The sequence below is a fragment of the Stutzerimonas kunmingensis genome (assembly GCF_900114065.1).
In the GTDB taxonomy this organism is placed as follows: domain Bacteria; phylum Pseudomonadota; class Gammaproteobacteria; order Pseudomonadales; family Pseudomonadaceae; genus Stutzerimonas; species Stutzerimonas kunmingensis.
In genome coordinates, this window is record NZ_FORS01000005.1 from 222,772 (window position 1) to 278,267 (window position 55,496).

General features: G+C 64.4%; 53 protein-coding genes (1 of these 53 running past the window's edge). 28 read left to right on the top strand and 25 right to left on the bottom strand.

Going from position 1 to position 55,496, the window contains the following annotated elements; translation table 11 throughout:
- Positions 1–183: 183 nt before the first annotated feature.
- The gene (locus BM275_RS14450; protein WP_090521963.1) at positions 184–1,821 is read left to right on the top strand and encodes a putative bifunctional diguanylate cyclase/phosphodiesterase; all 1,638 of its coding nucleotides are present in this window, start codon (positions 184–186) and stop codon (positions 1,819–1,821) included.
- A 39-nt stretch (positions 1,822–1,860) separates the two neighbouring features.
- Here BM275_RS14450 and BM275_RS14455 read toward each other — a convergent pair whose 3' ends face one another.
- The 3 genes from BM275_RS14455 to BM275_RS14465 all read right to left on the bottom strand — a co-directional run bounded on the left by BM275_RS14455 (position 1,861) and on the right by BM275_RS14465 (position 5,759).
- On the bottom strand, positions 1,861–3,834 hold the full coding sequence (locus BM275_RS14455; protein ID WP_014821771.1) for a BCCT family transporter: 1,974 nt from the start codon (positions 3,832–3,834) through the stop codon (positions 1,861–1,863).
- Between the two features lie 131 nt (positions 3,835–3,965).
- Entirely contained in the window at positions 3,966–5,462 is a 1,497-nt protein-coding gene (locus BM275_RS14460) for a YifB family Mg chelatase-like AAA ATPase (RefSeq protein WP_090521965.1), read from the bottom strand.
- A gap of 36 nt (positions 5,463–5,498) precedes the next feature.
- Entirely contained in the window at positions 5,499–5,759 is a 261-nt protein-coding gene (locus BM275_RS14465; RefSeq protein ID WP_013981620.1) for an accessory factor UbiK family protein, read from the bottom strand.
- A 398-nt stretch (positions 5,760–6,157) separates the two neighbouring features.
- Here BM275_RS14465 and glnK point away from each other — a divergent pair, with 398 nt between their 5' ends.
- The 5 genes from glnK (at position 6,158) to sutA (ending at position 10,161) form a co-directional block, all read left to right on the top strand.
- Positions 6,158–6,496: a P-II family nitrogen regulator gene (glnK, locus tag BM275_RS14470; RefSeq protein WP_003096476.1), complete on the top strand. Its 339-nt coding sequence runs from the start codon at positions 6,158–6,160 to the stop codon at positions 6,494–6,496.
- Between the two features lie 38 nt (positions 6,497–6,534).
- The gene (locus BM275_RS14475) at positions 6,535–7,851 is read left to right on the top strand and encodes an ammonium transporter (protein ID WP_090521967.1); all 1,317 of its coding nucleotides are present in this window, start codon (positions 6,535–6,537) and stop codon (positions 7,849–7,851) included.
- A 123-nt stretch (positions 7,852–7,974) separates the two neighbouring features.
- The gene (locus tag BM275_RS14480) at positions 7,975–9,225 is read left to right on the top strand and encodes an ammonium transporter (protein ID WP_090521968.1); all 1,251 of its coding nucleotides are present in this window, start codon (positions 7,975–7,977) and stop codon (positions 9,223–9,225) included.
- Between the two features lie 102 nt (positions 9,226–9,327).
- Entirely contained in the window at positions 9,328–9,753 is a 426-nt protein-coding gene (locus BM275_RS14485) for a secondary thiamine-phosphate synthase enzyme YjbQ (RefSeq protein WP_090521970.1), read from the top strand.
- Between the two features lie 78 nt (positions 9,754–9,831).
- Complete coding sequence (gene sutA / locus BM275_RS14490; protein WP_003283413.1) at positions 9,832–10,161, top strand: transcriptional regulator SutA; 330 nt, start codon at positions 9,832–9,834, stop codon at positions 10,159–10,161.
- A gap of 71 nt (positions 10,162–10,232) precedes the next feature.
- Here sutA and BM275_RS14495 read toward each other — a convergent pair whose 3' ends face one another.
- The 6 genes from BM275_RS14495 to lptM all read right to left on the bottom strand — a co-directional run bounded on the left by BM275_RS14495 (position 10,233) and on the right by lptM (position 14,830).
- Complete coding sequence (locus tag BM275_RS14495) at positions 10,233–10,934, bottom strand: HAD family hydrolase (protein WP_090521972.1); 702 nt, start codon at positions 10,932–10,934, stop codon at positions 10,233–10,235.
- Entirely contained in the window at positions 10,931–11,830 is a 900-nt protein-coding gene (gene xerC / locus BM275_RS14500) for a tyrosine recombinase XerC (RefSeq protein WP_014821765.1), read from the bottom strand. The genes BM275_RS14495 and xerC overlap by 4 nt, the downstream gene beginning before the upstream one ends.
- Before the next feature lie 66 nt (positions 11,831–11,896).
- A complete protein-coding gene (locus BM275_RS14505) occupies positions 11,897–12,592 on the bottom strand; it encodes a DUF484 family protein (protein ID WP_023444610.1) in 696 nt (231 codons plus the stop codon).
- A complete protein-coding gene (gene dapF / locus BM275_RS14510) occupies positions 12,589–13,419 on the bottom strand; it encodes a diaminopimelate epimerase (RefSeq protein WP_090521974.1) in 831 nt (276 codons plus the stop codon). Before dapF ends, BM275_RS14505 begins: the two co-directional genes overlap by 4 nt.
- A gap of 10 nt (positions 13,420–13,429) precedes the next feature.
- Positions 13,430–14,677, bottom strand: a complete 1,248-nt coding sequence (lysA, locus tag BM275_RS14515) for a diaminopimelate decarboxylase (protein WP_090521976.1) — start codon at positions 14,675–14,677, stop codon at positions 13,430–13,432.
- 12 nt (positions 14,678–14,689) lie between these two features.
- Entirely contained in the window at positions 14,690–14,830 is a 141-nt protein-coding gene (gene lptM, locus BM275_RS14520) for an LPS translocon maturation chaperone LptM (RefSeq protein WP_014821761.1), read from the bottom strand.
- Positions 14,831–15,019: 189 nt separating this feature from the next.
- Between lptM and cyaY the strand changes: the two genes are divergently transcribed.
- Together cyaY and rnk are read left to right on the top strand one after the other, a co-directional pair.
- On the top strand, positions 15,020–15,352 hold the full coding sequence (gene cyaY / locus BM275_RS14525; protein ID WP_003301128.1) for an iron donor protein CyaY: 333 nt from the start codon (positions 15,020–15,022) through the stop codon (positions 15,350–15,352).
- A gap of 160 nt (positions 15,353–15,512) precedes the next feature.
- Positions 15,513–15,917 (top strand): nucleoside diphosphate kinase regulator, encoded by a 405-nt coding sequence (gene rnk, locus BM275_RS14530; protein ID WP_014821760.1) that lies wholly within the window; start codon positions 15,513–15,515, stop codon positions 15,915–15,917.
- Between the two features lie 175 nt (positions 15,918–16,092).
- On the opposite strand, the gene BM275_RS14535 is transcribed toward rnk, so the two are convergent.
- The 8 genes from BM275_RS14535 to argH form a co-directional block, all read right to left on the bottom strand.
- Complete coding sequence (locus BM275_RS14535) at positions 16,093–18,915, bottom strand: class I adenylate cyclase (protein ID WP_090521978.1); 2,823 nt, start codon at positions 18,913–18,915, stop codon at positions 16,093–16,095.
- 151 nt (positions 18,916–19,066) lie between these two features.
- Complete coding sequence (locus BM275_RS14540) at positions 19,067–19,312, bottom strand: TIGR02647 family protein (protein WP_014821758.1); 246 nt, start codon at positions 19,310–19,312, stop codon at positions 19,067–19,069.
- A 78-nt stretch (positions 19,313–19,390) separates the two neighbouring features.
- On the bottom strand, positions 19,391–19,834 hold the full coding sequence (locus BM275_RS14545) for a hypothetical protein (protein WP_090521981.1): 444 nt from the start codon (positions 19,832–19,834) through the stop codon (positions 19,391–19,393).
- 73 nt (positions 19,835–19,907) lie between these two features.
- The gene (locus BM275_RS14550) at positions 19,908–20,435 is read right to left on the bottom strand and encodes a hypothetical protein (RefSeq protein ID WP_042926421.1); all 528 of its coding nucleotides are present in this window, start codon (positions 20,433–20,435) and stop codon (positions 19,908–19,910) included.
- A gap of 93 nt (positions 20,436–20,528) precedes the next feature.
- Positions 20,529–21,677: an NnrS family protein gene (locus BM275_RS14555; RefSeq protein ID WP_090521983.1), complete on the bottom strand. Its 1,149-nt coding sequence runs from the start codon at positions 21,675–21,677 to the stop codon at positions 20,529–20,531.
- Between the two features lie 35 nt (positions 21,678–21,712).
- Positions 21,713–22,192 (bottom strand): GNAT family N-acetyltransferase, encoded by a 480-nt coding sequence (locus BM275_RS14560; RefSeq protein ID WP_090521985.1) that lies wholly within the window; start codon positions 22,190–22,192, stop codon positions 21,713–21,715.
- Positions 22,193–22,215: 23 nt separating this feature from the next.
- Positions 22,216–22,761 (bottom strand): AAA family ATPase, encoded by a 546-nt coding sequence (locus BM275_RS14565; protein ID WP_090521988.1) that lies wholly within the window; start codon positions 22,759–22,761, stop codon positions 22,216–22,218.
- Positions 22,758–24,152 carry an argininosuccinate lyase gene (gene argH / locus BM275_RS14570; protein WP_090521990.1) on the bottom strand — a complete coding sequence of 465 codons (1,395 nt, stop codon included), beginning with the start codon at positions 24,150–24,152 and terminating at the stop codon, positions 22,758–22,760. Before argH ends, BM275_RS14565 begins: the two co-directional genes overlap by 4 nt.
- A gap of 206 nt (positions 24,153–24,358) precedes the next feature.
- On the opposite strand from argH, the gene BM275_RS14580 reads away from it, so the two are divergent.
- The 9 genes from BM275_RS14580 to BM275_RS14620 all read left to right on the top strand — a co-directional run bounded on the left by BM275_RS14580 (position 24,359) and on the right by BM275_RS14620 (position 32,728).
- Positions 24,359–25,417, top strand: a complete 1,059-nt coding sequence (locus BM275_RS14580; RefSeq protein ID WP_090521992.1) for a sensor histidine kinase — start codon at positions 24,359–24,361, stop codon at positions 25,415–25,417.
- Positions 25,414–26,160, top strand: coding sequence for a LytR/AlgR family response regulator transcription factor (locus BM275_RS14585; RefSeq protein WP_014821750.1), 747 nt, complete (start codon positions 25,414–25,416; stop codon positions 26,158–26,160). Before BM275_RS14580 ends, BM275_RS14585 begins: the two co-directional genes overlap by 4 nt.
- 153 nt (positions 26,161–26,313) lie before the next feature.
- A complete protein-coding gene (hemC, locus tag BM275_RS14590) occupies positions 26,314–27,252 on the top strand; it encodes a hydroxymethylbilane synthase (RefSeq protein WP_090521994.1) in 939 nt (312 codons plus the stop codon).
- Complete coding sequence (locus BM275_RS14595; RefSeq protein ID WP_090521996.1) at positions 27,249–28,019, top strand: uroporphyrinogen-III synthase; 771 nt, start codon at positions 27,249–27,251, stop codon at positions 28,017–28,019. The genes hemC and BM275_RS14595 overlap by 4 nt, the downstream gene beginning before the upstream one ends.
- 16 nt (positions 28,020–28,035) lie before the next feature.
- Complete coding sequence (locus BM275_RS14600; RefSeq protein WP_090521998.1) at positions 28,036–29,229, top strand: uroporphyrinogen-III C-methyltransferase; 1,194 nt, start codon at positions 28,036–28,038, stop codon at positions 29,227–29,229.
- Positions 29,226–30,446, top strand: coding sequence for a heme biosynthesis HemY N-terminal domain-containing protein (locus BM275_RS14605; protein ID WP_090522000.1), 1,221 nt, complete (start codon positions 29,226–29,228; stop codon positions 30,444–30,446). The genes BM275_RS14600 and BM275_RS14605 overlap by 4 nt, the downstream gene beginning before the upstream one ends.
- Before the next feature lie 107 nt (positions 30,447–30,553).
- Positions 30,554–31,045: a disulfide bond formation protein B gene (locus BM275_RS14610; protein ID WP_014821745.1), complete on the top strand. Its 492-nt coding sequence runs from the start codon at positions 30,554–30,556 to the stop codon at positions 31,043–31,045.
- A gap of 258 nt (positions 31,046–31,303) precedes the next feature.
- Positions 31,304–31,771 (top strand): Rsd/AlgQ family anti-sigma factor, encoded by a 468-nt coding sequence (locus BM275_RS14615; RefSeq protein ID WP_014821744.1) that lies wholly within the window; start codon positions 31,304–31,306, stop codon positions 31,769–31,771.
- A 102-nt stretch (positions 31,772–31,873) separates the two neighbouring features.
- A complete protein-coding gene (locus tag BM275_RS14620) occupies positions 31,874–32,728 on the top strand; it encodes an AlgP family protein (RefSeq protein ID WP_090522002.1) in 855 nt (284 codons plus the stop codon).
- On the opposite strand, the gene BM275_RS14625 is transcribed toward BM275_RS14620, so the two are convergent.
- Positions 32,704–33,180 carry a TIGR02444 family protein gene (locus tag BM275_RS14625; protein ID WP_090522004.1) on the bottom strand — a complete coding sequence of 159 codons (477 nt, stop codon included), beginning with the start codon at positions 33,178–33,180 and terminating at the stop codon, positions 32,704–32,706. The two genes, BM275_RS14620 and BM275_RS14625, sit on opposite strands and share 25 nt — an antisense overlap.
- 69 nt (positions 33,181–33,249) lie before the next feature.
- Between BM275_RS14625 and BM275_RS14630 the strand changes: the two genes are divergently transcribed.
- From BM275_RS14630 to BM275_RS14650, 5 genes are read left to right on the top strand one after another with little or no spacing between them, the layout of a single operon-like run.
- A complete protein-coding gene (locus BM275_RS14630) occupies positions 33,250–35,160 on the top strand; it encodes an ATP-binding cassette domain-containing protein (protein ID WP_090522006.1) in 1,911 nt (636 codons plus the stop codon).
- Positions 35,157–35,738 carry a mechanosensitive ion channel domain-containing protein gene (locus BM275_RS14635; protein WP_044315182.1) on the top strand — a complete coding sequence of 194 codons (582 nt, stop codon included), beginning with the start codon at positions 35,157–35,159 and terminating at the stop codon, positions 35,736–35,738. Before BM275_RS14630 ends, BM275_RS14635 begins: the two co-directional genes overlap by 4 nt.
- 8 nt (positions 35,739–35,746) lie before the next feature.
- Positions 35,747–36,508: a TerC family protein gene (locus tag BM275_RS14640; protein WP_023446103.1), complete on the top strand. Its 762-nt coding sequence runs from the start codon at positions 35,747–35,749 to the stop codon at positions 36,506–36,508.
- A gap of 50 nt (positions 36,509–36,558) precedes the next feature.
- Positions 36,559–37,191: a LysE family transporter gene (locus BM275_RS14645; RefSeq protein ID WP_044315180.1), complete on the top strand. Its 633-nt coding sequence runs from the start codon at positions 36,559–36,561 to the stop codon at positions 37,189–37,191.
- A 14-nt stretch (positions 37,192–37,205) separates the two neighbouring features.
- The gene (locus BM275_RS14650; protein ID WP_090522077.1) at positions 37,206–37,661 is read left to right on the top strand and encodes a YaiI/YqxD family protein; all 456 of its coding nucleotides are present in this window, start codon (positions 37,206–37,208) and stop codon (positions 37,659–37,661) included.
- On the opposite strand, the gene BM275_RS14655 is transcribed toward BM275_RS14650, so the two are convergent.
- From BM275_RS14655 to elbB, 3 genes are all read right to left on the bottom strand, one after another.
- Positions 37,636–39,774, bottom strand: a complete 2,139-nt coding sequence (locus tag BM275_RS14655; RefSeq protein ID WP_090522008.1) for a putative bifunctional diguanylate cyclase/phosphodiesterase — start codon at positions 39,772–39,774, stop codon at positions 37,636–37,638. The two genes, BM275_RS14650 and BM275_RS14655, sit on opposite strands and share 26 nt — an antisense overlap.
- A 113-nt stretch (positions 39,775–39,887) precedes the next feature.
- The gene (locus tag BM275_RS14660; RefSeq protein WP_003301083.1) at positions 39,888–40,355 is read right to left on the bottom strand and encodes a thioesterase family protein; all 468 of its coding nucleotides are present in this window, start codon (positions 40,353–40,355) and stop codon (positions 39,888–39,890) included.
- 142 nt (positions 40,356–40,497) lie between these two features.
- On the bottom strand, positions 40,498–41,163 hold the full coding sequence (elbB, locus tag BM275_RS14665) for an isoprenoid biosynthesis glyoxalase ElbB (RefSeq protein WP_090522011.1): 666 nt from the start codon (positions 41,161–41,163) through the stop codon (positions 40,498–40,500).
- 303 nt (positions 41,164–41,466) lie between these two features.
- Between elbB and hemB the strand changes: the two genes are divergently transcribed.
- A complete protein-coding gene (gene hemB, locus BM275_RS14670; RefSeq protein ID WP_090522012.1) occupies positions 41,467–42,480 on the top strand; it encodes a porphobilinogen synthase in 1,014 nt (337 codons plus the stop codon).
- 19 nt (positions 42,481–42,499) lie between these two features.
- Complete coding sequence (gene ppk1, locus BM275_RS14675) at positions 42,500–44,707, top strand: polyphosphate kinase 1 (protein WP_090522014.1); 2,208 nt, start codon at positions 42,500–42,502, stop codon at positions 44,705–44,707.
- Between the two features lie 116 nt (positions 44,708–44,823).
- Here the strand turns inward: ppk1 and ppx are convergent, their stop codons facing one another.
- Positions 44,824–46,326 (bottom strand): exopolyphosphatase, encoded by a 1,503-nt coding sequence (gene ppx / locus BM275_RS14680; RefSeq protein ID WP_014821733.1) that lies wholly within the window; start codon positions 46,324–46,326, stop codon positions 44,824–44,826.
- 183 nt (positions 46,327–46,509) lie between these two features.
- Between ppx and trxA the strand changes: the two genes are divergently transcribed.
- The 4 genes from trxA (at position 46,510) to BM275_RS14700 (ending at position 50,963) form a co-directional block, all read left to right on the top strand.
- The gene (trxA, locus tag BM275_RS14685) at positions 46,510–46,836 is read left to right on the top strand and encodes a thioredoxin TrxA (protein WP_003283463.1); all 327 of its coding nucleotides are present in this window, start codon (positions 46,510–46,512) and stop codon (positions 46,834–46,836) included.
- A gap of 231 nt (positions 46,837–47,067) precedes the next feature.
- Positions 47,068–48,327, top strand: a complete 1,260-nt coding sequence (gene rho / locus BM275_RS14690) for a transcription termination factor Rho (RefSeq protein ID WP_014821732.1) — start codon at positions 47,068–47,070, stop codon at positions 48,325–48,327.
- Positions 48,328–48,450: 123 nt separating this feature from the next.
- Positions 48,451–49,917 carry a 4-hydroxy-3-polyprenylbenzoate decarboxylase gene (gene ubiD, locus BM275_RS14695; protein WP_090522016.1) on the top strand — a complete coding sequence of 489 codons (1,467 nt, stop codon included), beginning with the start codon at positions 48,451–48,453 and terminating at the stop codon, positions 49,915–49,917.
- A gap of 74 nt (positions 49,918–49,991) precedes the next feature.
- A complete protein-coding gene (locus BM275_RS14700; RefSeq protein WP_090522018.1) occupies positions 49,992–50,963 on the top strand; it encodes a CDP-6-deoxy-delta-3,4-glucoseen reductase in 972 nt (323 codons plus the stop codon).
- Between the two features lie 57 nt (positions 50,964–51,020).
- Here the strand turns inward: BM275_RS14700 and BM275_RS14705 are convergent, their stop codons facing one another.
- The 3 genes from BM275_RS14705 to BM275_RS14715 form a co-directional block, all read right to left on the bottom strand.
- A complete protein-coding gene (locus BM275_RS14705; RefSeq protein WP_090522020.1) occupies positions 51,021–51,686 on the bottom strand; it encodes an SPOR domain-containing protein in 666 nt (221 codons plus the stop codon).
- Complete coding sequence (argS, locus tag BM275_RS14710) at positions 51,687–53,426, bottom strand: arginine--tRNA ligase (RefSeq protein WP_090522022.1); 1,740 nt, start codon at positions 53,424–53,426, stop codon at positions 51,687–51,689. It lies immediately after the preceding gene.
- 114 nt (positions 53,427–53,540) lie between these two features.
- Positions 53,541–55,496 carry the 3' portion of a primosomal protein N' gene (locus BM275_RS14715; RefSeq protein ID WP_090522079.1) on the bottom strand. The gene runs 267 nt beyond the window's last position, so the window shows 1,956 of its 2,223 coding nt (coding positions 268–2,223); the start codon falls outside the window, past its right edge; the stop codon is at positions 53,541–53,543.

Consider the following 55,496-nt stretch of genomic DNA (forward strand, 5'->3'; position numbering starts at 1 on the left):
GTTGCAGGTTCAATAAATCACCGATCGTCGCAGTTGGGGCTTGGCTGATCGAAATAATGGATTAGTCTTGTGCGCGCTGCAGGAGGCAGGGCGTTTGCATAGGGCTGTGCGGGAAATCGGGCGTGTAGCGCCGTCTTGCAAATCACCGAGTCCGGAGGCCGCTTGCCAGCGCCCGCTCAATCCATGCCGCTGTTGCTGTTGGCTGATCGACCCGAATGGGCCGAGCGCCTGCGCGCCTGCCTGCAGGGCTCGCATAGCAAGGAACGGCTGATCATTGCGGCGGATTGGGGCACGGCCAGTGCGTATCTGGAAACGCCCTGCCTGCTGCTGGCGACACCGGAATGCCAGGCGCTCGCCGAACGCTTCCCCTGGCCGCTGATCCTGCTGCTCGACGACGAACCGACGCAGATGCCGGAAGGCGCGGTCGACTGGCTGGTGGGCGACCAGCTCAGTGCCGAGGTGTTGCGCCGCTGCCTGCGCTACGTGCGCGAGCGCTGCAACCTGCAGGGAACCTTGCAAAGGCTGGCCGAGCAGGACCCGCATACCGGCATCGTCAACCGCCAGGGCTTCCAGACGCTGCTGTTCGATGCCCTGGCCGAACATCAGGAACAGGACCTGGTGCTTGGCTATCTCGATCTCGACAACTTCCGCCACGTCAACGATGCCCTCGGCCACCAGGCCGGGGATCGCCTGATCCTGCAGGTGGTGGCGCGGCTCAAGGCGCAGCTGGAGGTCGGCGACATGCTGGCGCGGCTGGGCGGCGACGAATTCGCACTGCTGCTCGATACCCGCGACGATCCGGAGCGCGCCGTGGCGGTCGCCGATCGCATCGTCGAAGCACTGGCGGAGCCTTACTGGGTGGAGGGCGAGAGCCTGATGCTCGGCTGCAGCGTCGGACTGGCGCGTGCCAGCGAGGGGATCGACGCCGATCCGCTGCTCTGGCACGCGCAGATCGCCATGCGCCAGGCCAAGGCGGCCCAGGGCTGCACCTGGTGTTTCTACGATGAACAGGTCAGCCGCAGCGCGCGCAGCCTCGCCGATCAGGAAGGCGAGCTGCGCCGTGCGTTGCGTCGCGGTGAGCTGGAGCTGCACTACCAGCCGCGGCTGTGCCTGGAAAGCGGGCGCATCGTCGGACTAGAGGCACTGGTGCGCTGGCTGCACCCGGAAAGAGGGCTGCTGGGGCCGGAAGCCTTCATTCCCATGGCTGAGGAGAGCGGCCTGATCGTGCCGCTCGGCTACTGGGTGATCGCCCGCGCGCTGCGCGATCTGCAAAGCCTGCATGAGGGCGGCGCGGATTCACTGCACATGGCGATCAACCTGTCGTTCCGCCAGTTTCAGGACAGTCAGTTGCTGCCGACGCTCAACCGGCTGATCGACGAGCGCGGCATCGACCCGCACTGGCTGGAATTCGAACTCACCGAAACCGCGGTGATGCGCCGCAGCGAGCAGGTACAGAGCGCCATGCATGCGCTGGGCGAGCTCGGCGTGCGCTTTTCGCTGGATGATTTCGGCACCGGTTTCTCGTCGTTCGTGCACCTGTCCAGCCTGCCGATCACCCTGCTGAAGATCGACAAGAGCTTTGTCGCCGGCATGGTCGTGCGGCCCGAGAAGTCGCAGCTGGTGCAGGCGATGGTCGGCCTGGCGCACAACCTGGATCTGGATGTGGTGGCCGAGGGCGTCGAGACCACCGAGCAGCTCGAGCTGCTGCGCCAGTTCGGCGCGCAGCAGGTGCAGGGCTATCTGGTCAGCCAGCCGTTGCCGCTGGCCGAGTTGCTGCATTTCATGAGCGCCGAGCGACTGGCAGCCGGCCTGGCGCATTGATCGACCGCGTCCTGGCCGGCGCCAGGACGCAGCTCGGCTTCAGCGAACCATGTGCAGGAAGTGCATGTGCTTCTCGTACTGGCCGAGGATGTCACTGATGACGTCCTCGCGGCTCCAGCCCATCACGTCATAATCCTGGCCGCCTTCCTTGAGATGCACCTCGGCGCGGAAGTACTTGCGCTCCTCGCGCTCGTCGTCCTCGCTGGTGGCGACGAAACTCGGCATGGCGTAGGCCCGCGGGCGCACTTCGTAGATGAAGTCTGGCTCGCCTTCGTGGGTGATCTCGAAGCGCAAGCGACGATCATCACCTTCGCTGATGTCCACCGCATAGCCCTGCTTGCGCATTTCCTCGGCGATGTCCTCGTAGGCCGGACGCACCACTTCGGTGATGAAGCGCACCACATGGGCGCGTCGCGGGAACAGCATCAGCGTACGCAGGCGACGTTGCCAGCCACCGGCACTGCGCGGTGCGCTGGGCGAGGTGCTCAGGGCCTGGTAGCGCAGCCCCTGCTTCGTGGCATCCAGCCGCAGCGCCTTGAGCAGACCCCACATCGAACAGAGCAGCGCGATGGTGAAGGGCAGGGCGCTGGCGATGGTTGCCGTCTGCAGCGCGGTCAGGCCATCGGCGAGCAGCAGCGCGATGGCCACCCCGCCCATGGATGCGGCCCAGAAGATGCGTTGCCAGACCGGAGTGCCCTGCTGGCCGCCGGAGGCGAGCATGTCCACCACCAACGCGCCGGAGTCCGCCGAGGTGACGAAGAACACCACCACCATGATGATCGCGATCAGCGAGATGAAGCCCGAGAAGGGGAAGTGCTCGAGGAAGGCGAACAGGGCCAGCGAACTGTCTTGCTCGATGGCTTCACCAAGGCTGGAGACGTGTTCCCAGAGGATCATGTGGATCGCTGTGTCGCCGAACACGGTCATCCACAGCAGGGTGAATGCAGTCGGCACCAGCAGCACGCCGGTGACGAACTCTCGAATCGTCCGGCCGCGCGAGATGCGCGCGATGAACAGGCCGACGAAGGGCGACCAGGCCAGCCACCAGCCCCAGTAGAACAGCGTCCAGCCGCCGATCCAGTCGTTCGGCTCGTAGGCATAGAGGTTGAAGGTCTTGTTGACGATATCCGACAGGTAGCTGCCGGTGTTCTGCACGAAAGTCTGCAGGATGAACACCGTCGGCCCCGCGATCAGCACCATCAGCAACAGCAGTGCCGCCAGCGTCAGGTTCAGCTCCGACAGCCTGCGCACGCCCTTGTCCAGGCCGGTGACCACCGAAATCGTCGCCAGCAGCGTGGTGGCGATGATCAGGCCGATCTGCACCGGCACGGATACCGGCAGGCCGTACAGGTGATTCAGCCCGGTGTTGATCTGGGTGACGCCGAGGCCCAGTGAGGTGGCGACCCCGAGCACCGTGCCGATGATGGCGAAGATGTCCACGGCATGCCCGATCGGCCCGTAGATGCGCTCGCCAATCAGCGGGTAGAGCGCCGAGCGCAGGGTGAGCGGCAGGCCGTGGCGGTAGGCGAAGTAGGCCAGGATCATCGCCACGATGGCGTAGATCGCCCAGGCATGCAGGCCCCAGTGGAAGAAGGTGATCTTCATCGCCTCATAGGCGGCAGCGCTGGTGCCGCCCTCGCCCACCGGCGGTGAGAGGAAGTGCATCACCGGTTCGGCGACGCCGAAGAACATCAGGCCGATGCCCATGCCGGCGGAGAACAGCATGGCGAACCAGGTCAGGGCGCTGTAATCCGGTTCGCTGTGATCCGGCCCGAGCTTGATGTCGCCGTAACGACTGAACGCCAGCAGCACCACCATGAGCAGGATGAGTGCAACGGCGAGGATGTAGAGCCAGCTGACGTTGGCGATGATCCAGGCCTGGGTATCGCCAAACAGCGTTTGCGCATGGCTCTGGAAAGCGACGCTGTAGATCACCAGCGCCAGGATGATGACCGCCGAGCCGTAGAAGACCGGGGCGTTGAGGTGAGACGACGAGGGCTGTTTTGCCTCCATGCTGCGCTCCTTCGGGTTGTTTCTGGGGAGTGGCCGCCTGTGGCGAAAGCCATCCAACTTAACACAGACCGCAAAGGATGCCCGTTGTCCGCAGCTGATCGACGCGCACCGAAGCCCGTGCTAGAGCAGGCTCAGCCTTGACTGCCGGGCCGGTACTGCAGGGCTTCGGCGAGGTGCTGGCGGCTGATTCGCCCGGCCTGTTCCAGATCGGCGAGGGTGCGCGCCACCTTGAGCAGGCGGTGCGCGGCGCGCAGCGACAGCGCCAGGCGTTCGCAGGCGCGCTCCAGCCAGGCCTGATCCTCGGTGCCGAGCTGGCAATGGCTGCGCAATCCGGCGAGGTCGAGGAAGGCGTTGGCGCAGCCCTGACGGGCGAGTTGCAGCTGTCGCGCCTGGGCTACCTGGGCGGCGAGTACGGCACTGCTCTGGCCCGTCTGCGGCGGAGCGTTGAGGGCCGTCGCCTCGCGCGCCACGGTCAAATGCAGGTCGATGCGGTCGAGCAGCGGGCCGGAGAGCTTGTTGCGATAGCGCTGGATCTGGTCCGGCGTGCAGCGGCAGCGCCCGTTGGGATCACCGAGGTAGCCACAGGGGCAGGGATTCATCGCCGCCACCAGCTGGAAACGCGCCGGAAAACGCACCTTGTCGCGGGCCCGGGCGATGACGATATGCCCCGACTCCAGTGGCTCACGCAAGACCTCGAGCACCTTGCGGTCGAACTCCGGCAGCTCGTCGAGAAACAGTACGCCCTGATGCGCCAGGGTGATCTCCCCTGGCTGCGGACGGCTGCCGCCACCGACCAGCGCCGGGCCGGATGCACTGTGATGGGGCTGCCGAAAGGGCCGTTGCGGCCAATGCTCGAGAGGGCTGTGACTGGCCACCGAATGGATGGCGGCGACTTCCAGCGCCTCCTGTTCGTCCAGCGGCGGCAAGAGACCGGGCAGGCGGCTGGCCAGCAGCGTCTTGCCGGTGCCTGGCGGGCCGGAAAACAGCAGGTTGTGCGCGCCAGCCGCGGCGATCAGCAGCCCGCGCTTGGCCGCCTGCTGACCTTGCACGTCGGCCAGGTCGGGGTAAGGCTGAATCTGTCGTAGCAGGCCCTGGGCCACATAAGGTTCGAGCGGCGTGATGCCGTTGAAGTGCGCTGCGACCTCGAGCAAGTGCTCGGCGGCATAGACGGTGAGCCCCGAGGCCAGGCTGGCTTCCTCGGCGTTGGCCCGTGGCACCAGCAGCGCGCGCCCTGCCGCTCGAGCGGCGAGGGCAGCCGGCAGGACGCCCTGGACCGGGCGCAAGGCGCCGGACAGTGCCAGTTCGCCTAGGCATTCCAGGTTGTCGAGCCGCTCGGCCGGCAGCTGACCGCTGGCGGCGAGGATGCCCAGGGCAATGGACAGGTCGAAGCGGCCGCCGTCCTTGGGCAGGTCGGCGGGGGCGAGGTTGAGGGTGATGCGTCGAGCGGGAAAATCGAAGCCGGAGGTGAGAATGGCGCTGCGCACGCGATCCTTGCTTTCCTTGACCGCGGTTTCCGGCAGGCCGACCAGAGTCAGCGCCGGCAGGCCGTTGGCCAGATGAGCTTCGACGGTCACTGACGGCGCTTCGACGCCAATCTGCGCGCGGCTATGAACTATGGCCAGGGACATCCGATCACTCCTTTGATCGTGTCGCGGCCCGGTCTGTCAGGACGCGGGCGGCGTGAGCTTTTCTTCCAGTTCGGCAACCTTGGCTTCGAGCGCCTCCAGGCGCGCGCGGGTGCGGGCGAGCACCACCATCTGGCTGTCGAATTCGTCGCGGCTGACCACGTCGAGCTTGTTCAGTGCGCCCTGGACCACACCCTTGAGCTGGGCTTCGAACTCGCCACGCGGCAGCGGCGTCTCGCCGTTGAACAGGCGCGAGGCCTGGGAGCCGATGGCATCTAGGAAAGCTTTTGGCGGCAACATTGAAAACACCTGTGGTTGAACCGGGCGCAGTGTAGCACGGGCTTTTTCCGGTCTTTCTCAGGTGGCGTGCACAAAAAATGAGCAGCTGCTGGTGCATGCGCGCACCAATATTGTGCGTGTTCTGGCCGCTACCGTCCGTCGGGCATCCATTCCATCCGTACGCACCCCGTAAAAACGGGCATTGCGTAAAGCTGGCACTGATTCTGCTTTGTCCCCAGCGACGCATGCACCAACGGGTTGCGGTGCATCGGTGATTCGCGACGCTTTGTCGGAGAGGTTGGTGGTGTCGGACTGCGGACCGGCTACAGCCGGAGCGTTACAAGAGCCAGACACTGAGCTTAGACTTGAGCCGGGTTCGTACTTCTGGGGCAAGTCCACCTAAAACGGGAGAAGTTTTCATGAAACTAGTCACTGCCATCATCAAGCCGTTCAAGCTGGACGACGTGCGCGAGTCGCTGTCGGAAATTGGCGTACAGGGCATCACCGTAACCGAAGTCAAAGGCTTCGGTCGTCAGAAGGGCCACACCGAGCTGTATCGCGGTGCCGAATACGTCGTCGACTTCCTGCCGAAGGTAAAGATCGACGTGGCCATCGCTGACGATCAGCTCGATCGCGTCATCGAGGCCATCACCAAGGCGGCCAACACCGGCAAGATCGGCGACGGCAAGATCTTCGTGGTCAACCTGGAACAGGCCATCCGCATCCGTACCGGCGAAACCGATACCGACGCGATTTAAGCAGCACCTCCGAACCCCCACGCCCCAGGAGTAAAACCATGACTCTGCGAAAATTCGCAGGGCTAGGAGCCCTTTTGTCTCTGATAAGTCCAGGCCTGGCCCTGGCGCAGGAGGCAACGCTGGATTCAGGCGACACGGCATGGATGCTGACGGCCACTGCGCTGGTGCTGTTCATGACCATCCCTGGGCTGGCGCTGTTCTACGGCGGCATGGTCCGCTCGAAGAACATTCTCTCGGTGATGATGCAGTGCTTTGCGGTCACCGGCCTGATGAGCATCCTCTGGATGGTCTACGGCTACAGCCTCGCGTTCGACACCACCGGTATGGAAGCTGGGGTCACCAACTTCAATTCCTTCGTCGGCGGCCTGGACCGCGCCTTTCTCAGCGGTCTGACGCCCGACAGCCTGGTCGGCGCCTTCCCTGAAAGCATCTTCATCACCTTCCAGATGACCTTCGCCATCATCACCCCGGCACTCATCGTCGGCGCCTTCGCCGAACGCATGAAGTTCTCCGCGATGCTGGTGTTCATGGGCGTCTGGTTCACCCTGGTCTACGCGCCGATCGCGCACATGGTCTGGGGCGGCGACGGCGGCCTGATGTGGGATTGGGGGGTGCTCGACTTCGCTGGCGGCACCGTGGTGCACATCAACGCTGGTATCGCCGGCCTGGTGACCTGCCTGGTGCTGGGCAAGCGCAAGGGCTATCCGACCACGCCGATGGCGCCGCACAACCTGGGCCTGACCCTGGTCGGTGCCGCAATGCTCTGGGTCGGCTGGTTCGGCTTCAATGCGGGCTCGGCCATCGCCGCCAACGGTACGGCCGGCATGGCCATGCTGGTCACGCAGATCGCAACTGCCGCTGCGGCGCTGGGCTGGATGTTCGCCGAGTGGATCGGCCACGGCAAACCCAGCGCGCTGGGCATCGCCTCCGGCGTGGTCGCCGGTCTGGTCGCCATCACGCCGGCTGCCGGCACCGTCGGCCCGATGGGCGCGCTGGTCATCGGCCTGGTATCCGGAGTGGTCTGCTTCTTCTGCGCCACCAGCCTGAAACGCAAGCTCGGCTACGACGATTCGCTGGACGCCTTCGGTGTGCACGGCATCGGCGGCATCGTCGGTGCGCTGCTCACCGGCATCTTCGCGGCACCCATGCTGGGTGGCTTCGGCGCAGTGGAGAACATCGGCCTGCAGCTGTGGATCCAGTTCAAGGGCGTGCTGTTCACCGTGGTGTACACCGGCATCGTCACCTACCTGATTCTCAAGGCGATCGATCTGGTGATGGGCCTGCGGGTCAACGAGGAGCAGGAGACCATCGGCCTCGACCTCAGCCTGCATAACGAGCGTGGCTACAACCTGTAATCCATTCAGGGCACCCCGGAGCCAACCCCGGGGCCAATCCGAAAAGCGGCACCGGCCATCGACGCGGCATGCGATGGCCTGTGGACCGAACAGCGCACAAAGCGCGACAGCAAGAGGTGAAACATGGATAGCACTGCATTGATACCCGTCCAGTACGGACTCGATACCTTCTACTTCGTGATCTGCGGAGCGCTGGTGATGTGGATGGCGGCAGGTTTCGCCATGCTCGAAGCCGGTCTGGTCCGGGCGAAGAACACCGCCGAGATCCTCACCAAGAACATCGTGCTCTACGCGCTGGCGTCGATCATGTATCTGCTGGTCGGCTACTACATCATGTACTCCAGCCCGGACGGCGGCATCCTGCCGAGCCTGGGCTTCCTGATCGGCGACGAGAACGCCGTCGACGTGGTCGCCGCCGGTGGTGAGGACGCGCCTTACTACTCCGCGCGTGCCGACTTCTTCTTCCAGATCGTGTTCGCCGCGACCTGCATGTCGGTGGTTTCCGGTGCGGTGGCCGAACGCATGAAGCTGTGGGCGTTCATCGCCTTCGCGGTGGTGATGACCGGCTTCATCTACCCGGTTCAGGGCTTCTGGAAGTGGGGCGGTGGTTTCCTCGACGCGGCGGGTTACCTCGACTTCGCAGGCTCGGGCATCGTACACATGGCCGGTGCGGCTGCTGCTCTGGCGGGTGTGCTGCTGCTCGGTCCGCGTAAGGGCAAGTACGGTGCGAACGGTCAGATCAACGCCATCCCCGGTGCCAACATGCCGCTGGCGACCCTCGGTGCCTTCATCCTGTGGATGGGCTGGTTCGGCTTCAACGGTGGCTCGCAGCTGAAGATGAGCACCATCGAAGACGCCAATGCCGTCGCTCAGGTCTTCGTCAACACCAACATGGGCGCTGCAGGCGGCCTGATCGCCGCGCTGATCACCGCGCGTCTGCTGTTCGGCAAGTCCGACCTGACCATGGTGCTCAACGGCGCGCTGGCCGGTCTGGTGGCGATCACTGCCGAACCGCTGACCCCGAGCGCTCTGCAGGCGACCCTGATCGGCGGCGTGGGTGGTGTGCTGGTGGTGTTCAGCATCCTTGGCCTGGACAAGCTCAAGCTCGATGACCCGGTCGGTGCCATCTCCGTGCACGGTGTTGCCGGCATGTGGGGCCTGCTGGCCGTGCCTCTGACCAACGCCGATGCCACCTTCGGTGCCCAGCTGCTGGGTCTGGTGTCGATCTTCCTCTGGGTGTTCATCGCCAGCCTGATCGTCTGGGGCATCATCAAGGCGGTGATGGGCCTGCGTGTCAGCGAGGAAGAGGAATACGAGGGCGTGGACGTCGTCGAGTGCGGTCTGGAAGCCTATCCGGAGTTCACTCGCCAGTAACGATTCGCTGGTTCATGACAAGGGCGCCTTTTGGCGCCCTTTGTTTTTTTTGGCGCCACGCTAGAATGCGCGCGACCAGCCGTTGAACATGAGTCTTCGAACATGTGGCAACAGACCCTGATCACCTTGCGCGCGCGGCCACGCGGCTTTCATCTCGTCACCGATGAGCTGCTCGACGCACTGCCGGAACTGCGGCAATGCCGGGTCGGTCTGTTATACCTGTGGCTGCGGCATACCTCGGCCTCGCTGACGATCAACGAGAATGCCGATGCAGCGGTTCGACGAGATTTCGAGCGCTTCTTCAATCGCCTGGTGCCGCAGGGTGAGGGAGGCTACGAGCACGACTACGAAGGGCCGGACGATCTGCCGGCGCATTTCAAGGCCAGTCTGCTCGGCTGCCAGTTGAGCCTGCCGGTCAGCGATGGGGGTCTGGCACTCGGTACCTGGCAGGGCATCTATCTCGGAGAGCACCGCGACCAGGGTGGCGCGCGGCAGATTGTGGCAACGCTGCACGGGACGGCAAGTTGAATTTTTTTTGGCGGTGTCGGTCTTTCCGCATCGCTGGGCTATAACTTACTCCGCTTTGGCAAGGCCATGAGGTTGAACATGAGCGACGAAGAACTAGAACAAGACGATCTGGACGTTAGCGACGAGGAGGAAGGGGAAGAGCTGAACGCTGCCGATGATGGCGACGACAGTCTCGACGACGAAGGGACCGACAGCGAGCGCGCTACGCCGGCCAAGAAGGCCAAGGCGAAGGCCGTGGAACCGGACGAACTGCCGAGCCTGGAAGCCAAGCAGAAGGAGCGCGATGCACTGGCGCGGGCCATGGAAGAATTTCTCGCGCGTGGCGGCCAAGTGCAGGAAGTCGAGCCCAATGTGGTCGCCGACCCACCGAAGAAGCCGGATAGCAAGTACGGCAGTCGCCCTATCTGAGCACCAAAAAGAATTGCGCAAAAGCCCGCCTCCAAGGCGGGCTTTTGCGCATCTGGCGTCTGGCTTCTCGCTCAGTCGCCGCGCCAGCCGAGCAGCAGCTTGGGCAATTCGGCCAGGCTCTGGATTTGCGCATCGGGATGGTAATCGTGCGGCCAGGCGGCGCGCTTGGGGTTGAACCAGATCGCTCGCAGGCCCGCCTGTTGCGCTCCGACGATGTCATCCAGCGCGTGGTCGCCGACGTGCACGGCCTGTTCCGGGCGCGCAGCGCCCAGGCGCAGGGCTTGCTGGAACGGATGCGGGTCGGGCTTGCCGACGCCCAGCTCCTCGGCGCACAGGGTGAACTGGAAATAGTCGGCCAGGCCCAGGCGGCGCACGTCGGCATTGCCGTTGGTGATCACGCCGAGGGTGTAGTGATTGGCGAGAAATTCCAGGGTGGGCTGCACGTCCGGGAAAATCTGCACCTGGTGGCGCGCATCGAGAAACACCTGGAAGGCCTGTTCGGCCAACTCGTCCGCTTCGTCGGCGGGATAGCCGGCATCGTGCAGCGCGTGCTGCAGGATGCGCCGGCGCAGCTCGCTGATACGGTGGCGCAGCGCCGAGTCCTGCTCCACCAGCATGCGGCGGATCGCGCCGAGGGCTTCGACGGGAAATTCGCCCAGGCGCGGTGCATGCACGCCGAGCCAGTCGCGCAGGGCGGTCTCGGCGCTCTGGATGGCCGGCGTGGTTTCCCAGAAGGTATCGTCCAGGTCGAAGGTGATCAGGCGAATGCTCATGTGTCGGTGTCCTGCTTGCGCTTGGCGCGCGGATGCGCCTGATCGTAGACCTTGGCCAGGTGCTGAAAGTCCAGATGGGTGTAGATCTGCGTGGTGCCGATGTCGGCATGGCCGAGCAGCTCCTGCACCGAGCGCAGGTCCTGCGACGACTCCAGCAGATGGCTGGCGAAGCTGTGGCGCAACATGTGTGGATGCAGGTGCTGGCCAAGCTCGCGCACGCCGGCCTGGCGCACTCGCACTTGCACGGCCCGCGCGCCGAGACGGCGACCCTGCTGGCCGATGAATACCGCGCCATCGGCCGGGTTGGCGAGCGCACGTACAGGCAACCAGGCTTGCAAGGCCTCGCGCGCCTTGCGCCCTACCGGCAGCTCGCGCACCTTGTTGCCCTTGCCGAGCACTCGCACCATGCCTGCCGGTAGGTCGAGCTGGTCGAGGTTCAGGCTGACCAGTTCCGAAAGCCGCAGGCCGGATGAATAGAACAGCTCGAGCATCGCCTGATCGCGCAGGCCGATGAAATCGTCCTCGACGCCACCATCGAGCAGCTGCATGGCGCGATCGGTATCCAGCAGCTTCGGAAGACGTCGTTCACCTTTCGGCGCGGACAGGCCGGTAGCCGGATCGTGCTGGCAGAGGCCTTCCTGATTCAGGTAGCGGTAGAGGCCGCGCACCGATGAGAGCAGGCGCGCCACGCTGCGGCTGGACTGGCCCTGGCGATGCAGCTCGCCGACCAGCTGGCGCAGGTGTCGGCCTTGCAGTGCATTCCACTCGGCGATGTTTTCGCGCTCGCAGTAAGTCAGCAGCTTGTTCAGGTCGCGGCGGTAGCCGTCCAGCGAGTGGCCCGACAGCTGCCGGGCGCTGCGCAGGTGTTCGAAGTAGGCGTCGAGTTCGTTCTGCATGAACAGGCTCCAGCCTCAGGCCGCGAGCAGGCGCGTGTGGTGCGTGGCGTTGGTCGGCAATTGCGCTCAGCGTACCGAGCGCAGCGGCGTACCAAAGCGCGGCAGCACGCGGGTCAGCACTTCGGCGATATAACCGAGGAACAGCGTGCCCAGCGAGCTCTTGTAGTGCTGTGGATCCGGGCTGCCGATCGCCAGTACGCCCAGCTGATTTTTCAGGCTGACTACCGCCGCGGAGCCCACGCTGCTGCTGTCTTCGGCGCCGAACAGAAAGCTCAGCTCGTGCGGGCGGAGCACGCCGCAGATGGTCTTGCCGCCGTCGAGCAGACCGCCGATGCTCTGCTGTGCCTCGCCGGTGCTGACGCAGCGGCCCACCGGCAGTGTCGCGTCGCTGAACAGGATCAGGCTGACGTAGGGCACCTGGAACTCGTGGCGCAGGCTGTCTTCCACCGCGCTGACCACTTCTTCCAGGCTGCTGGCGTCGAGCAGGTCGAGCACCAGGCGGCGGGTCTTGTCGAACAGACGGTCGTTGTCGCGCGCCACGTCCATCAGTTGCGACAGACGATGGCGCATCTCGATGTTGCGCTCACGCAGCAGCTTGACCTGACGCTCCACCAGCGACACCGCGGTGCCCGGCTGATGGGGGATGCGCAGCTCAGGGATCAGCTCGTCGTGATCGACGAAGAATTCCGGATGGGCGCGCAGGTAGGCGGCGACGGCTTCGGCGTCGGGTAGCGGGGTGCTGCCCTGGGTCTGGTCGGTCATAGGCGAACCTGTCCTTCAAATACACGAACGGCGGGGCCGGTCATCATAACCGGCTGCCCGGGACCTGCCCATTCGATGGACAGGCGGCCACCCGGCAGCTCGACCTGTACCGGCGAATCCATCCAGCCCTGGCGTATTGCCGCGACCGCAGCCGCGCAGGCGCCGGTACCGCAGGCCTGGGTTTCCCCGGCGCCGCGTTCCCAAACGCGCAGCCGCGCATGGCGGCGATCGACGACCTGCAGGAAGCCGACATTGACCCGCTGCGCAAAGCGCGGGTGATGTTCGATCTTCGGTCCGAGTTCATGCACAGGTGCCTGCTCGACGCTGTCGACGCGCAGCACCGCATGGGGGTTGCCCATGGACACGGCGGCCAACTCGACGCGCTGGCCATCGACTTCGAGCGGATAGCTCAGGGCTTCCTGGTCGGCCTGGAACGGAATCTCGGACGGCACCAGTCGCGGCGGACCCATGTCGACGCGGATCTGCCCATCGGGACGGATATCCAGCTCGATGATGCCGCCCTTGGTTTCGACCTTGATCTTGCGTTTCACGGTCAGGCGCTTGTCGACCACGAAGCGGGCGAAGCAGCGCGCGCCGTTGCCGCACTGCTCCACTTCCGAACCGTCGGAATTGAAGATGCGGTAGCGGAAATCCACGTCCGGGTTCTGCGGCGGCTCGACGATTAGCAGCTGATCAAAACCGACTCCGGTGTGGCGATCGCCCCACTGCTTGGCGTGCTTGGGCTGGATGTGCGCGTGCTGGCTGACCAGGTCGATGACCATGAAGTCGTTGCCCAGACCGTGCATCTTGGTAAAGCGCAGAAGCATGATCTTGGCCTCAAGTGGGCAGCAGGCTTTCGCCGGCGTATAGCTCCTGAACGCTCTCGCGACGGCGCACTTCGAAGGCCTGGTCACCGTTCACCAGCACCTCGGCGGCGCGGCCGCGGGTGTTGTAGTTGGAGCTCATGACGAAGCCGTAGGCACCGGCCGAACACACCGCCAGCAGGTCGCCCTCGACCAGCGCCAGCTCACGATCCTTGGCGAGGAAGTCGCCGGTTTCGCAGATCGGTCCGACGATGTCGTAGCGACGCGTATCGCCTTCGTGCGGCTGCACCGCGATGACGTTCATCCACGCCTGGTACAGCGCCGGACGGATCAGGTCGTTCATCGCCGCATCGACGATGGCGAAATCCTTGTGCGCGGTGTGCTTGAGGTATTCCACGCGGGTCAGCAGCACGCCGGCGTTGGCGACGATGGAGCGGCCTGGCTCGAACACCAGCGCCAGCCCGCGGCCTTCGATGCGCTGGCGCACGGCCTGGATGTAGTCACCGGCCAGCGGTGGCTGCTCGTCGCGGTAACGCACGCCGAGGCCGCCACCGAGGTCAAGGTGACGAATCTGGATGCCGCGTGCGGCGAGGCGCTCGGTCAGTGCGAGCAGGCGGTCGAGCGCATCGAGGAAAGGCGGCAGGCTGGTCAGCTGCGAACCGATATGGCAGTCGACACCGACCACTTCCAGGTTCGGCAGCTCGGCGGCACGGGCGTAGACCGCCTCGGCATTGTCGATATCGATGCCGAACTTGTTCTCTTTGAGACCTGTGGAAATGTACGGGTGGGTGCCGGCATCGACGTCCGGGTTGACCCGCAGCGACACCGGCGCCTTTTTGCCGAGCTCGGCGGCGACCTGCTGCAGGCGCTCCAGCTCATCGGTGGATTCCACGTTGAAGCAGTGCACGCCGACTTCCAGCGCTCGGCGCATGTCGTCACGGGTCTTGCCGACGCCAGAGAAGACGATACGGTCCGGCTGTCCGCCGGCGGCCAGTACGCGCTCCAGCTCACCGCGCGAGACGATGTCGAAACCGGCGCCGAGACGTGCCAGAACGTTCAGTACGCCCAGGTTCGAATTGGCTTTGACGGCGAAGCAGACCAGATGCGGCATGCCATCCAGCGCATCGGCATAGGCCCGGTACTGGGCTTCGATGTGCGCGCGGGAATAGACGTAGGTCGGGGTGCCGAAGCGTTGCGCAAGTGCGGGCAGTGCCACGCCTTCCGCGAAGAGTTGACCGTCGCGGTACGAGAAGGCCTCCATGAACAGCCTCCTTTAGAGTTCGAAACGGTCTTTGGAACGTTCTTTGACGGTTTTCTCGTCATCCGGCAGGTACAGCGGACCTTTCTGGCCACAACCGCTGAGCGCGGCGGCGAAGACGGCGAGTGCGATGAAGGGAAGCAGAAGGCGCTTCATGGGGACTGGAATCCTTGAAAAATCTAATCGCCGGAGTATACCCAGCACCCGGCGGATTGCCTATGCGAGCAGCACGTCACACGGCGGCCGTGCTGGCGGGCGGCTCGCTTGATCCGGCTGCGCCCTGCTAAGCTCGCCGCCATCGCATGCGGCCCGCGTCGCGTGCAGAACAATTCGAGGAAGTGTTGCATGAGCCTGAGCGAAGCCCGTTATCACGATCTGGTCGATGCTGTGCAGGAGAGTGTCGAGGACGTATTCGATGACACCAGTCTGGACGTCGACCTGGAGAACTCCGGTGGTGTGCTGACCGTGCGCTTCGATAACGGCAGTCAGCTGATCCTCAGCCGCCAGCCCGCGTTGCGCCAGCTGTGGGTCGCGGCGCGCTCCGGCGGCTTTCATTTCGACTACGACGAAGGCAGCCAGCTGTGGCTGTGCGATGCAAGCGGCGAGCGCCTCGGAGAGCTGCTCTCGCGGGTGACGCTGGAGCAGGGCGGCGAAGCGCTGGAATTCGAGGATATCTGACGCAATCTGCGTGCAGCCCCCGCGAGCCGGGCGCTGCCGGTGGGGCCCTTGCTTATTCGGGCTGCTGTGATAGTGTCTTCGCAGGTCAACAAAACCCCGCCTTCGGGCGGGGTTTTGCTTTTTTCGTGTTTTATTTTTTCGCAGGAGCTTGCCAGAACCCATGACCAGTGCACCGCCGATCATCCTTACCCAACTCGATCTGCAGCGCCTTGAGCGGCTGCTCGACAGTCTGGACGACTACGGTCCGGCCGCCGAAGCGCTCGAGCAGGAACTGTCGCGGGCGCAGATCGTGGAACGCAGCGAGATGCCTGCGGGCGTCGTGACCATGAATTCGCGCGTGCACTGCCGCGACGAAGGCACGGGCAAGGACTACCACCTGACGCTGGTCTATCCCCACGACGCCGGCAAGGAAGGCACCGTGTCCGTCCTCGCACCGGTCGGTACGGCGCTGCTGGGCATGAGTGTAGGCCAGCACATCGACTGGCCGACTCCATCCGGCAAGATGATCAAGCTCACCCTGCTCGCGATCGAATACCAGCCCGAAGCGGCAGGCGATCCGTTCTGACGGGCGACGCTTGCGAGATGATCAGCCTGGCCGCCGCTGCGATCGGGCTGGTAGCAGCTTTCCGCAGCTCTGCCTTTGTTGGCGCGAAAAGCGTTGGATAGCCACTGCGCAATGCAGCTGGTTCGTCAGGCCGGAACCTCGTCGAGACGCTGACTGAAGCCCCGTCAGCGCCCTCTTATGACTCCATTGCCGCGTTCAGCGCCGCCTCCAGGCGCGCCTTGTAGCGTAGGTGTTGCACAGTCTGGCTGCGTCCGCTGCCGTGCAGGCCAGTGAGGTCGAGGTCGGTGATGTAGCAGGGGTAGCGTTCACCGTCGCGGCGCCGGGAAATGATCGTGCGTGTCACGGCGGCGAACAGCTCGGCACCATATTCCAGGCCGGAAAACTCCTGATGGTTACAGTACAGGGTGACCTGCGAGCGACCGTTTTCGCCCGCCTCGACAATCGCCTGCACGTCGTAGAACGGATCGTTGACCTCGCCCTGGGGCGCCGGTCTTCGTTCCAGTTGTGCCGGTCGGGCGCCTTGTCCGGGTTGAATGCGGTAGAAGAGGATCGCCGGGTCGACCAGCTCCTGGCTTTGTCCGGGCTGCTGCGCGTTACGCCGATACAGCATTGACTCGAGAAAGCGCATCAGCGGGCGCAGCAGGGTGCGCTCGTCGCGATAGGGCAGCTGCTGGCGCCAGAGGGCATTGCATTCATCGAGTACGCTGAGTTCGGCGATTTCCCCGGCCGTGCGGTAGAACACCTGCAGGCATCCCGGGCGGCCTTGCGCAAGAATCAGCGCCAGATCGTCACCGTCCAGCGCCGCACGATCGAGCCGGAACGGGCTGTAGGCGTGGTGAGCCTCGCCAAGGTGTTCGAGCAGTGCGGCGCGATCGCTCAGGTGGGTGAGACGCAGCGCGTTCGCCTCGCGCTGCAGCATGTGGAAATGCTGGCGAACCTGAAGCAGGTAGCGTCCATGAGCGACGCTGGCAAGGCTCTGGCGGGCATCCTCGAATATCTGCTCGACTCGCCGCGCGATGGCCTGTCCGCGATTGCGGGCGAAGCAGAAGACCTGCAGCTGCGGTGCCTGCACGACCCGCTCGAGGCTATCCAGATAATCGCGCAGGCACAGTGGCAGCGCCTTCGGCCCTTCGTAGCGGGTCACCAGCAACTCGTTCCAGCTGTTGAGCGTGACCTGATCCACGCTCAGCACCAGGCTTTCCGGCGCCGCGTTCAGCATCGACTGCTCGCCGATGGCAGATGCTGTCGGGGCTTGCTGGGTGGGGTCCAGGCCGATGTTGATCAGCAGCAGCACCCGGCTGGGTTTGCTCGCGGCCAGTAGCGCTTCTTCGTCCACCGGGCATAGCGGCATCGGCAGCGCACGGCGCAGGTCGCTGAACAGGGCGAACAGTTCCGCTTCGCTCAGGCCGCTGTCGCCAGGGAACAGGGACAGGTGGGTGCTGACATCCACCACGCCGTTGCGGTGACACCAGGCCAGCAGCGCGACCAGCTCGCGAGAGCGCTTCAATGGGGCGAAATTGCTCAGTTCCGGCGCGGTGAGCTGGCCCTGATAGAGCGACCAGCGCACGTCGCCCGCAGCGTCGTAATCGTGCACCAGGGTCAGGCTGTGTTCAGCCATATCCGGCGAGATACCAAGATTGACCACCTCGACCTTGCCGGCCTTGCGTTCGATCGCGGCGTACAGGCGACGACCCAGCACGCCGAGGTCGCGACTGGTGAGCGGACTGGTGGCCTGAAGGCGTCGGGTGAAGTCGCTGAGAAAGCGATAGCCGTAGGTCAGTTCGTTGACCAGCATGCGACGTTCCTGGCTGACCTGACGCACTTTCCAGTGGCTGCGGTTGTCGAGCAGTGCGAACTGCCGCTCGTCCCAGCGCCAGTCGTGGGTCAGCCGCTCGAGCAGGCTGCGCTGCCAGCTCTTGTTGCGGTTGACCGGTGGCCGGCTCAGTGGGCGATTGATCTTCAGGTACAGGCAGCGCCGCGCCAGCTCCAGGCGCTCGTGGTCGCCGCGCGCGCCGAGGTAACGCTCGATGGCAAGGTAGGCGGCGATATACGGGTCGAGCTCGTTCAGATCGAACCGCCCTTGATAGATGGCCTGTTTGAAGTCCAGGGCCAGGCAGCGCAGCTGCGGATACTGGCTGGCATACACCTCCACCAGCAGCAGCTTGAACAGCGATTTGTAGGGCGAGGCTATGGCCTTGTAGAGCTGCCAGAGTCCGGCGCCGACGAACTCGCCGGGCGGCACCTGGCCCAGGTGGCCGAGGTCGAGTACTTCGTCGGCGCGCACGAAACGCTTGGCCAGCAGCGTCGCCACATACTCGTCGTAGCGGTGCTCCTCGTAGTCCGGCACCAGCCACCAGAGCGGGATGCGCCCGCCGAGCCAGAGTGCCGTGCGGTAGAACTCGTCGAGCAGCAGGTAGTGCTGGGTGGTGCCGCAGTCATCGGAGGTCAACCTGGCTTCGCGCTGGCCCTGATTGAAGCGCTGCGGATCGACCAGAAAGAAGTGCGCTTCGCTGCCCTGGCTCGCCGCCCAGGCTTCCAGCAGTTCGCACTTGCGGCGCAGTTCCTCGATCTGGCCGGCGTCCAGGGCGGGATCGTGGCAGACCCACACGTCCAGATCGCTGTGCTCGTCCTGCGCCACGGTGCCGAGGCTGCCCATGAGGAACAGGCCGAGTATCGGCTGCGGCAGTTTTCCGCGCGCCGGCTTGTAGGCGAACGAGCGGCTCAGGCGCTGTGCTTCGGCGAGCTGCTCGGCGTCCGGCACGAAGTGCGCGAGTCCGGCAGGGGTAGTCGCCGAGACATAGCCGGGGAGAATCGGATGGTTGACGTGAAACAGCAGCGGCAGCAGCTTGAGTACCTGCTGCTGGCGCGTCGACATGGCCTGCAGGGCCCGCTCCAGGCGTGCGGAGTTGACCGCGAGAAAGCGCGCCCGCAGCGTGGTCAGCACCTTGCGGTCGATGCCTTCTTCGAGAATCGGGTGGATGTGCTGGGTGCGGGTCATTGTGGTTCGTGCAGGCGAGGCTAACCCCTGTTCATCGGCCAATCGGCGTGCGGCTTGAGGCGCGGCGCAAGTTTGCCTGCAGTGAGCGACCAACGGCCAGGGCCGGCGTCATCCGTGCCCTGGACTGGTGAAGCGGAACGGCATGGCGATGTCAGGCCGTGACGGTTTCCGAGAGGATGGTATGCAGCGTTTGCGCCTGTTCGGCCGCGTCGCGGCCAAGGCTGGTGAGGTAACCGCCGTCGGCCTGGGTGATCAGGCCCTTGGCGTGGAGGCGGCCAAAAGCGGCGATGGTGGCGGGGCTGGCTTCGTGATGCACCTTCAGCCCTTCCTGCAGATTTTCCAGATTGAACTGTCGGAGTACGTCCAGTTCGGCAACCAGCTCAGGGGTGTACGACATGCTCGCTCCTCGGATGGTGGGCTCATGCCCTGTTTGCTGAGTGTAGATGCTGTCGGTGGCCCTGCCTTGATCCAGATCCTATTCGGATGCTTCCGGCAGTTCCGGCAGCTTGCGCAGCATGGTCTCGTAGGCGGCACCGTCGAAAGGGCGGTCTTCGCTGAGCATCGTGCGGATCTCATGGGCCAGGACCAGGGCCATCATCTGCAAGCATTCGTCGCGCTCGTAGCCGACCAGGGTGAGCTTGTTCAGCGTGGCCTGGGTAGCCGCGGGCTCGCCGGCTTCAAGTTGGTTCTCGATTGCCTGGATCAGGGTCGACTCGGCGAAGGCTTCATCTTCATCGTTGCTGGGGTTTTCTTGCGCCATGGCGGGGGTCTCGTCGAGCGGTGCCGGGTTTTCTTCGTCCAGCTGGCAGATCGTGCAGCTGCCGTCATCCGGCCGGTTGGTTTCGACGTAGCGTACCCGTCGCTGGGCGGCCTGGCGATCAGCATCGACGCGATAGCGGGGGCGGTCTGAATCGGACATGGGGTTCCTCCATACGGATGCGTCCAGCTAAGCACCTGCTGCCGCGTGGGGCAATGCGGCGTTGTGCGGTGCGTCAGTCCATCAGGCTCAGGGCCAGGCAGAGCAGGCCAAATGCGCTCCAGACCAGCGAGAAGATGATCGGCGTGCGCAGCGAGAACAGCAGGGTGCGCTTGTAGCGATGCCCGCCGACCGGGCTGTTACCTTCGCCGAACAGCGCCGATTCGTTGTTGGGCAGCATACCGACGCGGCCTTCGAGCTGCAGCAGTTCGGACTGTTTCTGATGCCAGCGTTCGATGACGTCGAAATTGGACTTGATGCCGGGCATCGCGTGCAGCGATGTGATCAGGCCGAGCACCGAGAGGATCGCCGGCACCACCAGGCGGAACAGCTCGCCCCACTCAGGGTTGCTGTTGGCCATCGACGAGGCAAAGGCAATCATCAGGAACGATTGTGACGACAGGTAGGCGCTGGTGCGTTCGGCCAGCAGGGAAGATTCGAAATGGATTTCGGAGCGGTAGAAGATCAGGCGTTCCTTGGGCGAGTCGAAGAGCTCGGCGCCCTGGGTGTCCTGATTCAGCAGCAGGGTGCGCAGATCGGTCATGCAGGCCTCGGCGAATGCGACGGCGGACATGGGAGGAATCGCCGGCGGTTGCATGTAGGTCAAGCGTAATGCGCGAGAGTTCCGGTCGATGACTCAGTGATTAGCGTTGCCGCGAGGACTATCCGAATGGGCGTCGCGACAACGCCAGAGCAGCAAGGTCAGCGCCATAAAGGCCAGCGACCAGCAACCGGCGGCGAGCAGCAGCCAGGCCGGGTTAGGCTGACTCAGCAGGGCGGGCAGCACGCGAGCCAGCGCGGCCAGGCTGATCAGCAACGCCACGCCCTGTATCCAGGGCTGCGCCGCGGGATCGCGGAAACGGTAGATCAGCCGCGTGCGGGCCATGACCGCGAAAGTCAGGCTGCCCAGCGCGCCGACGGTCAAAGCGTGCAGCGTTGCGTTCAATGGCAGCGCCGGTAGCAGCGTACCCAGGCCAAGCAATAGCAGGCCAATGGCGAGCCAGGCATAGCCGAGCAGCAGCGTCAGCAACTCCGGCCGCGCGCAGCGCCAGGGTTGCCAGCGCAGCAGGCGGATGGTCGTGAGTACGGCAGCGGCGACCAGTACGGCGCCGGTGAGTTGCCGGGTGAGCGGCCAGGGCAGGAGATTCAACAGCAGGGCGAGGCCGAGCAGGATCAGCACGGCGCCTTCGATATGCGGCTGCACCCGCGCATCCAGTCGCCATCCCCGGCTCTGCGCGTAACCGGCGACGGCTGGCGCGATGATCCGTCCGCCCATGAAGAACATCAGGGTGGCGAGCAATAGCAGCGCCTCCTCCAGCATGAGGCGGTCGAAGCCAGCTCCAAAGCCGCCGCTGGCGATGGCGCTGAGCAGACTCAGCCCGGCGACCACGGGTGCGACGCTCTGGTTACGCCATTTCTTCGCGGCGCCGAGAAAGCGCGGCAGCACTTTCCAGGCAAGGCCGGTGGCAAAGATCGCGGCGCTGGCGAGTGCCAGCCATGAACCCGGCCACAGCAGGAAGCTCAGTCGTGCGAGCGCCCAGCAGCCGAGCAGCGTCAGGGTAAAGCGCAGTCGCTGCGGGCCGAGCAGGTAGCCGGCGATCACCGCCAGGGCGAAGCCGAAGAGCATTTCGTGGGCGTGACCGGCGGATGTGGCGAGCCCGGGCAACGCGGGAAGCAGGCCAAGTAGTGCCAGTACCGAATACGGCAGAATCAGTGCCGCGTAGAGCGCGGCAGCCGGGAAGAACCAGGCATTGGCAAAGGGCAGGCGCGCTTTTCGCGGCGGCATCGCGGCGGGTGGCGCAGGCGTGCTGGAACGATTGCTCAACCGGCCGCGAACTCTGACAGTGCGTCGCCGGCAAGGCGGTAGCCGATCCACTCGTTCTGCGGCCTGGCGCCGATGGATTCGTAGAAGTCGATGGCTGGCTGGTTCCAGTCCAGCACCGACCACTCGAAGCGCCCGCAGCCGCGTGCCACCGCCAGTTTTGCCAGATGACGCAGCAACGCCTTGCCGGCACCGACGCCACGCTGCTGCGGGGTGACGTAAAGGTCTTCCAGATACAGGCCGTGCTTGCCCAGCCAGGTCGAGTAGTTGAAGAAATACACCGCATAACCGATCGGCTCGCCGTCCAGCTCGCAGATCAGGCCATGGGCGGTGCTGCCGTCGGCGAACAGGCTATTCTCTATGCCGGCGACGTCGCTCGTGACCTCGTGCTCGGCCTTTTCGTAGATGGCCAGGTCGGTGATAAAGCGCAGGATCAGCGCGGCGTCTTCGCGAACCGCGGGGCGAATGTGCAGAGACATTACAGGCAGGCCCTCAATAAGGTTTAACGGGACGACAGGTTCGCCAGAAAGGCGTTGATGGCCTGCCGTGAGTCCAGTCGTAGGTATTGGCAGGATGGCGGTGCGTTACGCATTTCCTCGGCGTAGCGCTGCCGGTAAATCGGGTGGCGGGTCCACGACCAAGCCAGGATGGATTGGCGTGGGTTCAATTTGAATAAATTGCTCCAGCGCTCGCGGTTGCCATTCCACAACTCCTCACGGCAGGCCAGGCGTCGCAGGGTGCGCCAGATGACCTGGCGCATTACCGTGTGGCGTGGCAGATCCAGCCAGATCACCATGTCCGAGCGCTCTCGCACCAACGGTCGCACCGCCGAATAATTGCCTTCTGCGACCCAGTCGTCGCCCTGCAGCGCATCACGGGTCGCCTGCTGAAACTGCTCGGTAGGCAACGGCAGCCAGCCCGGTTGATGGAACAGGGCATCCAGCTCGATATGGCGATAACCGAGCTGCTGCGCCAGATGGCGCGACAGCATGGTCTTGCCGGCACCTGAACAGCCGACCACCGAAATACGGCGGCCAGACGTGATCATCTGGTCGTCAGCAGATTCTTGCCACGAGCCACCGCGGCGCGCACCTGGTTCGGCGCGGTGCCGCCGATATGGTCGCGGGCGTTGACCGAGCCTTCCAGGGTCAGCACGGCGAACACGTCGTCAGTGATCTGGTCGCTGAACTGGCGCAGCTCATTGAGGCTCATCTCGGCCAGGTCCTTGCCGTTCTGCACGCCGTACTTCACCGCATGGCCGACGATCTCGTGGCAGTCGCGGAAGGGCAGGCCCTTGCGCACCAGGTAATCGGCGAGATCCGTCGCGGTGGAGAAGCCGCGCAGCGCCGCTTCGCGCATGATTTCGCGCTTGGGTTTGATCGCCGGAACCATGTCGGCAAAGGCGCGCAGACTGTCGCGCAGGGTGTCGGCGGCGTCGAACAGCGGTTCCTTGTCTTCCTGATTGTCCTTGTTGTAGGCGAGCGGCTGGCCCTTCATCAGCACCAGCAGGCCGGCCAGCGCGCCGAATACGCGGCCGGTCTTGCCGCGCACCAGCTCAGGTACGTCCGGGTTCTTCTTCTGCGGCATGATCGAGGAGCCGGTGCAGAAGCGATCTGGCAGGTCGATGAACTGGAACTGAGCGCTGGTCCAGAGCACCAGCTCTTCGGAGAAGCGCGACAGGTGCATCATCGCCACCGAGGCGGCGGCACAGAATTCGATGGCGAAATCGCGATCGGACACGCCATCCAGCGAGTTGCCGGAGATCGCTTCGAAACCCAGCAGTTCGCAGGTGATCTCCCGCTGGATCGGATAGGTGGTGCCGGCCAGCGCGGCCGAACCCAGCGGCATGCGGTTGGTGCGCTTGCGGCAGTCGACCAGGCGCTCGTAGTCGCGGCTGAGCATCTCGAACCAGGCCAGCAGATGGTGGCCGAAAGTCACCGGCTGCGCGGTCTGCAGGTGGGTGAAGCCGGGCATGATGGTGTCCGCTTCGGCTTCCGCCAGACCCAGCAGGCCTTCTTGAAGACGGGTAATTTCGCCGAGGATCAGGTCGATTTCGTCGCGCAGCCACAGGCGGATGTCGGTGGCGACCTGGTCGTTGCGCGAGCGGCCGGTGTGCAGCTTCTTGCCGGTCACTCCGATGCGGTCGGTCAGGCGTGCTTCGATGTTCATGTGCACGTCTTCCAGGTCGACGCGCCAGTCGAAGGTGCCGGCTTCGATTTCGCCCTGGATGTCTTTCAGATTGGCGATGATCTGGTCACGCTCATCGGCGTTCAGCACGCCGGCTTTTTCCAGCATCGTCGCATGGGCGATCGAACCCATGATGTCGTGGCGGTAGAGGCGCTTGTCGAACTCGACGGAGGCGGTGAATCGGGCGACGAAGGCGTCGACGGGCTCGCTGAAACGGCCGCCCCAGGACTGGTTGGTCTTGTCGGTGCTCATGTATGCGCTCGCTGAAATCCGAAGGCTGAGGAAAGGCGGCGATGATAACAGGGATGGCGCCGCTGTCGGGGACGTCGCCGCTACGGCGGCGAAGGGTGAGCTGGCTGGCAATTCCGGATTATTCCACTTGGCTGACCGGCGCCCGGCTTGCCGTTGACCGGGTGTGCAAGGAAACTGCCGGGCAGGTAAACCACAGGCTGAAGCGCGTGAAATCCACTGCCGTATCCGATGACTTCTTCGTCCCCGAGCTGTGCCAGCCCGATGCCTTGCTTGGCCTGGTCCTGCTCGCCGAGTTGCTGGTGTTCGTGCTGGTGCTGGCCGAGCCGATGCAGCCTGGCTTTGACTGGATGCGGCTGGCGCTGACGTCGTTGTTCGTGCAGTGGATCGTGCTGCTCTCGGCCGGCACCATGTGTCTGCTGCGGCCCGTGTTGGCGCGTCTGCGCACTGCCTTCGCCGGGCTGGCCTGCTGCGCGCTGGTGGTCGGGCTGACCCAGGCCTGCACCGCGGTGGCCGATATCTACCAGCTCGGCGGCCCGCTTTCGCGCGACGGGGAGGTCAATCTCTACCTGCGTCACGCGCTGATCAGCCTGATCATGTCCGGGCTGTTGCTACGCTATTTCTATCTGCAGAGTCAGTGGCGCCGCCAGGAGCAGGCCGAGCTGCGGGCGCGGATCGAGTCGCTGCAGGCGCGCATCCGTCCGCATTTCCTGTTCAACAGCCTCAACAGCATCGCCGCACTGGTGGCCAGCGATCCGGTCAAGGCCGAGCAGGCGGTGCTGGATCTGTCGGACTTGTTCCGTGCCAGCCTGGCGCGGCCCGGCACGTTGGTGGCCTGGAGCGAGGAGCTGGAGTTGTCGCGGCGCTACCTGTCGATCGAACAATATCGTCTGGGCGACCGTCTACAGATGGACTGGCAGGTCGCCGGCGTACCGGACGATCTGCCGATTCCGCAGCTGACGCTGCAACCGTTGCTGGAGAATGCGCTGGTGTACGGCATCCAGCCCCGTATCGAGGGAGGTGTGGTGAGCGTAACCGCCGATTATGTCGATGGCGTGTTTCAGTTGGTGGTCAGCAACCCCTTCGACGAAACCGCTCAAGCGCAGGCTTCACGCGGGACACGGCAGGGTCTGCAGAACATCGACGCACGATTAGCGGCACTTTTCGGTCCGCTAGCGAGTCTCAGCGTGGAGCGCCGTGAAGGCCGCCATTACACATGTCTACGCTATCCATGTGCGAGACAAACGCAGGAAGCCAGATCTATATGAATGTCCTGATTGTCGATGACGAACCTCTAGCCCGCGAGCGCCTCAGCCGACTGGTAGGTGACCTCGACGGCTATCGTGTCCTCGAGCCCGCTGCCAGCAATGGCGAAGAAGCACTGACGCTGATCGAGGAACTGCGCCCTGATGTCGTGCTGCTGGATATCCGCATGCCGGGGCTAGATGGCCTGCAGGTTGCAGCCAGGCTTTGCGAGACGGATGCGCCGCCTGCCGTGATCTTTTGTACTGCCCATGATGAATTTGCTCTGGAGGCTTTCCAGGTCAGCGCGGTTGGCTATCTGGTCAAGCCGGTGCGCCCGGAACACCTCACCGAGGCCTTGAAGAAGGCGGAACGGCCGAACCGAGTGCAGCTCGCTGCGTTGACCCGGCCGGCAGCGGTTTCCGGTGCCGGGCCACGCACCCACATCAGCGCGCGTACCCGCAAGGGCATCGAGCTGATTCCGCTGGACCACGTGATCTACTTCATCGCCGACCACAAGTACGTCACCCTGCGCCACATCGGTGGCGAGGTGCTGCTGGACGAGCCGTTGAAGTCTCTGGAAGACGAGTTCGGCGAGCGCTTCGTGCGTATCCACCGCAACGCGCTGGTGTTCCGTGATCGTATCGAGCGCCTGCAGCGCACGCCGCTCGGGCATTTTCAGCTGTTCCTCAAGGGGCTCGAGGGTGAGGCGCTGACGGTGAGCCGTCGCCATGTTGCCGGTGTGCGCAAGCTGATGCAGAACCTCTGAACCAGTACGGTTCGCTGCGTTGGAGACCGTCAGCTCGTGCAGCTGGCGGGCGCCGGCGCGGTGGCGTGAAACCCCTTTACTTGATTCCGGCCAACCCAGGCTGGTTGTCCGGCCTGTTATCATCGCCGGCAATTCACTGTTCTGGAATTGCCCATGTCTCGCGAAATTCGCATCGCTACCCGCAAGAGTGCCCTGGCCCTGTGGCAGGCCGAATACGTCAAGGCACGCCTGGAGGCGTCGCACCCAGGGCTGAAGGTCAGCCTGGTGCCGATGGTCAGCCGCGGCGACAAGCTGCTTGACGCGCCGCTGGCGAAGATCGGCGGCAAGGGCCTGTTCGTCAAGGAGCTGGAAACGGCCCTGATGGAGAACGAAGCGGACATCGCCGTGCACTCCATGAAGGACGTGCCGATGGAGTTTCCCGAAGGGCTGGGCCTGTACTACATCTGCGAGCGCGAAGACCCGCGCGACGCCTTCGTCTCCAATCATTTCGACGACCTCGATGCGCTGCCGCCCGGCAGTGTGGTCGGCACCTCGTCGCTGCGCCGTCAGGCCCAGCTGCTGGCGCGTCGGCCGGACCTGAAGATCCAGTTCCTGCGCGGCAATGTTAACACCCGACTGGCCAAGCTCGATGCTGGTGAGTACGACGCCATCATCCTCGCTGCCGCCGGGCTGATCCGCCTTGGCTTCGGTGAACGCATCCGCTCCAGCATCAGCGTCGACGAGAGCCTGCCGGCCGGCGGTCAGGGTGCGGTCGGCATCGAATGCCGTACCACCGACAGCGAACTGCATGCGCTGCTGGAATGCCTGAACCACGCGCCGACCGCGACACGTGTCGTCGCCGAGCGCGCCTTGAACAAGCGCTTGAACGGCGGCTGCCAGGTGCCGATCGCCTGTTACGCGGTGCTCGAAGGCGACCAGCTGTGGTTGCGCGGATTGGTCGGCCAGCCGGACGGCACCGTGCTGCTGCGCGCCGAAGGCCGTGCGCCCGCCGCCGATGCCGAGGCGCTGGGTGTGCAGGTTGCCGAAGCGCTGCTGGATCAGGGCGCGGAGCAGATTCTCCAGGCAGTCTACGGCGAGGCTGGTCACGCGTGACCGGCTGGCGCCTGCTGCTGACCCGGCCGGCCGAGGAGTGTGGCGCGGTTGCGGCGGTATTGGCTGAAGCCGGGATTCACAGTGCCAGCCTGCCGCTGCTTGCGATCGAACCCTTGCCGGAAACCGCCGAGCAGCGCGCGACGGTTCTCGAGCTGGATCGCTACTGCGCGGTCATTGTGGTCAGCAAGCCGGCGGCCCGGCTGGGCATCGACCTACTCGACCGCTATTGGCCGCAGCCACCGTTCGCCCAGGCCTGGTTCAGCGTCGGCGCCGCCACCGGCGCCATACTCGCCGACTACGGACTGGACGCCAGCTGGCCGGAGCGCGGCGACGACAGCGAGGCGCTGCTGGCGCTGCCGCGGCTCGGCGAGGCGTTGGCCCGACCCGATCCGAAGGTGCTGATCCTGCGTGGGGAGGGCGGCCGCGAGCTGCTCGCCGAGACATTGCGCGCGCGCGGGGTGCAGGTGGATATCCTCGAGCTGTACCGGCGCTACCTGCCCGATTACCCCGCGGGAACACTCGCCGCCACGCTCCGCTCGGAACGGCTCAACGGCCTGGTGGTCAGCAGTGGGCAGGGTTTGCTGTCGCTGCGTGAGCTGGCGGCCGATACCTGGCCCGAAATGCTTGAGCTACCCTTGTTCGTACCCAGTCCGCGGGTGGCGGAGATGGCTCGGCAGCTGGGCGCCAAACGAATTGTGGATTGCCGCGGCGCCAGCGTCGCGGCCTTGCTGGCGGCGTTGCGGGAAACCGCGGTGACCGCCTCCTGAAGCAAAGGATGGAAACGTGAGCGAAGCAGACTCCAAGAAAGAACCGCTGCAACCCCCCGCCAGTGAGCCGACCCCCGCCGTCGATCCGGTCAAATCCGCCAAGCCTGCGCCATCCCGGCCGGCGTCCAGCGGTGGCGGGAAGTCTCTTGCGGCTCTGGCGCTGCTGGTCGGGCTGGGCGGTGTGGCGCTTGGCGGCTATGGCGTCTGGCAGCTGCAGCAGCTTGGCGCCAGCGAGGATCGTCAGCTCGAAGCCCTGCAGAGCGCCGATGAGAAGGCTCGCCAGCTGGCCGAGCGTGAGCGTGAGCTGGCGGCGCGTCTCGGCCGGCTGGAGCAGCTGCCTTCGGCTAGCGAGCTGGAGGAGCGGCGGCGCTTGCTGTCGGCATTGCAGAGCGATCAACAGCGCCTTTCCGGGCGTGTCGAGCAGGTGCTCGGCGCCAGTCGCGAAGAGTGGCGCCTGGCCGAGGCCGAACACCTGCTGCGCATGGCGATGCTGCAGCTCTCGGCCATGCAGGACGTGAACAGCGCCGAGATGCTGGTGCACGAAGCTGACCTGATTCTGCAGAAACAGGACGATCCCGGTGCCTACAGCACGCGGCAGAAGCTGCTGGAAGGGCTCGAAGCCCTGCGCAGCCTGCCGGAGCTCGATCGCACCGGGCTGTTTCTGCAGCTCGGCGCCTTGCGCAGGCAGACCGCTCAGCTCAGCGCGCTGGCACCGGAGTTCGTCAATGGCGAGGCGCAGTCGGAAAGCGCGCAGGACAGCCGCTGGCAGCGCTGGCTGAACGAGCTGACGCGCTATGTGCGTGTGGAGTTCGATGCCAGCGGCGACGTCAAGCCGCTGCTCGCCGGACAGACCCTGGGACAGGTGCGACTGGCCCTTTCGCTGGCCATCGAGCAGGCCCAGTGGGCGGTGCTCAATGGCAATGCCGAGGTCTACCGGCAGTCGCTGGAGCAGGCCAGCTCTGTGCTCAAGGATCACTTCAGCGAAGACAATGGCCAGGCGAGTGGCCTGCGCAAGCGTCTCGACGAGCTGTCACGGCGCGAGGTGGAGGTGACCCTGCCTGATCTCGCGCCAGCATTGCAGGCGCTGCAGGGCTACGTGCAGAAGCGTGAGCGCGGCGATGAGGCGCAAGCGCCGGAATCGTCTGAATCCTCAGATTCGCCGGCTCAGCCCGAGGTCGAGAATGAGGCGCAGGAGGCTCAGCGCACATGAAACGTCTGGCTCTTGTATTCATCCTTCTGCTGGCGATCGCGGGCTTTCTCGGCTGGGCAATCAGCCAGAGTGCCGGCTACGTGCTGATCACCTACGACCAGTTCCGCTACGAATCCAGCTTCTGGGTATTCCTCGCACTGGTCGCCTGCCTCTGGCTGGTGGCCATGGTGGTGCACTGGTTGCTCGGGCTGCTGCAGGTCTCCGGGGCGCTGGTCAACCCCTGGTCGCGCCGGCACCGCGCCCGGCGGGTGGAGAAGGCTTCTCGCCGCGGGTTGCGCGAGCTTGCCGAGGGGCAGTGGGCGCCGGCGCTGGGGCATCTGCAGTTGGCGGCAGAAAAGGATCAGCAGCCGCTGGTGCATTACCTGGGTGCTGCGCGCGCAGCCAATGAGCTGGGTGAATATGCGCAGAGCGACGAGCTGCTGCAGAAGGCGCGCGAGCGCGAGCCCGAGGCGGCACTGGCGATCGGCCTGACGCACGCGCAGCTGCAGATCGCCCGCGGCCAGTATGTCGAGGCGCGCGCATCGCTTGGTGAACTGCAAAACGACCATCCGCGTCACCCTTACGTTCTTACCTTGCTCCAGCAACTCTACGTGCAGCTGGAGGACTGGTCGGCGCTGTGCCGGTTGCTGCCGGAGCTGCGCAAGCACCGCGTACTGCCACCGGCACGCCTGAACGAGTTGGAAGTGCTGGCCTGGACTGCCGCGGTGGAGCAGGCCGGTCAGCCCTCCGAGCTGCCTGCCGAGACCAGCCTCGAAGCGCTGAACCAGCGCTGGCAGACCGTGCCCAGCGCGCTGCGCGGCGAGCCATTGGTGGTGCGCGGCTATGCGGATGGGCTCGCTCGTCTCGGCGCCCAGGCGAAGGCCGAAGAGGTGCTCTACACGGCGATCAAACGCCAGTTCGATGATCGCCTGGTCGAACGCTATGGAAGGGTGCAGGGCCGCGATCCGGCGCGCCAGCTCGCACACGCCGAAGGCTGGCTCAAGGATCATCCGCAGAACCCGGTGCTGCTGCTGGCGCTGGGGCGGATCAGCCTGCGCAACGAGCTGTGGGGCAAGGCGCGTGATTACCTGGAAGCGAGTCTGCGCTTCGATCATCGTCCGGAAACCTGTGCCGAGCTGGCGCGGCTGCTGGCTCAGCTGGGTGATACCGAAAGCAGCAATCGGCTATTCCAGCAGGGCGTGGTTCTGCTCGATCGCAATCTCCCGGCCACCTTGTGATCGGTTAGTCAGGTCCGCCATGTGGCGGGCCTGACGCTGCCGCGCAGCTTGTAAGCCTATCGACGTTTCCACTACCGTAGCGAACTTTTCCAGCTAGTGGAGCCATCATGCGCCTGGCCAGCCCTCGTTCCCTGTTCGCTCTCGCCTCTCTGGGCAGCGCCCTGCTGATCGCCATCGCGCTCTACATGGAGCACGTGATGGGGCTTGCGCCTTGCCCTCTCTGCATCGTCCAGCGCATCTGCGTCATCGGTTTCGGCCTGATCTGCCTGGCCGCGGCGATTCACGGGCCGGCAAAGACGGGGCGGCGCGTCTACTCCGGTTTCGCCTTGCTCTTCGTGGCTGCCGGCGCGGCCACGGCGATTCGCCAGATCTGGTTGCAGAGCGTGCCGGCCGATCAGCTGCCGAGTTGCCTGCCGAGCCTGGAATACATGATGGAGGCGTTGCCGTTTCAGGAGATCGCGCGGCTGGTGCTGCACGGTACCGCCGAGTGCGCCGAGGTGAGCTGGACCATGCTCGGTCTGAGCATCCCCGAGTGGAGCCTGCTGGGCTTCATCGGCATGGCCATCGTCTGTGCGTGGCAACTGCTGCGTCGCGACTGAACCGATCTTTACCTTCCCCCGGCGAACTCCCGTCACGCTTGTGCGGTCTTCTTCTCGACGTGCGGCATCCCCCGGTGCCGCTGCGCTCGCAAGATTCGTCGGCATTTTGCTTGATGCTTCGAGCAGCGCGGCATAGTCTGCTCGTGCGGTGACGAATTCTTGCCACTCGTCACAGTCACTCACCCAAAGGCCGATACCGAAAGACAAAAACGTCTCGGAATGGCGTAAAGCAACATCGATTAGGGAAGTGAGGTCATCATGCTCGAGAGCTGTCGGAATGCCCAGGAACGCTGGGGTGGTGTACATCTGCTGATCGACCGTTGGTTGAACGAGCGCCACGCGCTTATCAATGCGTACGACGGGCTGCATACCGAGCGAGACGATGCCGCCGCTCGCCAGGCCCTGCAGCGGTTTTGCGAATATCTGGTCGACTACGTCTCTGCCGGCCACTTCGAAATCTATGAACAACTACTCGCCGAGGCCGAAGCCTTCGGTGATGCTCGCGCCATCGAACTGGCCAAGCAGATCTATCCGCGTATCGAAACCATCACCCAGGTCTCGCTGGGCTTCAACGATCGTTGCGAGAAGGGCGACTGCCTGGGTAGCCCGGGCTTGGCCGATGAGCTCAAGAAACTCGGTCAGCTGTTGCATGAGCGGTTCGAACTGGAAGACTGCCTGATCGAGGTGCTGCATACCGCGCACAAGCAGGCGGCTGCTCCGGCCTGAGATCTTCCATCCGCTGCGGCGGGTGTGGCGCTTCGCGTCCCCTGGCGGCCACCTGGCGGGCCGTCTAGTATGGGGGCATCGTTCCCGCCAGGAGGCACTTTCATGCCCGCGAAGAAGAAGTCGGTCACCACTCCGCTGCATCTGTTGCAGCAACTTTCCCACAGTCTCATCGAGCATCTGGACAAAGCCTGCAGCCAGGCGATCAAGGATGCGGAAAGTGCGCTCGCCAAGCTGCAAAAGCAGCGTGGCAAGGCGCAAGACAAATTGACCAAGGCGCGCGCCAAGCTCGACGAGGCCGGCAGCACGGGCAAGACCAAGGCGCAGACCAAAGCTCGCTCCCGGCTCGGCGAGCTGGAAGAATCCCTTGCATTGCTGCAGAGCCGGCAGAGCGAAACCCTGACCTACCTGGCCGACCTCAAGCGCGATGCCGAGCAGAGCCTGAAGCTGGCTCAGGGCATCCGCAAGGTCGCAGATGACGCTGACAAGGCCTTGCGCGCCCAGCAGCAGGCGACGGCCGTCAAGCCCGCCGCAACCTCCCGTCCGGCAGCGCGCAAGCCGGCCAGCAAGGCCGCCCCGACTGCAGCCAAATCGGCAGCAGCATCCGCCAAGGCTCCGACCACCAAGGCAGCGACAGTGCCGGCGGCTAAAACGCCAGCCAAGGCTCCAACGAAAGCACCGACCAAGACAGCAGCGAAGACATCAGCTGGCGGTGCCGCGGCCAAGCCTGCAGCCTCACGTCCTGCAACGGCCAAGGCACCGGCTCGCGCCCGCTCGGCTACTGTGGCCAAACCCGCTGCGGCCGCGCAATCAGCTGACAGTGCAGCGCCCGCCGCGGCTGACTCAGCGGCCAAGCCTGCGACTGCGAAGCCCGCCGCCAAGGCCGTGGCGAAAAAGCCTGCCACTCGCAAACCTGCAGCCAAGCGCACCGCGACTCAGACACCGGCCAGCTCCAGCTGAGTCTGATAGGCCGCGTTGCGCAGGGTTTCCAGCGCAACGCGGCAACTACCTTTCGGCGCAAGAGCACTCAACCACTGGTTGGCGACAGCGCTTTCGTCCCATTCGCGGCTTGCCGTCTGTAGCCGTTCCAGCAGGCTGCGCTCGGCTTGCAGTTCCAGTGTCTTGAGTTTTTTGCGCAGTTCTCGCAGCGCTTCGTCCTGTTCAGCCGGCGAGCGCCATGCCTGACGCAGTTCTCGCAGCGGCTCCACCACTATGTGTCGCCAAGGTGCGGCGACCTCTTCCAGCGCACACATCCGCTCCAGATTGCAGGCCACCCCGCGTGCTTCCAGCCAGGCCGCGCAGATCAGCACACAGACGTCCGCCCCCTGACTTTGCAGTTCCAGGCAGGCAGTCTCGACCCCCTCTCGTGCGTAGCAGTTGAGGGCAAACGTCCAGATATCCAGGTTGGGCATAAGTGGTACGCCTTTTTTTGCGGGTGGCCCGGCTGGCTTTCCAGGCGAACTGATAAACTCGCCGGCATTATGATCCGACTCCAGAACCTCACTCTACAGCGTGGCCCTCAGCGTTTGCTGGAAGGCGCCGAGCTGACCCTGCACCCCGGCCAGAAGGCCGGCCTGATCGGCGCCAATGGTGCTGGCAAATCCACCCTCTTCGCGCTGCTGCGTGGCGAGCTGGTGCCCGACGGCGGCGATTGCCAGTTGCCGCCGGACTGGCGCATCGCGCACATGCGCCAGGAGATCGATACCCTCGATCGCCTGGCCGTGGACTATGTGCTCGATGGCGACGTCGAGCTACGGCGCATTCAGCGCGAACTTGCCGCCGCCGAACAGGCCCACGATGGCAACGCACTGGCGCGTCTGCACACCGAGTTGGACAACGTCGACGGCTACAGCGCCGACGCCCGCGCGCGCAAGCTGCTCGCCGGGCTGGGCTTTGCCAACGAGCAGATGACGCTGCCGGTCAGCAGCTTCTCCGGTGGCTGGCGCATGCGTCTCAACCTTGCTCAGGCACTGATGTGCCCGTCCGACCTGTTGCTGCTCGACGAACCGACCAACCACCTCGATCTCGATGCGATCCTCTGGCTCGAGGACTGGCTCAAGGGCTACCCCGGCACCCTGCTGCTGATTTCCCACGACCGCGATTTCCTCGACTCGGTGGTCGATCACGTCATCCATCTGGAACAGCGCAAACTGACGCTCTACCGCGGCGGCTACTCGGCCTTCGAAAGAACTCGCGCCGAGCGTCTGGCGCAGCAGCAGCAAGCCTTCGAGAAGCAGCAGGCGCAGCGCGCCCACATGGAAAGCTATATCCGCCGCTTCAAGGCCCAGGCGACCAAGGCACGCCAGGCCCAGAGCCGGATCAAGGCGCTGGAGCGCCTCGAAGAACTGGCGCCGGCGCACGTGGACTCGCCGTTCGACTTCCGCTTCCGCGAGGCGGACAAGGTGTCCAGCCCCTTGCTAGACCTCGCCGAAGGGCGCCTCGGCTACGGCGAAAAGGTGGTGCTGGACAAGGTCAAGCTGCAGCTGGTGCCCGGCGCGCGTATTGGTTTGCTGGGGCCGAATGGTGCCGGCAAGTCAACGCTGATCAAGACACTCTCCGCTGAACTGGCCCCGCTGTCCGGCCGCCTGCAGCGCGGTGAGAACCTGGCGGTCGGCTATTTCGCCCAGCATCAGCTGGATTCGCTCGATCCCAAGGCCAGCCCCTTGCTGCACCTGCAGCGCATCGCTCCGGCCGAGCGCGAGCAGACGCTGCGTGATTTTCTCGGCGGCTTCGATTTCCGCGGCGCGCGCTGCGACGAGCCGGTGCTGAATTTTTCCGGCGGCGAGAAAGCGCGCCTGGCCCTGGCGCTGATCGCCTGGGGCAAGCCCAACCTGTTGCTGCTCGACGAACCGACCAACCACCTCGACCTGGAAATGCGTCTGGCCCTGACGCTCGCCCTGCAGGATTTCGAAGGTGCGGTGCTGGTCGTATCCCACGACCGTCATCTGCTCAAGAGCACCACCGACGAGTTCCTGTTGGTCGCCGACGGTCAGGTGCAGAGCTTTGACGGCGATCTCGAAGACTATGCACGCTGGCTGGTGGATTACCGTGCGCGCCAACAACCCGTGGCAGGCGGCGAGCCGGCGGCGGACAAGACCGACAAGCGCGCCCAGCGTCAGGCCGCCGCCGCCCTGCGCCAGCAGTTGGCGCCGCACAAGCGTCAGGCGGACAAGCTGGAGAAGGACCTGGCGACGGTGCACGAAAAATTGGCCGAGCTGGAAACGAACCTGGGTGACAGCGCGCTTTACGAAGTGGCACGCAAGGACGAGCTGCGCCAGCTGCTGGCCAAGCAGGCCGAGCTGAAGGTTCGCGAAGGCGAGCTGGAGGAAGCCTGGCTGGAGGCGCTGGAAATACTCGAGAGCCTGCAGGCGCAACTGGAGGCCAGTGCATGAGCGAACCCTGGCTGACGTTGGTCGAAGAGTGGCGCTTGCAGTGGATGCTGGGTTTGCAGGTGCTGTTGATTCTGCTGGTCGCCTATGTGCTGCAAAGGGTGGTCGCCCGTGGATTGACTCGGCTGTCGTCGCGCTACCCGTTGCCGCCGGAACTGCTGATCCCGGTGCGCGGCGGCATCCGCTGGTTCATCATCGGCGGCGCGCTGATCATGGTACTGGAGCGCTTCGGCGTCTCTGCCACCGTGCTGTGGACAGCCATCTCCGGGTTCGTCGCGGTGGCGGCCATCGCGTTCTTCGCGATCTGGAGCGTGTTGTCCAACCTGCTCTGTGCGGTGCTGATCCTCACGGTCGGCCCGTTCCGGCTGGGCGATGTGGTGGAAATTGTCGAGGCTTTCGACAAGCCGATCGTCAAGGGGCGGGTCATCGACATCAATCTTGTCTACACCACCCTGGAAGAGGTGGCCGAAGCCGGCACCGGCGCCATCGTGCAGGTGCCCAACAGCCTGTTCTTCCAGAAGGCCGTACGCCGTTGGCGTGGCAGCGAAGTGCAACTCTATAACCGTAACCCCAACGAGTAAGAACCCTCATGGAATGGCTCAGCAACCCTGAGATATGGGTCGCCTTTCTGACCCTGACCGCCTTGGAAATCGTCCTCGGCATCGACAACATCATCTTCATTTCGATTCTGGTCAGCCGCCTGCCCAAGGAACAGCAGCCGAAGGCGCGCTTCTTCGGCCTGGCGCTGGCCATGGGCACGCGGATCCTGCTGCTGCTATCCATCGCCTGGGTGATGCGCCTGACCAATGACTTGTTCACGGTGCTGGGCGAGGGCGTTTCCGGGCGCGACCTGATCCTGTTCTTCGGAGGCCTGTTCCTCCTGTTCAAGAGCACCATGGAGATCTGGCACAGCGTCGAAGGCGAGGAAGAGGAGCAGGCTGCGGGCGGCGCCGTGGTAAAGGCCGGGTTTATCGGGATCATCCTGCAGATCGCGGTGATCGACATCATCTTCTCGCTGGACTCGGTGATCACAGCGGTCGGTCTGGTGCAAAACGTCCCGGTGATGGTCGCGGCGATCGTCATCGCGGTGCTGGTGATGATGCTGGCTGCCGGTACCATCAGCGAGTTCATCGACAAGCATCCGACGCTGAAGATTCTGGCGCTGTCGTTCCTCATCGTCGTCGGCACGCTGCTCATCGCTGAAGCCTTCGATGTGCATGTACCGAAGGGCTACGTCTACTTCGCCATGGCTTTCTCGCTGGGCGTCGAGGCACTGAACATTCGCATGCGCAAGGCGATGAAGCGCAAGCTCAAGGAGCCGGTAAAGCTGGGCAAGGGCTCGCCGGACTGAACCGAAGCGCCGGCCGGGCGGCCGGCGCTCGTTGAATGGAGGTAATCAGCATGTCTCTGGAATCCTGGCTCGCGTTCTTCGTTGCCTGTTGGGTGATCAGCCTGTCGCCGGGTGCCGGCGCTATCGCCTCGATGTCCTGCGGGCTGCAGTACGGCTTCTGGCGCGGCTACTGGAATGCCATCGGCCTGCAGCTGGCGTTGGTGCTGCAGATCGCCGTGGTTGCGGCGGGCGTCGGTGCGGTGCTGGCCACGTCGGAACTGGCATTCAGCCTGATCAAGTGGTTCGGCGTCGGCTATCTGCTCTGGCTGGCCTGGAAGCAGTGGCAGGCGCAGCCCGAGGCGCTGGATGATTCCGCCGCCCCGCGACCCATCGGCAGGCCGCTGAGCCTGATGCTGCGCGGGTTTGTGGTCAACGCCAGCAACCCCAAGGCAATCGTTTTCATCCTCGCCGTACTGCCGCAGTTTCTCGACCCGCAGCGGCCGTTGCTGCTGCAATACAGCGAGATGGCCGCGACCATGGTGGTGGTCGACCTGATCGTCATGGCCGGCTACACCGGGCTGGCGGCGAAAGTGCTGCGGCTGTTGCGCACGCCGCGTCAGCAGCGCCTGGTCAACCGCAGTTTCGCCGCAATGTTCGCCGGCGCGGCGGCGCTGCTGGCGACGGTAAGGCGCGCGGCGGCATGAACGAGGCAACCGCCATGCGCGTGTGGATCGATGCCGATGCCTGCCCGCGCGCAGCCAAGGACCAGGTGATCAAGTTCGCCCTCAAACGGCGGTTCGATGTGCTGCTGGTTGCCGGCCAGAGCCAGGTCAAGCCGGCGTTCGCCTGCGTGCGGCTGATCGTGGTGCCGAGCGGGCCGGATGCAGCCGATGACTATCTGGTCGAACATGCCGCCCCGGGTGACCTGGTGATCTGCAGCGACGTTCCGCTGGCAGATCGACTGGTGAAGAAGGGCGTCGCGGCGCTCGACCCTCGCGGTCGCGAGTTCGACGAGCGCAACATGGGCGAGCGGCTGGCGGTGCGCAACCTGTTCAGCGATCTACGCGATCAGGGCCAGATGGGCGGCGGTCAGGGGGCCTACAGCGAGCGCGACCGCCAAGCCTTCGCCAATTCCCTGGATCGCCTGCTCACGCGATTGTCGCGCCCGCAGTGAGCGGCCGCCGCGCGGCCAGCCAGTCGCGCAGTGCCGACAATGGCAGCGGGCGGCTGTAGTAGTAGCCCTGGATGTAATCGCAGCCGTTTTCGCGCAGGTAGGCCAGCTGTACCTCCTCCTCGACGCCTTCGGCCACCACCTTGAGACCGAGTTTATGCGCCATGGCGATTATCGCCGCGGTGATGGCGCGGTCATTGGCCTGCTCGGCGATTTCCTGAACGAAGGCGCGGTCGACCTTGAGGGTGTCCACCGGCAGCTTGCGCAGGTAGGCCAGCGAGGAATAGCCGCTGCCGAAATCATCGATGGACACCTTCACCCCGAGCTCACGGACGGCATCGAGAGTGCGCACCGCCGCGCCTACGCTGTTCATCAGCGCATTCTCGGTGACTTCCACGGTCAGCCGCGCCGGGTCGAGACCGGTACGTTCGAGAATGCGCGCGACGACCTCCGGCATCTGCAGATTGGACAGGTTGAGCGCTGAGCAATTGACCGCTACCCGCAGGTCGTAGCCCTCATCGAGCAAGGCGACCAGGTCGGCACAGGCGCGGCGCGCGACCCAGGCGTCCAGCTCGGCGACGAAACCGTGTTGCTCGGCCAGACCGACGAAGCGCTCGGGACTGATGAAACCCTGCTGCGGATGCTGCCAGCGCACCAGCGCCTCGAGGCTCACCGGCTCGCCGCTGCGGCCATCGACGATGGGCTGATAGTTCACGCTGAGGAGGTTTTCGTTCAGTGCCCGGCGCAGGTCCTGTTCCAGCGACAGATCCTCCTGGGCGCGCAGTTCCAGCGCGGGGTTGAAGCGCAAGCTGCGGTTGCGGCCGCTGGCCTTGCACTGGCCGACCGCGAGGCCGGCGTGGCGGAACAGCGCATCGAAGTTCAGGCCGTCTTCGGGGTACTGGCTGATGCCGATGCTGGCGGTCAGGCGCAGCTGGGTGTCGCCGAGGGTGAAGGGCGGGCGCAGCTGTTCGAGGATGTGGTTGGCCAGCGCTTGGGCCTGCTCCCACTGGCCGAGGGTCAAGACGCAGAACTCGTCGCCGGAGAAGCGCGCCAGCATGTCGTGCTGACCGAGTACCGCACGGATTCGATGCGCCGCCTGTTGCAATGCCAGGTCGCCGCTGCGGTGGCCGAGGCTGTCGTTGATGCGCTTGAAGTTGTCCAGATCCACCACCAGCACGGCCAGCGCCTGACGTTCCTCGCGCGCGGCCAGGACCTGGGTGACCATCTCGGTGAAGGCGCGACCGTTGAACAGGTTGGTCAGCGGGTCGTAATGGGTCATCGCGTTGAGCTGGTGCTCGGCCTGGTCGAGTGCCTGGCGTTGCTCGCTGAAGCGCTGTTCGGCCCAGCTGGCGGCGATGCCGGTGACGATCACCAGCAGCGCGACCAGACCGATTGCCGATGCGAGGACGGCATGCTGGCCGCCGTGACTGCCGAATGGGGCGGTGTGCTCCAGCATGTGGGCGGGGACTGCCAAGGTCAGCGCATGCATGCCGGTGTAGTGCATCGAAACGATCGCCGCACCCATCAACAGGCTGCAGAGCAGGCGCTGCCAGTGCTGATGCCGGCTCTGGCTGGCGCGGAAGTGATATCCCAGCACCAGTGCGGCGATCGAGGCGCCGATGGCGATCAGCACCGAGGCGGCGAAGGCCAGCGGTGCGTAGTAGAGCGTGGCCAGCGAGCGGATCGCCGCCATTCCGGTGTAGTGCATGGCGGCAATGCCGATGCCGGCGGCCGTTCCGGCCATCGCGTACTGCGGAATGCTGAGGCGATCGCGGCCGAGCAGATGCATCACCACATAGGACACGGCTATGGCGATCAGCAGCGAAAGCAGGGTAATGCGATGGTCGTAGCTGATGTCCAGCGGTGCGCTGAAGGCCAGCATGCCGATGAAATGCATCGACCAGATGCCGCCGCCCAGGGTGAACGCACCGACCCAACGCCACAATTCGCGACCGCGCGGGCTGCCACTGCGGCTGACCCGCTTGGCCAGCGCCAAGGCGGTGAACGCCGCCGCGCTGGCGACCAGGTAGGAAAGAACGACCAGCAGCGGGTCGTGACTGTGGCCAAGCAGAGCGATCTGGTCGGCGGGAAGCTCGGAAAACAGGAGTCTGGACACGCGGCGGCACTCGAACAGTTCGGGCGTCCTGCCTCGTGGAGATAGTGGCTCATTGCCATCTTCGGCCAGAGTGTACGAGAGGTCACTCTGGCCGCCAATCTCCTATCGGCCGATCAGCCGCAAAGATAAGTGCCGGTGCCCACGGCGATCAGAGTGCCCAGTTCGTTGTGCAGCTCAGAACGCACCACTGCGACCTTGTTGCCCGAGCGCAGCAGCATCGCGCTGGCACTGAAGCGGGTGCCTCGGCCTGGGCGCAGGTAGTCGATGCGCAGATCGATGGTTCCCAGCCGGGAAAGCCGTGCGGCGCGCTCCTGGGTGGTCAAATGGCGATGCTTGTCGAAGGCGCCGAGCATTGCCATTGCCCCGCCGGCCACGTCCAGCAGCGAGGCGATGACCCCGCCATGCAGGATGCCGTGGACGAAGTTGCCGACCAGCTCCGGCTTCATCGGCAGGTGCATGACGACCTGGGAGGTCGATACCTCGTCCAGTTCGATGCCCAGCGCCTGGTTGAAGGGGATGCGTTCGAACATCTGGCGTACCGCCTGGGCCTGCTCGGCGAGCAGGGCGTCGTCGTGGTTCATGGTCGGCGTTCCTGTGGATGAGCGATCAAGCTGCCCGAGGATGTTCGCGCTGAACAGAGTGGCGGCACGAGCAGCCGCGGCTTTGGCGGCTTTCGCGCAAAAAAATCCCGGGCGGACCCGGGATCATTTGGCGGCGTTCGGATCAGTCTTCGGTGGTCATTTCCAGTACCCGGTCGACCAGCTTGTAGATGCCCGAAGCGGCTTCGCTGATGGATTGCGCCAGCATGTACGCCGGTGTGGTGACCAGTCGATGCTGCTTGTCCACGACGATGTCGCTGACTTCGCACGCCTGATGCTCGGCGCCCATCTGCGCGACCGCCTTGGCGGCATCGGCCTCGTCACTGCCAAGGGTACAGACCACGCCGGCGCCGAAGATCTGCGCGGCCATGGTCGGCGCGATGCACATCATCCCGACCGGCTTGCGTGCCTCGGCAAAGGCCTGCGCGAGCGCCACGACATCCGGCAGTGCCTTGCTGCGGGCGCCTTCGGTAGCGAAATTGGAGAGGTTCTTCGCGGCGCCGAAACCGCCGGGGATGATCAGCGCGTCGAAATCCTCGGCGCGCGCCTCGCGCAGATCATTGATCTCGCCGCGGGCCAGGCGAGCGGACTCGGTCAGCACGTTGCGCGACTCCGGCATCTCGTCGCCGGTCAGGTGATTGATCACGTGCATCTGCGGGATGTTCGGTGCGAAGCACTGCACCTTGACGCCACGCTGGTCCAGGCGCAGCAGGGTGATGACGCTTTCGTAGATCTCCGAGCCGTCGTAGACGCCACAGCCGGAGAGGATCACGGCGACTTTCTTGTTCATGGTGGTACTCCTGGTCAAGTTCAGCGGCCCTGCGTCGGGCACGGCAGATGCGTTCGATGCTAATACCTGGGACGGTTCCAGGTAAGCCCCACACGTTCCGTTGGATTCGCGCGATGCGCTGGTGTTCATTGCCGCAGGTTTGGCGCGGCAGTTTGCGCCTGATCAAAGCACTGGCAGTCGCCGGCATGGCTGGCGACAATGGGCGCGGTTTCGGAGGCTCGACGGCCTGGCGTTGTCATCATTTCGTCATGTGTCGGGCCTATAAACGTCATATTCGCCCGTTCTGCGGGCCAGGAGTCCGTCGTGAGTTTCGTTCCTGCCAGCCGGCTGTTCCCCGCTACTCGTCTGCGTCGCAATCGTCGTGACGATTTTTCCCGCCGTCTGGTGCGCGAAAATGTGCTGACCGTCGATGACCTGATCCTGCCGGTGTTCGTGCTCGACGGCGAGAACCGCCGCGAGCCGGTGCCGTCGATGCCGGGAGTGGAGCGCCTGTCCATCGACCTGCTGCTCAAGGAGGCCGAAGAGCTGGTGGCGCTGGGCATTCCGGCGCTGGCGCTGTTTCCGGTGACACCGCTGGAGAAGAAGTCCCTCGATGCGGCCGAAGCCTGGAACCCGGAGGGCATCGCCCAGCGCGCCACGCGCGCCTTGCGCGCGCGGTTCCCTGAGCTGGGAATCATCACCGACGTAGCCCTCGATCCATTCACCACGCACGGCCAGGACGGCATTCTCGACGACAGCGGATACGTGCAGAACGATGTCACTGTCGACGCGCTGGTCCGCCAGGCGCTGTCCCACGCCGAAGCCGGCGCTCAGGTGGTCGCGCCGTCGGACATGATGGATGGTCGTATCCAGGCGATTCGCGAGGCGCTGGAAGTGGCCGAACACCACAACGTGCGCATCATGGCCTACTCGGCGAAATACGCCAGCGCCTACTACGGCCCGTTCCGAGATGCGGTGGGCTCTGCCGCCAACCTCGGCAAGAGCAACAAGAATACCTATCAGATGGACCCGGCCAACGGTGACGAGGCGCTGCACGAAGTGGGCGCCGACCTGGCCGAAGGCGCGGACATGGTGATGGTCAAGCCCGGTCTGCCCTACCTGGATATCGTCTGGCGGGTCAAAGATGCCTTCAAGGCGCCGACCTTCGTCTATCAGGTCAGCGGCGAGTACGCCATGCACATGGCCGCCATCCAGAATGGCTGGCTGAGCGAGGCCGTCATCCTTGAGTCTTTGGTCGGCTTCAAGCGTGCCGGGGCCGATGGCATCCTGACTTACTTCGCCAAACAGGCGGCACAACAATTAAAACGGGGCCAGTGAGCCCTTTCGAGGCAAAGCGATGATCAACCAGGGACTCAGCGAAAAGGATCTGCAGGACGCCGTGGTCGGCGAGGTGCTGGAACACACGTTGCCCGAGGTGGTGTCTGCGCCACTGGAAGTCGTCGAGGAGACGCCGGTCGCGCTGGTGACCAACCTGGACGACAGTGCGCTGTACATCCATCGCGAGCTTTCGCAGCTTCAGTTCAACGTCCGCGTGCTCGAGCAGGCGCTGGATGAGTCCTATCCGCTGCTGGAGCGGCTGAAGTTCCTGCTGATCTTCTCCAGCAACCTCGATGAGTTCTTCGAGATTCGCGTCGCCGGACTGAAGAAGCGCGTCACCTTCGCCCGCGAACAGGCGGGCGCCGACGGCCTGCAGCCGCATCAGGCGCTGGCGCGCATATCCGAGCTGGTCCACGAACAGGTCGACCGCCAGTACGCGATCCTCAACGACGTGCTTCTGCCAGCGCTGGCCGAGCATCAGATTCGCTTCATTCGCCGCAGGCACTGGACGGCCAAACTCAAGACCTGGGTGCGCCGCTATTTCCGCGACGAGATTGCGCCGATCGTCACGCCGATCGGTCTCGATCCGACCCATCCGTTCCCGCTGCTGGTGAACAAGAGCCTGAACTTCATCGTCGAGCTGGAAGGCGTCGATGCCTTCGGCCGCGATTCCGGTCTGGCGATCATCCCGGCGCCACGCCTGCTGCCGCGGGTGATCCGCGTGCCGGAGTCGGTCGGCGGCGCCGGCGACAACTTCGTCTTCCTCTCCTCGATGATCCATGCCCATGCCGACGACCTGTTCCACGGCATGCGGGTCAAGGGCTGCTACCAGTTCCGCCTCACCCGTAACGCCGACCTTTCGGTTGACACCGAGGACGTCGAGGACCTGGCACGCGCGCTGCGTGGCGAGCTGATATCGCGTCGTTATGGCGATGCCGTGCGCCTGGAAGTGGCCGATACCTGCCCGCAGCACCTGGCCGATTTTCTACTCAAGCAGTTCAGTCTGGGCGAGGGCGAAATGTACCGGGTCAACGGCCCCGTCAACCTGACCCGCCTGTTCAGCATCACCGGGCTGGACAGCCACCCGGAGCTGCAATACAGCCCCTTCACACCATCAATTCCGAAGTTGCTGCAGAACAGCGACAAGATATTCAGTGTGATCAACAAGCAGGACATCCTGCTGCTGCACCCGTTCGAGTCCTTCACGCCGGTGGTCGATCTGCTGCGTGAAGCTGCGAAGGACCCGTGCGTGCTGGCGATCAAGCAGACGCTGTATCGCTCGGGTGCCAATTCGGAGATCGTCGATGCGCTGGTCGATGCGGCGCGCAGCGGCAAGGAAGTTACCGCGGTGATCGAACTGCGCGCCCGCTTCGACGAGGAATCCAACCTGCAGCTCGCCAGCCGCCTGCAGCAGGCCGGCGCGGTGGTGATCTATGGCGTGGTCGGCTACAAGACCCACGCCAAGATGATGCTGATCCTGCGTCGCGAAAATGGCGAGCTGTGCCGTTACGCGCATCTGGGCACCGGCAACTACCACGCGGCCAACGCGCGGCTGTACACCGACTACAGCCTGCTGACCTCCGATGACGCGCTCTGCGAGGACGTCTCCAAGCTGTTCAGCCAGCTGATCGGCATGGGCAAGACCATGCGCATGAAGAAGCTGCTGCACGCGCCCTTCACGCTGAAGAAGACGCTGCTCGACCTGATCGCCCAGGAAACCCAGCACGCGGCCGAGGGGCGGCCCGCGCATATCATTCTGAAGATCAATGCGCTGACCGATCCGAAGATGATCAAGGCGCTGTACAAGGCCAGCCAGACCGGCGTGCGCGTCGATCTCATCGTGCGTGGCATGTGCTGCCTGCGGCCGGGCATCGCCGGTGTCTCGCACAACATCCATGTGCGCTCGATCATCGGCCGGTTCCTTGAGCACAGTCGGGTGTTCTACTTCCAGAATGACGGTGACGAGAAGCTCTACCTGTCCAGTGCCGACTGGATGGAGCGCAACCTCGATCGTCGGGTGGAAACCTGTTTCCCGGTGGAAGGCAAGAAACTGGTGATGCGGGTTAAGAAGGAGCTGGAAGGCTTCCTCAGCGACAACACCCAGAGCTGGATTCTGCAGCCTGACGGCAGCTACCTGCGCAACAGCCCCACCGGTAATCAGAATGCGCGCAACATACAGAGTACGTTGTTGGAGCGTCTCACCGGGCCGCAGGTCGGCGTGCGCTGAGTCAGGTGTTTCCCGCGGTGCGTTTTCAGGCATGTGGCTGGCGCGCGCCGCGTCGGCCTGGCTGAGGAGGCGAAGACTGGTTACCTGTATCATCAAGGGCCCCTAGGGCCCTTGTTTCATTTCATCCGCAGTTCGTAGCCCACGCGCGCGAGCCAGGCGGCTTCGGCCTCGAAGTCGGCCCTGGTCAGCGGGTTCGCGCCCAGCCAGCCGGTCGGGAAGATCAGCTCCAGGCCCCGTTCGGTCGCCTTTAGCTGCACCTCGGAGACGGCGTTGGCACCGCGGATGTGGTGGAACAGGATGGCGAAGCGCAGCAGGATGCACAGTCGCACCAGTGCATCGGCATCGACCCCGGTCTCGCCGAACTTGTCCTGAGGAATATTGCGTCGGTGGCCGCGCACCAGCAGCGCCAGCATCAGTTGATCCTGACGGGAGAAACCGGGCAGGTCGGAATGTTCGATCAGGTAGGCGCCATGCTTGTGGTAGTGGTAGTGCGCGATATCCAGGCCCACTTCATGCACTCGTGCAGCCCAGGCGAGCAGCTCCCGGTGCCAGTCCTGATCCAGGCTCCACGCCTCGGCCACCTGGTCGAACGCCTCCAGCGCCTTGGCTTCGACTCGCGCGGCCTGTTCCATGTCGACGTGGTAGCGCTCCATCAGGAAGCTCAGCGAGCGGTCACGGATGTCCTCGTCATGGTGACGGCCTAGCAGGTCGTAGAGCACCCCTTCGCGCAGGGCGCCTTCGGAGTGGGTCATGCTGCTGATCTCCAGCGCATCGAATATCGCCTCGAGAATCGCCAGGCCCGCAGGAAACACGCCGCGACGGTCCGGCTTGATGCCGTCGATGTCGATCTTCTCCACGTCGCCGAGCTTGAACAGCTTGCGTTTGAGCCATCCCAACCCTTCGAGGTTGACCTCGCCGTTGCCGAAGCCGCCGCTCTTGATCGCCAGACCGACGGCTCGGATGGTGCCGGACGCGCCGATGGATTCCTGCCAGCCGAGCCGGCGCAGACCATGCTCGATGCCCATCAGCTCTACCCGCGCGGCGGTGTAGGCCTGGGCGTAGCGTGCCGGGGTGATCTTGCCGTCACGGAAGAAGCGTTGGGTGTAGCTCACGCAGCCCATCTGCAGGCTTTCGCGCAGCTGCGATTCGAACCCTTCGCCGATGATGAACTCGGTGCTGCCGCCGCCGATGTCTGCCACCAGGCGGCGGCCGGAACTGCTCGGGATGGTGTGCGACACGCCGAGATAGATCAGGCGCGCTTCTTCGCGGCCGGAGATGACCTCGACCTGATGGTTGACGATCTCTTCGGCGCGGCGGATGAAGGTGGCGCGATTGCGCGCTTCACGCAGTGCGTTGGTGCCGACGATGCGTACGGCGCCCTGCGGCAGATGATTGACCAGCTGGGCGAAGCGACGCAGACAGTCCAGCCCACGCTGCATGGCGGCCTCGTCGAGTAGACGGTTTTCGTCGATCCCAGCAGCCAGCTGGACCTTCTCGCCGAGCCGTTCGAGGATGCGCATTTCGCCATTACTGGTGCGCGCGAGCACCATGTGAAAGCTGTTCGAGCCCAGATCCAGGGCGGCGATCATGGGAAAGGTCTCAGCGGTGTTATGGCGCATTGGGCGGTCTCGATGCAAAACTCAGACATCCTGACATGATAGCCCCCATCCGCCAACGCAGTCGTTGACGCATGGGGGCGCTGCTCGCGGGCGATCGTCGCCGACCCGAGGGTCTGCAGCTTTCGATCCGCTCACAGTAGGGCTATGATGGCGACCTTTCCGTTCCGACCCTGGAGAAAATCCATGAGCGAATACATCAACAATGTCAGCGACAGCAGTTTCGAGCAGGACGTCCTCCAGGCCGACGGTCCCGTACTGGTCGACTACTGGGCCGAGTGGTGTGGTCCGTGCAAGATGATCGCGCCGGTACTCGACGAGATCGCCAAGGACTACGAAGGCCGTCTGAAGGTTTGCAAGCTCAATATCGACGAGAACCAGGAAACCCCGCCGAAATACGGCGTGCGTGGTATCCCGACGCTGATGCTGTTCAAGAACGGCAATGTCGAGGCGACCAAGGTCGGTGCACTGTCCAAGTCGCAGCTGGCGGCGTTCCTCGACAGCAACATCTGACTTCGCCGAAGTTCCCCTCTAAAGCCCTCGCAGTCGCGGGGGCTTTTTTCATCGGCAGGGTGGACGCTTCGTCTGCACGGTGCTAAATTCGGCCTCGCGACGCATTCTTCCGTCGCCCTCTGCACGCCGTCGCCGACGCACTTCAGCCTCATAAAGCACAACGAACCTGTTCGTCTCTTGCTGCGCGGCTTCTCAAGCTAATCGCTTTCTACATCCTTCCTGACTCTCTCTATGAATCTGACTGAACTCAAGCAAAAGCCCATCACCGAACTGCTGGAAATGGCCGAACAGATGGGCATCGATAACATGGCCCGTTCGCGCAAGCAGGACGTGATTTTCTCCCTGCTCAAGAAGCACGCTAAAAGCGGCGAGGAAATCTCCGGTGATGGCGTGCTGGAGATTCTCCAGGACGGCTTCGGCTTCCTGCGCTCTGCGGATTCTTCCTACCTGGCCGGCCCGGACGATATCTACGTCTCGCCCAGCCAGATTCGCCGCTTCAACCTGCGCACCGGTGACACCATCATCGGCAAGATTCGCCCTCCGAAGGAAGGTGAGCGCTACTTCGCTCTGCTCAAGGTTGACTCGATCAACTACGATCGGCCGGAGAACGCGAAGAACAAGATCCTCTTCGAGAACCTGACCCCGCTGTTCGCCAACGAGCGCCTGAAGATGGAAGCCGGCAACGGTTCCACCGAAGACCTCACCGGTCGCGTAATCGACCTCTGTGCTCCGATCGGCAAGGGCCAGCGCGGCTTGATCGTCGCTCCGCCAAAGGCGGGCAAGACGATCATGCTGCAGAACATCGCCAGCAACATCACCCGCAACAACCCCGAGTGCCACCTGATCGTGCTGCTGATCGACGAGCGTCCGGAAGAAGTGACCGAGATGCAGCGCACCGTGCGCGGCGAAGTGGTCGCCTCCACCTTCGACGAGCCGCCAACCCGTCACGTGCAGGTCGCCGAGATGGTGATCGAGAAGGCCAAGCGCCTGGTCGAGCACAAGAAGGACGTGGTCATTCTGCTCGACTCCATCACCCGTCTGGCGCGTGCCTACAACACCGTGATCCCGAGCTCCGGCAAAGTGCTCACTGGTGGTGTCGATGCCCACGCGCTGGAGAAGCCCAAGCGTTTCTTCGGTGCCGCGCGCAACATCGAGGAAGGCGGTTCGCTGACCATTCTCGCCACCGCGCTGGTGGAGACCGGCTCGAAGATGGACGAGGTGATTTACGAGGAGTTCAAGGGCACCGGTAACCTGGAGCTGCAACTGGATCGTCGCATTGCCGAGAAGCGTGTCTTCCCGGCCATCAACATCAACCGTTCGGGTACTCGCCGCGAAGAGCTGCTGACCAGCGAGGAAGAGCTGCAGCGCATCTGGATCCTGCGCAAGCTGCTGCATCCGATGGATGAAAGCGCTGCGATTGAGTTCCTGCTCGACAAGCTCAAGGACACCAAGACCAACGACGAATTCTTCATGTCCATGAAGCGCAAGTAAGCGACTCGTCGTTGCCAACAAGGCCGGGGAAACCCGGCCTTCGTCTGTCTGCAGGTTTTGGAAAACCCGACGCGGGCGCTAAACTTTGCGCCTCGTCCCTGCCGGCCCATGCGAGGCTCAAGCATGCAGTATCGCGATCTGCGCGACTTTATCAGCGGCCTGGAAAAACGCGGTGAGCTCAAGCGCGTCACGGCTGCTGTCTCCCCGGTTCTGGAAATGACCGAAATCTGTGACCGCACCCTGCGCAAGCAGGGCCCGGCACTGCTCTTCGAGAACCCGACGGGTTTCGACATGCCGGTGCTCGGCAATCTGTTCGGCACGCCGCAGCGGGTCGCCCTCGGTATGGGCGCCGAGGATGTCTCCGAACTGCGTGAGATCGGCAAGCTGCTGGCGTTTCTCAAGGAGCCGGAGCCGCCGAAGGGGTTGAAGGACGCCTGGAGCAAGCTGCCGATCTACAAGAAGGTCATCAGCATGGCGCCCAAGGTGCTCAAGGACGCGCCCTGCCAGGAAGTGATCATCCAAGGTGATGACGTCGACCTGGGGACAATCCCCGTACAGCACTGCTGGCCGGGCGACGCCGCCCCGCTGATCACCTGGGGTCTGACCATCACCAAGGGGCCGAACAAGGAGCGGCAGAACCTCGGTATCTACCGCCAGCAGGTTATCGGCCGCAACAAGGTGATCATGCGCTGGCTCAGCCATCGTGGTGGGGCCTTGGATTTCCGTGAATGGTGCAATAAATACCCGGATCGGCCGTACCCGGTCGCCGTGGCACTGGGCGCGGACCCGGCGACGATTCTCGGTGCGGTGACGCCTGTGCCCGATACGCTGTCCGAATATGCCTTCGCCGGCCTGTTGCGCGGTTCGCGCACCGAGTTGGTCAAGGCGGTCGGCTCCGATCTGCAGGTGCCGGCGTACGCCGAGATCGTCCTCGAAGGGCATATCCATCCGGGCGAGATGGCCGATGAAGGACCTTACGGCGACCACACCGGCTACTACAACGAGGTCGACCGCTTCCCGGTGTTCACCGTCGAGCGCATTACCCATCGCCGAAACCCGATCTATCACAGCACCTATACCGGGCGTCCGCCGGATGAGCCGGCGATTCTCGGCGTGGCACTGAACGAAGTGTTCGTACCGATCCTGCAGAAGCAGTTCCCGGAAATCGTCGATTTCTACCTGCCGCCGGAAGGCTGTTCCTATCGCATGGCGGTGGTGACGATGAAGAAGCAGTATCCCGGCCACGCCAAGCGGGTCATGCTCGGCGTGTGGAGCTTCCTGCGTCAGTTCATGTACACCAAGTTTGTCATCGTCACCGACGACGACATCAACGCCCGCGACTGGAACGATGTGATCTGGGCCATCACCACACGCATGGACCCCAAGCGCGACACGGTGATGATCGACAACACGCCGATCGACTACCTGGATTTCGCCTCGCCGATCTCCGGGCTGGGCTCGAAGATGGGCCTGGATGCCACCCACAAATGGCCGGGCGAGACCAACCGCGAATGGGGGCGGGTCATCGTTCAGGACCCGGCGGTGAAGCAGCGGGTTGATGAACTCTGGTCGCAGCTGGGCATCGACTGACATATCCGAAGAGGCGGGCCCGAGCCCGCCCGAAAGCCTTGGCGGGTCATCCCGTTCACTGATAAGACGTGCACATGAAAGTTACTTTGCAGCCATCCGGCGCCGTGCTCGACGTGCGGCCCGGCGAACGATTTCTCGATGCCGCCAGGCGTCTGGGCTACGAATGCCCGCAGAGCTGTCGCAACGGCAATTGCCACATCTGCGCCTCGCTGCTGGTCGAAGGACGTGTGCGGCAGGCCGGCGAGGTACGCGATCACGGCGAGCTGCTGGCCTGCCTGGCCGAGCCACTGGAAGACTGCGTGCTGCTCTGGGATGGCGTGCTGGCGCCCGGCGAATTGCCGGTACGCGAGCTGAGCTGCCAGCTCAGTGGCTACGAAGAGGTCGGTGGCGATGTGGTGCGCTTGCGCCTACGCCTGCCGGCCGGTCGCCAGCCGCGCTATCACGCCGGTCAATATCTGTTGCTGCAACGGGAGGACGGTGAGTGGTCGGCGTTTTCCCTCGCCTCTGCTCCCGGCAGCGGCCGAGAGCTGGAGCTGCACGTGCTGGCGCGTGAGGAATCCGCGATCGAGCTGCTGGCATTCCTGCGGCGGCAGGGCTTTGCGCGGATCCAGCTGCCATTCGGCGACACGCATCTGGCAGAACTGCCGGACGGACCCTTGGTGCTGGTTGCAGCGGGCACCGGCATGGCGCAGATGCACAGTCTGATCGAATATTGCCGCGCAGCCGGGTTCTCGCATCCGGTGCATCTGTACTGGGGTGTTCGCCATCCCGAAGACTTCTACCAGCTGTCGCACTGGGATGAATGGCAGGGCATGAGCAATCTGCATCTGCATCGTGTCGTCAGCGACGTTTGCGGCTGGGACGGTCGCTGCGGCATGCTGCACGAAGCGATTCGCGAGGATTTCAACGATCTCAAACCGTTGCATATCTATGCCAGCGGCTCGCCGTCGATGGTCTATGGCACGCTGGATGCGTTAGTGGAGGCGGGGATGGACCCGCATCAGATGCGCGCTGACGTGTTTGCCTACGCGCCGCGGGAAAGCTGATTCGGTTTGCTGCGCCAGAATGAAAAACGCCGGGTCGAAAGCCCGGCGTTTTTTCATTCAGCGCGCCTGCCGCTGTTGCAACAGCAGGTTCTTGTAGCCGCTGGCGGCCAGCGTCTTTTGTGCGGCATTCAGTTGCTCGCGGCTGCCGAAGGGTCCGACCAGTACGCGATACCAGGGCTCATCACGCACCTTGACGCTTTCCACGCGCACGTCCTGACCAAGCAGGATGATCTGCGCGCGTACCCGATCAGCCTCCGCCTGCTGGCGGAACGAGCCGGCCTGCAGAAAGAACTGGGTAACTGGTGCCTTGGCCACTGTGGGCGGCGGCGGTGGTACCTGGCCATTGAGTGCGGCCTGCGCGCGGGCTTCGTCGATCTTCGCCGCTTCCTCCGGCGTTACCGGCTTGGCCGGCGGTTCCGGCTGCTTGGCTTCCGGCGGCAGAATCACTTCCGACTCCGGCAGCAGCGTATAGAAGTCGTATTTCGGCTTGGCCGCCTGCTCGCTGGCTGGCGTGCGCTTGGGCTGCTCCTTGATCGCGGTCTTGGGTGCGTCCTTGTTGCGCTTGACCTCCTCGCCACCCGGTTCGAGGCTCATCAGGAACATGATGAAACCGCCGATGACCAGGCCACAGACCAGCCAGATCCAGCCTGGTACGGCCTGTTTGGCGGGCGCCTGATAGCGGCTCGCGCCTCGTTTGGGCGCGGCTTTCTTCCTTGCAGCCACTTACATGCGCTCCAGAGTTTCCAGGCCGAGAAGTTCCAGGCCCTGCTTGAGGGTCTTGCCGGTCAGGGCAGCGAGGCGCAGTCGACTCTGCTTCTGCTCTGGCTGTTCGGCGCTGAGGATCGGGCAGTGCTCGTAGAAACTGGAGAACAGCCCGGCCAGATCGTACAGGTAAGCGCACAGCAAGTGCGGTTCACCTTTTTCGCCGACGCTATTCAGTACTTCGCCGAACTGGGCGAGCTTGGCGGCGAGCGCCAGTTCCTGCTCAGCCTCGAGCTGAATCTGCCCGGCGATCTCATCGATGCCTTGACCCAGCTTGCGGAACACGCTGGCCACGCGGGTGTAGGCATAGAGCAGGTAGGGCGCGGTGTTGCCTTCGAAGCTCAGCATCAGTTCGAAGTTGAAGCGATAGTCGCTGGTGCGGTGTTTGGAAAGGTCGGCATATTTGACGGCGCTGATACCCACCGCGCGGGCGATCTGGCGCAGCTCGGCTTCATCGAGGTCCGGATTCTTGCCCTTGACCAAGGCATAGGCGCGCTGCTCGGCTTCGTCGAGCAGATCGATCAGCTTTACCGTGCCGCCGTCGCGGGTCTTGAACGGGCGGCCGTCGGCGCCGTTCATGGTGCCGAAGCCCATGTGCTCAAGCTGCATGCCGGCATGGACGAAGCCGGCGCGACGCGCCACTTCGAAAGCCATCTGGAAATGCAGGGCCTGGCGCTGATCGACGAAATACAGCGCGCGATCGGCATGCAGGACCTGGCTGCGGTAACGCATGGCTGCCAGGTCGGTGGTGGCGTAGAGGTAGCCGCCGCCGGCCTTCTGCACGATCACCGGGAGCGGATTGCCTTCGGCGTTCTTGAATTCGTCGAGGAAGACGCACTGCGCGCCGTTGTCCTCGGTGAGCAGACCTTTACTGCGCAGGGCTTCGACGATATCTGCAAGCTCGTCGTTGTAGGCGCTCTCACCCTTGACGTCGGCCGGGGTCAGCTTGACGTTGAGGCGGTCGTAGATCTTCTGGCAGTGCGACAGGGAAATATCGTTGAAGCGCGTCCACAGGCTCAGGCATTGTGCGTCCCCGGCTTGAAGCTTTACCACCAGTTCGCGGGCGCGGTCGGCGAACTCGGCGGACTCGTCGAAGCGCTGTTTCGCTGCGCGATAGAACTGCTCCAGGTCGGACAGCTCGCTTTCCGCCGCCGCCGGTTTCTCCTCGAGGTAAGCCAGCAGCATGCCGAACTGGGTGCCCCAGTCGCCGACGTGGTTCTGCCGGATCACCTCGTCGCCGAGGTACTCGAGCACACGACCGACAGCGTCACCAATAATGGTCGAGCGCAGGTGGCCAACATGCATCTCTTTCGCCAGGTTCGGCGATGACAGGTCGATCACCACGCGCTGGGGCGCCGACGCCTTGCGCACTGCCAGCTGTGGATCGGCCAGGGCCGCTTCGAGGCGCTCGGCCAGTGCGTCGCTGTTCTGGAAGAAGTTCAGAAAGCCTGGTCCGGCGATTTCCACCTTGCTGATCTGCGCGTCCTGCGGCAGCGCGGCGATCAGCTTCTCGGCCAGGTCGCGCGGCTTCAGCCCGGCCGGTTTGGCCAGCATCATGGCGATGTTGCTGGCGAAATCGCCGTGGCTCTTGTCCCTGGTGTTTTCCACCTGAATCGCGGGGGTCAGCCCTTCAGGCAGGACGCCTTCGGCGGTCAGGCGGACGAGGGCTTGCTGGATCAGGTGGCGAATGCTGTCTTTCATGGTCGGCTCAGTCCGCAAGTGTGCGCGAAAACCCGGCATTATCGGGTCGCTATGGGTATCGCTTCAAGGTGCGTGGCGCGCAGGGCGGCAAAAGTCCGGGTTTCGATCAGGCGATCAGAACAGATCGATCGGGTCGACATCCAGGCTCCAGCGCACGGCGCGACCGCCGGGCAGTTGTTCGAGCATCGGGACCCAGGCGTCCATCAGCCGGTGCAGGGTCGCCCGCGCGTTGCCCTGAAGCAGTAATTGCGCCCTGTAGCGGCCGGCACGCCGTTCCATCGGTGCGGGAACCGGTCCGAGCAGGTCGACGCCGTTGAGCTGCAGTTGGTCGAGCAACTGTTCGGCGAGGCTGCAGGCGTCGTCGAGGAAAGCTTCGGCCTGGCCGGGCTTCTGTGCCTCGGCGCGCAGCAGCGCCAGATGGCTGAACGGCGGCAGGCCGGCCGCGCGGCGCTCGGACAGGGCCTGCTCGGCGAAGGCGAAATAACCCTGTTCGGTCAGCTGCACCAGCAGCGGATGGTCGGCCAGATGCGTCTGGATGATGACCTTGCCAGGCTCCTCTGCGCGCCCGGCGCGCCCGGCGACCTGGACGATGAGTTGGGCCATGCGTTCGCTGGCGCGGAAGTCGGCGGAGAACAGTCCACCGTCTGCGTCGAGTATTGCCACCAGCGTGACGCGGGGGAAATGGTGCCCCTTGGCGAGCATCTGCGTGCCGACCAGCAGGCAGGGTTCGCCGCGGTTGATGGTGCCGATCATCTGCTCCATCGCGCCCTTGCGCGAGGTGCTGTCGCGGTCAATACGCAGCACCGGATAGTCGGGGAAGAGGATGCCCAGGCGCTCCTCGGCGCGTTCCGTTCCGGCGCCAACCGGGCGCAGATCCACCTTGCCGCAGTCCGGGCAGTTGCGCGGCGGTCGCTCGACGTGCCCGCAGTGGTGGCAGCGCAGTTCGTTGTGACGTTGATGCAGGGTCATCCGTGCGTCGCAGCGAGGGCACTGGCTGAGCCAGCCGCAGTCATGGCAGAGCAGGGTGGGGGCGAAGCCACGTCGGTTGAGGTAGACCAAAACCTGCTGGCCGGCGCCGAGGGTCTGGCCGATGGCCTGTTGCAGCTGGCCGGATATGCCGGCGTCCAGCGGGCGACTCTTGACATCCAGGCGCCGGAAGCGCGGCGACTGTGCATTGCCGGCCCGTTGCGTCAGCTTGAGCAGCGCGTAGCGGCCGCTGTGGGCGTTGTGCAGGCTTTCCAGCGAGGGCGTGGCCGAACCGAGCACAATCGGCAGGTTCTCCTGGCGCGCGCGCAGCAGGGCCAGATCGCGGGCGTGGTAGCGTAAGCCTTCCTGCTGTTTATAAGAGGCGTCGTGCTCCTCGTCGATGATGATCAGGCCGGGATTCTTCATCGGCGTGAACAGGGCCGAACGGGTACCGATGATGATGTCCGCCTCGCCATCGCGGGCGGCGAGCCAGGCATCGAGTCGCTCACGATCGTTGACGTTGGAGTGCAGCAGCGCGATCCGGGCGTTGAAGCGCTGTTCGAAGCGGGCGAGCGTCTGTGGCCCCAGGTTGATCTCGGGGATCAGCACCAGCGCCTGCTTGCCGGCTTCCAGTACGCGATGAATCAGTTGCAGGTAGACCTCGGTCTTGCCGCTGCCGGTCACCCCCGCCAGCAGGAACGCCTGAAATCCTCCGAGGCCCGCGCTCACCGCCTCGAAGGCCGCGCGTTGCTGTGTATTCAAGGTAAGTTCGGCCTGTAGCAGCCAGCCGCCACTGTGCCCGCGCGTCGGTCTGCTGCGGCGGGATTCGATACGCACCAGGCCCTTTTCCAGCAGCAGGTCGAGGCTGTCCTTGTTCAGCTGCAGTTTGCTGAGCAGCGCATGTGGCAAGCCGTGAGCGTGCTGGGCGATGGCTTTCAGCGCTTCGCGCTGCCTGGGTGCACGAACCAATCGCGGATCGTCAGGGCTCGCGCCTTCGGCTACGTGCCAGTAGCGCTCTTGTCGCGCTTCAGCGGGTTCGCCCTGACGCAGCAGTACCGGCAGTGCCCAGCTGAGGGTGTCGCCAAGGCTGTGCTGATAATACTG

What these genes read in the sequence shown, in the direction of transcription:
- BM275_RS14450 (WP_090521963.1), top strand. Translation starts at nt 184, where the DNA reads ATGCCGCTGTTGCTGTTGGCTGATCGACCCGAATGGGCCGAGCGCCTG.
- BM275_RS14455 (WP_014821771.1), bottom strand. Translation starts at nt 3,834, where the DNA reads ATGGAGGCAAAACAGCCCTCGTCGTCTCACCTCAACGCCCCGGTCTTC.
- BM275_RS14460 (WP_090521965.1), bottom strand. Translation starts at nt 5,462, where the DNA reads ATGTCCCTGGCCATAGTTCATAGCCGCGCGCAGATTGGCGTCGAAGCG.
- BM275_RS14465 (WP_013981620.1), bottom strand. Translation starts at nt 5,759, where the DNA reads ATGTTGCCGCCAAAAGCTTTCCTAGATGCCATCGGCTCCCAGGCCTCG.
- glnK (WP_003096476.1), top strand. Translation starts at nt 6,158, where the DNA reads ATGAAACTAGTCACTGCCATCATCAAGCCGTTCAAGCTGGACGACGTG.
- BM275_RS14475 (WP_090521967.1), top strand. Translation starts at nt 6,535, where the DNA reads ATGACTCTGCGAAAATTCGCAGGGCTAGGAGCCCTTTTGTCTCTGATA.
- BM275_RS14480 (WP_090521968.1), top strand. Translation starts at nt 7,975, where the DNA reads ATGGATAGCACTGCATTGATACCCGTCCAGTACGGACTCGATACCTTC.
- BM275_RS14485 (WP_090521970.1), top strand. Translation starts at nt 9,328, where the DNA reads ATGTGGCAACAGACCCTGATCACCTTGCGCGCGCGGCCACGCGGCTTT.
- sutA (WP_003283413.1), top strand. Translation starts at nt 9,832, where the DNA reads ATGAGCGACGAAGAACTAGAACAAGACGATCTGGACGTTAGCGACGAG.
- BM275_RS14495 (WP_090521972.1), bottom strand. Translation starts at nt 10,934, where the DNA reads ATGAGCATTCGCCTGATCACCTTCGACCTGGACGATACCTTCTGGGAA.
- xerC (WP_014821765.1), bottom strand. Translation starts at nt 11,830, where the DNA reads ATGCAGAACGAACTCGACGCCTACTTCGAACACCTGCGCAGCGCCCGG.
- BM275_RS14505 (WP_023444610.1), bottom strand. Translation starts at nt 12,592, where the DNA reads ATGACCGACCAGACCCAGGGCAGCACCCCGCTACCCGACGCCGAAGCC.
- dapF (WP_090521974.1), bottom strand. Translation starts at nt 13,419, where the DNA reads ATGCTTCTGCGCTTTACCAAGATGCACGGTCTGGGCAACGACTTCATG.
- lysA (WP_090521976.1), bottom strand. Translation starts at nt 14,677, where the DNA reads ATGGAGGCCTTCTCGTACCGCGACGGTCAACTCTTCGCGGAAGGCGTG.
- lptM (WP_014821761.1), bottom strand. Translation starts at nt 14,830, where the DNA reads ATGAAGCGCCTTCTGCTTCCCTTCATCGCACTCGCCGTCTTCGCCGCC.
- cyaY (WP_003301128.1), top strand. Translation starts at nt 15,020, where the DNA reads ATGAGCCTGAGCGAAGCCCGTTATCACGATCTGGTCGATGCTGTGCAG.
- rnk (WP_014821760.1), top strand. Translation starts at nt 15,513, where the DNA reads ATGACCAGTGCACCGCCGATCATCCTTACCCAACTCGATCTGCAGCGC.
- BM275_RS14535 (WP_090521978.1), bottom strand. Translation starts at nt 18,915, where the DNA reads ATGACCCGCACCCAGCACATCCACCCGATTCTCGAAGAAGGCATCGAC.
- BM275_RS14540 (WP_014821758.1), bottom strand. Translation starts at nt 19,312, where the DNA reads ATGTCGTACACCCCTGAGCTGGTTGCCGAACTGGACGTACTCCGACAG.
- BM275_RS14545 (WP_090521981.1), bottom strand. Translation starts at nt 19,834, where the DNA reads ATGTCCGATTCAGACCGCCCCCGCTATCGCGTCGATGCTGATCGCCAG.
- BM275_RS14550 (WP_042926421.1), bottom strand. Translation starts at nt 20,435, where the DNA reads ATGACCGATCTGCGCACCCTGCTGCTGAATCAGGACACCCAGGGCGCC.
- BM275_RS14555 (WP_090521983.1), bottom strand. Translation starts at nt 21,677, where the DNA reads ATGCCGCCGCGAAAAGCGCGCCTGCCCTTTGCCAATGCCTGGTTCTTC.
- BM275_RS14560 (WP_090521985.1), bottom strand. Translation starts at nt 22,192, where the DNA reads ATGTCTCTGCACATTCGCCCCGCGGTTCGCGAAGACGCCGCGCTGATC.
- BM275_RS14565 (WP_090521988.1), bottom strand. Translation starts at nt 22,761, where the DNA reads ATGATCACGTCTGGCCGCCGTATTTCGGTGGTCGGCTGTTCAGGTGCC.
- argH (WP_090521990.1), bottom strand. Translation starts at nt 24,152, where the DNA reads ATGAGCACCGACAAGACCAACCAGTCCTGGGGCGGCCGTTTCAGCGAG.
- BM275_RS14585 (WP_014821750.1), top strand. Translation starts at nt 25,414, where the DNA reads ATGAATGTCCTGATTGTCGATGACGAACCTCTAGCCCGCGAGCGCCTC.
- hemC (WP_090521994.1), top strand. Translation starts at nt 26,314, where the DNA reads ATGTCTCGCGAAATTCGCATCGCTACCCGCAAGAGTGCCCTGGCCCTG.
- BM275_RS14605 (WP_090522000.1), top strand. Translation starts at nt 29,226, where the DNA reads ATGAAACGTCTGGCTCTTGTATTCATCCTTCTGCTGGCGATCGCGGGC.
- BM275_RS14610 (WP_014821745.1), top strand. Translation starts at nt 30,554, where the DNA reads ATGCGCCTGGCCAGCCCTCGTTCCCTGTTCGCTCTCGCCTCTCTGGGC.
- BM275_RS14615 (WP_014821744.1), top strand. Translation starts at nt 31,304, where the DNA reads ATGCTCGAGAGCTGTCGGAATGCCCAGGAACGCTGGGGTGGTGTACAT.
- BM275_RS14620 (WP_090522002.1), top strand. Translation starts at nt 31,874, where the DNA reads ATGCCCGCGAAGAAGAAGTCGGTCACCACTCCGCTGCATCTGTTGCAG.
- BM275_RS14625 (WP_090522004.1), bottom strand. Translation starts at nt 33,180, where the DNA reads ATGCCCAACCTGGATATCTGGACGTTTGCCCTCAACTGCTACGCACGA.
- BM275_RS14630 (WP_090522006.1), top strand. Translation starts at nt 33,250, where the DNA reads ATGATCCGACTCCAGAACCTCACTCTACAGCGTGGCCCTCAGCGTTTG.
- BM275_RS14635 (WP_044315182.1), top strand. Translation starts at nt 35,157, where the DNA reads ATGAGCGAACCCTGGCTGACGTTGGTCGAAGAGTGGCGCTTGCAGTGG.
- BM275_RS14640 (WP_023446103.1), top strand. Translation starts at nt 35,747, where the DNA reads ATGGAATGGCTCAGCAACCCTGAGATATGGGTCGCCTTTCTGACCCTG.
- BM275_RS14645 (WP_044315180.1), top strand. Translation starts at nt 36,559, where the DNA reads ATGTCTCTGGAATCCTGGCTCGCGTTCTTCGTTGCCTGTTGGGTGATC.
- BM275_RS14650 (WP_090522077.1), top strand. Translation starts at nt 37,206, where the DNA reads ATGCGCGTGTGGATCGATGCCGATGCCTGCCCGCGCGCAGCCAAGGAC.
- BM275_RS14660 (WP_003301083.1), bottom strand. Translation starts at nt 40,355, where the DNA reads ATGAACCACGACGACGCCCTGCTCGCCGAGCAGGCCCAGGCGGTACGC.
- elbB (WP_090522011.1), bottom strand. Translation starts at nt 41,163, where the DNA reads ATGAACAAGAAAGTCGCCGTGATCCTCTCCGGCTGTGGCGTCTACGAC.
- ppk1 (WP_090522014.1), top strand. Translation starts at nt 42,500, where the DNA reads ATGATCAACCAGGGACTCAGCGAAAAGGATCTGCAGGACGCCGTGGTC.
- ppx (WP_014821733.1), bottom strand. Translation starts at nt 46,326, where the DNA reads ATGCGCCATAACACCGCTGAGACCTTTCCCATGATCGCCGCCCTGGAT.
- trxA (WP_003283463.1), top strand. Translation starts at nt 46,510, where the DNA reads ATGAGCGAATACATCAACAATGTCAGCGACAGCAGTTTCGAGCAGGAC.
- rho (WP_014821732.1), top strand. Translation starts at nt 47,068, where the DNA reads ATGAATCTGACTGAACTCAAGCAAAAGCCCATCACCGAACTGCTGGAA.
- ubiD (WP_090522016.1), top strand. Translation starts at nt 48,451, where the DNA reads ATGCAGTATCGCGATCTGCGCGACTTTATCAGCGGCCTGGAAAAACGC.
- BM275_RS14700 (WP_090522018.1), top strand. Translation starts at nt 49,992, where the DNA reads ATGAAAGTTACTTTGCAGCCATCCGGCGCCGTGCTCGACGTGCGGCCC.
- argS (WP_090522022.1), bottom strand. Translation starts at nt 53,426, where the DNA reads ATGAAAGACAGCATTCGCCACCTGATCCAGCAAGCCCTCGTCCGCCTG.